This is a genomic window from Psychromicrobium ferritrahens, assembly GCF_043789415.1.
GTDB lineage: Bacteria > Actinomycetota > Actinomycetes > Actinomycetales > Micrococcaceae > Renibacterium.
Map to the genome: position 1 here is coordinate 1 of NZ_JBDLLW010000004.1, position 55833 is coordinate 55833.

The 55833-nt window shown below is 60.4% G+C and carries 55 protein-coding genes and 2 tRNA genes (1 of these 57 only partly in view); 39 read left to right on the forward strand and 18 right to left on the reverse strand.

Translation table 11 applies throughout. The features are described 5' to 3' along the window. Positions 1–224 precede the first annotated feature (224 nt). The 4 genes from ABDK06_RS13645 to ABDK06_RS13660 all read left to right on the forward strand — a co-directional run bounded on the left by ABDK06_RS13645 (position 225) and on the right by ABDK06_RS13660 (position 6156). The gene (locus ABDK06_RS13645; RefSeq protein ID WP_394941966.1) at positions 225–2066 is read left to right on the forward strand and encodes a CocE/NonD family hydrolase; all 1842 of its coding nucleotides are present in this window, start codon (positions 225–227) and stop codon (positions 2064–2066) included. Positions 2067–2147: 81 nt separating this feature from the next. Further along, positions 2148–4331 carry an NAD-dependent DNA ligase LigA gene (gene ligA / locus ABDK06_RS13650; RefSeq protein WP_394941968.1) on the forward strand — a complete coding sequence of 728 codons (2184 nt, stop codon included), beginning with the start codon at positions 2148–2150 and terminating at the stop codon, positions 4329–4331. Beyond that, positions 4324–5160, forward strand: a complete 837-nt coding sequence (locus ABDK06_RS13655) for an inositol monophosphatase family protein (RefSeq protein WP_394941970.1) — start codon at positions 4324–4326, stop codon at positions 5158–5160. The genes ligA and ABDK06_RS13655 overlap by 8 nt, the downstream gene beginning before the upstream one ends. 336 nt (positions 5161–5496) lie before the next feature. Beyond that, positions 5497–6156 carry an alpha/beta hydrolase gene (locus ABDK06_RS13660; RefSeq protein WP_394941972.1) on the forward strand — a complete coding sequence of 220 codons (660 nt, stop codon included), beginning with the start codon at positions 5497–5499 and terminating at the stop codon, positions 6154–6156. Between the two features lie 32 nt (positions 6157–6188). On the opposite strand, the gene ABDK06_RS13665 is transcribed toward ABDK06_RS13660, so the two are convergent. After that, positions 6189–6410, reverse strand: a complete 222-nt coding sequence (locus ABDK06_RS13665; protein ID WP_394941974.1) for an RNA-binding S4 domain-containing protein — start codon at positions 6408–6410, stop codon at positions 6189–6191. A gap of 77 nt (positions 6411–6487) precedes the next feature. Here ABDK06_RS13665 and ABDK06_RS13670 point away from each other — a divergent pair, with 77 nt between their 5' ends. The 5 genes from ABDK06_RS13670 to ABDK06_RS13690 all read left to right on the forward strand — a co-directional run bounded on the left by ABDK06_RS13670 (position 6488) and on the right by ABDK06_RS13690 (position 13267). Then, entirely contained in the window at positions 6488–7471 is a 984-nt protein-coding gene (locus ABDK06_RS13670) for a DMT family transporter (protein WP_394941976.1), read from the forward strand. Positions 7472–7494: 23 nt separating this feature from the next. Further along, positions 7495–9360, forward strand: coding sequence for an asparagine synthase (glutamine-hydrolyzing) (asnB, locus tag ABDK06_RS13675; RefSeq protein ID WP_394941978.1), 1866 nt, complete (start codon positions 7495–7497; stop codon positions 9358–9360). A 178-nt stretch (positions 9361–9538) separates the two neighbouring features. Continuing rightward, the gene (locus ABDK06_RS13680) at positions 9539–10729 is read left to right on the forward strand and encodes a lactonase family protein (RefSeq protein WP_394941980.1); all 1191 of its coding nucleotides are present in this window, start codon (positions 9539–9541) and stop codon (positions 10727–10729) included. 142 nt (positions 10730–10871) lie between these two features. Beyond that, a complete protein-coding gene (locus tag ABDK06_RS13685) occupies positions 10872–12260 on the forward strand; it encodes a glycine--tRNA ligase (protein WP_394941982.1) in 1389 nt (462 codons plus the stop codon). Then, positions 12260–13267, forward strand: coding sequence for a GNAT family N-acetyltransferase (locus ABDK06_RS13690; protein ID WP_394941984.1), 1008 nt, complete (start codon positions 12260–12262; stop codon positions 13265–13267). Before ABDK06_RS13685 ends, ABDK06_RS13690 begins: the two co-directional genes overlap by 1 nt. 90 nt (positions 13268–13357) lie before the next feature. Here ABDK06_RS13690 and ABDK06_RS13695 read toward each other — a convergent pair whose 3' ends face one another. From ABDK06_RS13695 to ABDK06_RS13705, 3 genes are read right to left on the reverse strand one after another with little or no spacing between them, the layout of a single operon-like run. Continuing rightward, a complete protein-coding gene (locus ABDK06_RS13695; protein ID WP_394941986.1) occupies positions 13358–14011 on the reverse strand; it encodes a hypothetical protein in 654 nt (217 codons plus the stop codon). 41 nt (positions 14012–14052) lie between these two features. Continuing rightward, entirely contained in the window at positions 14053–14721 is a 669-nt protein-coding gene (locus tag ABDK06_RS13700) for a hypothetical protein (RefSeq protein ID WP_394941988.1), read from the reverse strand. A gap of 49 nt (positions 14722–14770) precedes the next feature. Then, on the reverse strand, positions 14771–15421 hold the full coding sequence (locus ABDK06_RS13705) for an NADPH-dependent F420 reductase (RefSeq protein ID WP_394941990.1): 651 nt from the start codon (positions 15419–15421) through the stop codon (positions 14771–14773). A 169-nt stretch (positions 15422–15590) separates the two neighbouring features. Between ABDK06_RS13705 and ABDK06_RS13710 the strand changes: the two genes are divergently transcribed. Continuing rightward, on the forward strand, positions 15591–16169 hold the full coding sequence (locus ABDK06_RS13710; RefSeq protein ID WP_394941992.1) for a M15 family metallopeptidase: 579 nt from the start codon (positions 15591–15593) through the stop codon (positions 16167–16169). Between the two features lie 102 nt (positions 16170–16271). Here ABDK06_RS13710 and ABDK06_RS13715 read toward each other — a convergent pair whose 3' ends face one another. From ABDK06_RS13715 to ABDK06_RS13725, 3 genes are read right to left on the reverse strand one after another with little or no spacing between them, the layout of a single operon-like run. Continuing rightward, positions 16272–17084 carry a lysophospholipid acyltransferase family protein gene (locus ABDK06_RS13715; protein WP_394941994.1) on the reverse strand — a complete coding sequence of 271 codons (813 nt, stop codon included), beginning with the start codon at positions 17082–17084 and terminating at the stop codon, positions 16272–16274. After that, positions 17084–17902 carry a DUF1295 domain-containing protein gene (locus tag ABDK06_RS13720; RefSeq protein WP_394941996.1) on the reverse strand — a complete coding sequence of 273 codons (819 nt, stop codon included), beginning with the start codon at positions 17900–17902 and terminating at the stop codon, positions 17084–17086. Before ABDK06_RS13720 ends, ABDK06_RS13715 begins: the two co-directional genes overlap by 1 nt. Before the next feature lie 2 nt (positions 17903–17904). Continuing rightward, positions 17905–18660, reverse strand: coding sequence for an alpha/beta hydrolase (locus ABDK06_RS13725; RefSeq protein ID WP_394941998.1), 756 nt, complete (start codon positions 18658–18660; stop codon positions 17905–17907). Between the two features lie 146 nt (positions 18661–18806). Between ABDK06_RS13725 and ABDK06_RS13730 the strand changes: the two genes are divergently transcribed. Continuing rightward, the gene (locus tag ABDK06_RS13730) at positions 18807–20132 is read left to right on the forward strand and encodes a YibE/F family protein (protein ID WP_394942000.1); all 1326 of its coding nucleotides are present in this window, start codon (positions 18807–18809) and stop codon (positions 20130–20132) included. On the opposite strand, the gene ABDK06_RS13735 is transcribed toward ABDK06_RS13730, so the two are convergent. Further along, the gene (locus ABDK06_RS13735; RefSeq protein ID WP_394942002.1) at positions 20103–20699 is read right to left on the reverse strand and encodes a GNAT family N-acetyltransferase; all 597 of its coding nucleotides are present in this window, start codon (positions 20697–20699) and stop codon (positions 20103–20105) included. The genes ABDK06_RS13730 and ABDK06_RS13735 overlap by 30 nt on opposite strands. A 189-nt stretch (positions 20700–20888) precedes the next feature. Here ABDK06_RS13735 and ABDK06_RS13740 point away from each other — a divergent pair, with 189 nt between their 5' ends. From ABDK06_RS13740 to ABDK06_RS13785, 10 genes are all read left to right on the forward strand, one after another. Further along, the gene (locus tag ABDK06_RS13740; protein WP_394942004.1) at positions 20889–21389 is read left to right on the forward strand and encodes a hypothetical protein; all 501 of its coding nucleotides are present in this window, start codon (positions 20889–20891) and stop codon (positions 21387–21389) included. Positions 21390–21400: 11 nt separating this feature from the next. After that, a complete protein-coding gene (locus tag ABDK06_RS13745; RefSeq protein ID WP_394942006.1) occupies positions 21401–22354 on the forward strand; it encodes an ABC transporter ATP-binding protein in 954 nt (317 codons plus the stop codon). Positions 22355–22380: 26 nt separating this feature from the next. Continuing rightward, on the forward strand, positions 22381–23190 hold the full coding sequence (locus ABDK06_RS13750) for an ABC transporter permease (RefSeq protein WP_394942008.1): 810 nt from the start codon (positions 22381–22383) through the stop codon (positions 23188–23190). A 14-nt stretch (positions 23191–23204) separates the two neighbouring features. Next, positions 23205–24419, forward strand: coding sequence for a sensor histidine kinase (locus ABDK06_RS13755; RefSeq protein WP_394942010.1), 1215 nt, complete (start codon positions 23205–23207; stop codon positions 24417–24419). A 46-nt stretch (positions 24420–24465) separates the two neighbouring features. Beyond that, entirely contained in the window at positions 24466–25074 is a 609-nt protein-coding gene (locus ABDK06_RS13760; RefSeq protein ID WP_394942012.1) for a response regulator transcription factor, read from the forward strand. Positions 25075–25310: 236 nt separating this feature from the next. Next, positions 25311–26492 carry a tRNA dihydrouridine synthase DusB gene (gene dusB, locus ABDK06_RS13765; RefSeq protein ID WP_394942014.1) on the forward strand — a complete coding sequence of 394 codons (1182 nt, stop codon included), beginning with the start codon at positions 25311–25313 and terminating at the stop codon, positions 26490–26492. After that, entirely contained in the window at positions 26485–27765 is a 1281-nt protein-coding gene (locus ABDK06_RS13770) for a deoxyguanosinetriphosphate triphosphohydrolase (protein ID WP_394942016.1), read from the forward strand. The genes dusB and ABDK06_RS13770 overlap by 8 nt, the downstream gene beginning before the upstream one ends. Positions 27766–27827: 62 nt before the next feature. Then, the gene (locus ABDK06_RS13775; RefSeq protein WP_394942018.1) at positions 27828–28370 is read left to right on the forward strand and encodes a hypothetical protein; all 543 of its coding nucleotides are present in this window, start codon (positions 27828–27830) and stop codon (positions 28368–28370) included. An 88-nt stretch (positions 28371–28458) separates the two neighbouring features. Beyond that, on the forward strand, positions 28459–30360 hold the full coding sequence (dnaG, locus tag ABDK06_RS13780) for a DNA primase (RefSeq protein ID WP_394942021.1): 1902 nt from the start codon (positions 28459–28461) through the stop codon (positions 30358–30360). A gap of 52 nt (positions 30361–30412) precedes the next feature. Next, positions 30413–30485 (forward strand) — tRNA-Asn (locus ABDK06_RS13785). A 173-nt stretch (positions 30486–30658) separates the two neighbouring features. Here the strand turns inward: ABDK06_RS13785 and ABDK06_RS13790 are convergent. Then, complete coding sequence (locus ABDK06_RS13790; RefSeq protein WP_394942023.1) at positions 30659–30925, reverse strand: DUF7218 family protein; 267 nt, start codon at positions 30923–30925, stop codon at positions 30659–30661. A gap of 847 nt (positions 30926–31772) precedes the next feature. Between ABDK06_RS13790 and ABDK06_RS13795 the strand changes: the two genes are divergently transcribed. Further along, positions 31773–32132 carry a beta/gamma crystallin domain-containing protein gene (locus ABDK06_RS13795; protein ID WP_394942025.1) on the forward strand — a complete coding sequence of 120 codons (360 nt, stop codon included), beginning with the start codon at positions 31773–31775 and terminating at the stop codon, positions 32130–32132. A 168-nt stretch (positions 32133–32300) separates the two neighbouring features. On the opposite strand, the gene ABDK06_RS13800 is transcribed toward ABDK06_RS13795, so the two are convergent. Together ABDK06_RS13800 and ABDK06_RS13805 are read right to left on the reverse strand one after the other, a co-directional pair. Then, entirely contained in the window at positions 32301–32840 is a 540-nt protein-coding gene (locus tag ABDK06_RS13800; protein WP_394942027.1) for a hypothetical protein, read from the reverse strand. Positions 32841–32953: 113 nt separating this feature from the next. Next, the gene (locus ABDK06_RS13805; protein WP_394942029.1) at positions 32954–35428 is read right to left on the reverse strand and encodes a bifunctional lysylphosphatidylglycerol flippase/synthetase MprF; all 2475 of its coding nucleotides are present in this window, start codon (positions 35426–35428) and stop codon (positions 32954–32956) included. Between the two features lie 131 nt (positions 35429–35559). On the opposite strand from ABDK06_RS13805, the gene ABDK06_RS13810 reads away from it, so the two are divergent. The 4 genes from ABDK06_RS13810 to ABDK06_RS13825 all read left to right on the forward strand — a co-directional run bounded on the left by ABDK06_RS13810 (position 35560) and on the right by ABDK06_RS13825 (position 39231). Beyond that, a complete protein-coding gene (locus ABDK06_RS13810) occupies positions 35560–36333 on the forward strand; it encodes a phage holin family protein (protein ID WP_394942031.1) in 774 nt (257 codons plus the stop codon). A 68-nt stretch (positions 36334–36401) separates the two neighbouring features. Beyond that, complete coding sequence (locus ABDK06_RS13815) at positions 36402–37037, forward strand: CDP-alcohol phosphatidyltransferase family protein (RefSeq protein WP_394942036.1); 636 nt, start codon at positions 36402–36404, stop codon at positions 37035–37037. Next, entirely contained in the window at positions 37037–37948 is a 912-nt protein-coding gene (locus tag ABDK06_RS13820; protein WP_394942038.1) for a DMT family transporter, read from the forward strand. The genes ABDK06_RS13815 and ABDK06_RS13820 overlap by 1 nt, the downstream gene beginning before the upstream one ends. A gap of 98 nt (positions 37949–38046) precedes the next feature. After that, the gene (locus ABDK06_RS13825) at positions 38047–39231 is read left to right on the forward strand and encodes a glycosyltransferase (RefSeq protein ID WP_394942306.1); all 1185 of its coding nucleotides are present in this window, start codon (positions 38047–38049) and stop codon (positions 39229–39231) included. Between the two features lie 49 nt (positions 39232–39280). Here ABDK06_RS13825 and ABDK06_RS13830 read toward each other — a convergent pair whose 3' ends face one another. Continuing rightward, positions 39281–39769, reverse strand: coding sequence for a hypothetical protein (locus tag ABDK06_RS13830; RefSeq protein WP_394942040.1), 489 nt, complete (start codon positions 39767–39769; stop codon positions 39281–39283). A gap of 115 nt (positions 39770–39884) precedes the next feature. Here ABDK06_RS13830 and ABDK06_RS13835 point away from each other — a divergent pair. Next, positions 39885–39958: transfer RNA gene (locus tag ABDK06_RS13835), tRNA-Ile, on the forward strand. A gap of 256 nt (positions 39959–40214) precedes the next feature. Here ABDK06_RS13835 and ABDK06_RS13840 read toward each other — a convergent pair. Continuing rightward, positions 40215–41084: an esterase/lipase family protein gene (locus ABDK06_RS13840; RefSeq protein WP_394942042.1), complete on the reverse strand. Its 870-nt coding sequence runs from the start codon at positions 41082–41084 to the stop codon at positions 40215–40217. 435 nt (positions 41085–41519) lie between these two features. Between ABDK06_RS13840 and ABDK06_RS13845 the strand changes: the two genes are divergently transcribed. Further along, positions 41520–42710, forward strand: a complete 1191-nt coding sequence (locus ABDK06_RS13845; protein WP_394942044.1) for an acyl-CoA dehydrogenase family protein — start codon at positions 41520–41522, stop codon at positions 42708–42710. Positions 42711–42712: 2 nt separating this feature from the next. On the opposite strand, the gene ABDK06_RS13850 is transcribed toward ABDK06_RS13845, so the two are convergent. Beyond that, positions 42713–43483, reverse strand: a complete 771-nt coding sequence (locus ABDK06_RS13850) for a M23 family metallopeptidase (protein ID WP_394942046.1) — start codon at positions 43481–43483, stop codon at positions 42713–42715. A 350-nt stretch (positions 43484–43833) separates the two neighbouring features. Between ABDK06_RS13850 and rpsB the strand changes: the two genes are divergently transcribed. Beyond that, complete coding sequence (gene rpsB / locus ABDK06_RS13855) at positions 43834–44754, forward strand: 30S ribosomal protein S2 (RefSeq protein WP_394942048.1); 921 nt, start codon at positions 43834–43836, stop codon at positions 44752–44754. A gap of 133 nt (positions 44755–44887) precedes the next feature. Continuing rightward, positions 44888–45724 (forward strand): translation elongation factor Ts, encoded by an 837-nt coding sequence (gene tsf, locus ABDK06_RS13860; RefSeq protein WP_394942050.1) that lies wholly within the window; start codon positions 44888–44890, stop codon positions 45722–45724. A gap of 155 nt (positions 45725–45879) precedes the next feature. Here tsf and ABDK06_RS13865 read toward each other — a convergent pair whose 3' ends face one another. Continuing rightward, positions 45880–46119 (reverse strand): hypothetical protein, encoded by a 240-nt coding sequence (locus tag ABDK06_RS13865; protein ID WP_394942052.1) that lies wholly within the window; start codon positions 46117–46119, stop codon positions 45880–45882. Positions 46120–46211: 92 nt separating this feature from the next. On the opposite strand from ABDK06_RS13865, the gene ABDK06_RS13870 reads away from it, so the two are divergent. From ABDK06_RS13870 to ABDK06_RS13900, 7 genes are all read left to right on the forward strand, one after another. Then, positions 46212–47150, forward strand: a complete 939-nt coding sequence (locus tag ABDK06_RS13870; protein WP_394942054.1) for a LysR family transcriptional regulator — start codon at positions 46212–46214, stop codon at positions 47148–47150. A 156-nt stretch (positions 47151–47306) separates the two neighbouring features. Beyond that, positions 47307–48047, forward strand: a complete 741-nt coding sequence (gene pyrH / locus ABDK06_RS13875; RefSeq protein ID WP_394942056.1) for a UMP kinase — start codon at positions 47307–47309, stop codon at positions 48045–48047. Positions 48048–48091: 44 nt separating this feature from the next. After that, entirely contained in the window at positions 48092–48649 is a 558-nt protein-coding gene (gene frr, locus ABDK06_RS13880) for a ribosome recycling factor (RefSeq protein ID WP_394942058.1), read from the forward strand. A 317-nt stretch (positions 48650–48966) separates the two neighbouring features. Continuing rightward, positions 48967–49863, forward strand: a complete 897-nt coding sequence (locus tag ABDK06_RS13885) for a phosphatidate cytidylyltransferase (protein WP_394942308.1) — start codon at positions 48967–48969, stop codon at positions 49861–49863. A gap of 25 nt (positions 49864–49888) precedes the next feature. Then, positions 49889–50473: a DivIVA domain-containing protein gene (locus tag ABDK06_RS13890; protein WP_394942060.1), complete on the forward strand. Its 585-nt coding sequence runs from the start codon at positions 49889–49891 to the stop codon at positions 50471–50473. Positions 50474–50607: 134 nt separating this feature from the next. After that, the gene (locus ABDK06_RS13895) at positions 50608–50985 is read left to right on the forward strand and encodes a DUF485 domain-containing protein (RefSeq protein WP_394942310.1); all 378 of its coding nucleotides are present in this window, start codon (positions 50608–50610) and stop codon (positions 50983–50985) included. Continuing rightward, complete coding sequence (locus ABDK06_RS13900; protein ID WP_394942062.1) at positions 50985–52583, forward strand: solute symporter family protein; 1599 nt, start codon at positions 50985–50987, stop codon at positions 52581–52583. The genes ABDK06_RS13895 and ABDK06_RS13900 overlap by 1 nt, the downstream gene beginning before the upstream one ends. A 52-nt stretch (positions 52584–52635) precedes the next feature. On the opposite strand, the gene ABDK06_RS13905 is transcribed toward ABDK06_RS13900, so the two are convergent. The 3 genes from ABDK06_RS13905 to ABDK06_RS13915 all read right to left on the reverse strand — a co-directional run bounded on the left by ABDK06_RS13905 (position 52636) and on the right by ABDK06_RS13915 (position 54220). Then, complete coding sequence (locus ABDK06_RS13905) at positions 52636–53199, reverse strand: hypothetical protein (protein ID WP_394942064.1); 564 nt, start codon at positions 53197–53199, stop codon at positions 52636–52638. Further along, positions 53199–53600 (reverse strand): DUF4383 domain-containing protein, encoded by a 402-nt coding sequence (locus tag ABDK06_RS13910; RefSeq protein WP_394942066.1) that lies wholly within the window; start codon positions 53598–53600, stop codon positions 53199–53201. The genes ABDK06_RS13905 and ABDK06_RS13910 overlap by 1 nt, the downstream gene beginning before the upstream one ends. A 125-nt stretch (positions 53601–53725) precedes the next feature. Beyond that, entirely contained in the window at positions 53726–54220 is a 495-nt protein-coding gene (locus tag ABDK06_RS13915) for an Lrp/AsnC family transcriptional regulator (RefSeq protein WP_394942312.1), read from the reverse strand. 235 nt (positions 54221–54455) lie between these two features. Here ABDK06_RS13915 and pdhA point away from each other — a divergent pair, with 235 nt between their 5' ends. After that, positions 54456–55658 (forward strand): pyruvate dehydrogenase (acetyl-transferring) E1 component subunit alpha, encoded by a 1203-nt coding sequence (pdhA, locus tag ABDK06_RS13920; protein WP_394942068.1) that lies wholly within the window; start codon positions 54456–54458, stop codon positions 55656–55658. Next, positions 55655–55833, forward strand: the beginning of a protein-coding gene (locus ABDK06_RS13925) for an alpha-ketoacid dehydrogenase subunit beta (RefSeq protein WP_394942070.1). 844 nt of this gene lie beyond the right edge of the window; 179 of the gene's 1023 nt are visible here — the first part of the coding sequence; it begins with the start codon at positions 55655–55657; the stop codon falls past the right edge of the window. The genes pdhA and ABDK06_RS13925 overlap by 4 nt, the downstream gene beginning before the upstream one ends.

Genomic DNA, 55833 nt, shown 5'->3' on the forward strand with positions numbered 1-55833 from the left:
GAACCAACACTGCTTTAACGGTTGCTTGCACTCGTTCACCCCTGGCCACCACCCCTGGCCCTCACCCCGCAACAGAACCCCGCAACACCTGGCCCTTAACATAGAAACCTGGAGATACTCCGAATAAATCATCCGAATTCCGAGGTTTCCGCATTTCATTGACAAGCGGATTTGCCGAGCAGAATAATCACAACTAATTCTTGGTTCATTCTGCGGAGGAATTCATGCTGTCGCCTCGTACCCCCTTGCTAGGACTGCTTCCGGTAGCGCTTGCCAGTATGCTGCTCGTCCCGATCGGCTCAGCGGCAGCGACCGTCCCAGAGCAGCCAACTCAGCTTGCTCAGCAGAACCAGACGACTCAACCGGTGGGCTCGGAGAGCAACCCCTATGTGCCGGAAGGTGCGCTGTGGACCCAGCAGTACTTCCCCTCCACTCAGGGCGTGGAACTCCACGCGGACATTCTGCGGCCCAAGAATTTACCCAAGAACGCCAAGACACCGGTAATCCTCTCCATCGGCCCCTACTTCAGCCACTTCGGTTCCACTGGAGATGAGGGCAAGACACAGGCCGGACCCTCCACTAGATTCAACGATCTGGTGGTCGGCGGGAAGCTGATGGAACGCGGCTACACCTTTGTGATGGTTGATCTGCGAGGCTTCGGTGGAAGCACCGGCTGTCTCGATTGGATGGGCCCGGGCGAGCAGGCCGATGTGAAGGCGGCGCTGCGCTGGGCCGGAACACAGCCATGGTCCACCGGTGCGGTGGGGATGTACGGCAAGTCCTATGACGCGGCGACCGGTTTGATCGGCTTGGGTTCCAAGGCTCCGAATCTGAAAGCTGTGGTCTCTCAGGAACCCGTCTACGACGCCTACCGCTACCTCTACACCAACGGATTGGAACGCCCCAATCACCTGCGCACCCCGCAGGCTTACGACTACATTGCTCAGCTGCCGCCGGTGGGCGGGGCAAAGGGCGATGATGCGCACTATGCGAAGAATGCCGCCTACGAGGATTCGCATCCGGAGTGCGTGGCCAATAACGACACTTTGACTCAGAACCCAGACCATCAGGCGAGTTTCTGGAAATCCCGCAATTTCTTGACGGCGGCTAAAGGTTCCAAGGTGCCGCTCTTCCTGACCCAAGGATTCATCGAATCGAACACCGAGCCGGACGGCGTCCAGCAATTGTTACAAGGCATGAAAGGACCGGTGCACGCCTGGCTGGGCCAGTGGGACCACGTCCGCGGCAATGAGACCAATAGCGCCGGTGCCCTGCAAATGGGCCGGGCTGGCTGGTTTGACGAGGTCATGAGGTTTTACGACAAAGCGCTCAAGGGAATCAGGCCTGCCATCCAGGACCCGGCCTTTGCGATTGAAGGCAGCGACGGCGTCTGGCGGAGGCAGGACAGCTGGCCTCAAGCCAGCCAGCAACAGGTAGTGAGCCTGACGACCGGCAGCTACTCCTCGGCGCTCAGCACCGAGTTGGGCGGAGCCGCCGAATCAGCGCCCTCGCCGCTCAGCGAGAAGTCCAGAAACAACGACCAGAACAATGGTCAGGATATGGAGAGTCTGAGTGCTAGGAAACCCGCTCTCCGGCAGCCCGAGCCGAAGAGCTTCGCGGCCGCGGCGTCGAACGATCTCTGGACGGCGTCCCAGGCGGTGAGCCAAGCGACCAGGATCACCGGCACCCCGTCATTGACAGTGCAGAGCAAAGCCTCGGCCGGTGCCACGGTCGCCGTCGGACTCTTCGATGTGGCCCCCGATGGAACGGCCGTGCTGATTAACCAGATGGTCTCGGCGCTTTCCAATCGCGGGCTGACCTGCTTCAACCTGCTCTCGCTGGACTGGACCCTGGCCAAGGGGCATCGGCTTGCCGTGCAACTCACCTCGGCCGAAGGTTCTCAGCAGGTGACGGTGAAATCTGCCAAGTTATCCCTGAGCCTGCAAACGACCAGGTGGGACAGGCCGACTCAAGGGGATCGCTCGCCCTACCTCGATCAGTACCTTCAGTGGTACGCCGCTTCCGTGCCGACGATCACTCCGAGCTTCCGGCTCAGCGTGCGCTGAACGGCTGGCTTTCTGGCGCCTCGTCCGGTTTTACTGCTCATAGCACCGGAAAATGTCGGCTAGATGCGGCAAGATGGAGGGGTGAGCAAAGTAGACACTCCCTCGGACGAACTGCGCGCTGAATACGATTCATTGGTCGAGCAGGTGCGGCGTTACCGCTTCGCTTATTACAACGAAGACGCACCGCTAGTCTCCGATGCCGAGTTCGATCTGCTGTTCCGCCGCCTGGAGGAGATCGAGGCGCTGCACCCCGAGCTGGTGAGCAATGACTCGCCCACCCAGGAAGTGGGGGGCGAGGTCTCAGCTGTCTTCTCCCCGGTACGGCACCTGAGCCAGATGTATAGCCTGGAAGATGTCTTCTCCGTTGAGGAATTGCAGGCCTGGGTAGCCAAGGCCCAGGCGAGTGCGGAGAAGCTCGCGGCTTCCAGACTCGCCGAGGCCCCGCTGCGCTGGCTCACTGAGTTGAAGATCGACGGACTCGCGGTCAATCTGCTTTATCGCAAGGGGACCCTGGTCAAGGCAGCCACCCGGGGTGATGGCATCACGGGGGAGGACATCACCCATAACGTGCTCACCATCAAAGAGATCCCTCGGCAACTCACAGGCGAGAACTTGCCCGAAGAAGTGGAGATCCGCGGCGAAGTGTTCATTGCCACCAAGGACTTCATCGCGCTGAACGAGCAGATGGTCGAAGCCGGTAAGGCTCCTTTCGCCAATCCGCGTAACTCGGCCGCTGGATCATTGCGCCAGAAAGACCCGGCGGAGACCGCCAAACGACCGCTCAGCATGCTGGTGCACGGTATCGGCACCCGACAAGGCCTTGAGGTGCTCAGCCAATCGGAAAGCTATCGGCTGCTCAAGGAATGGGGACTGCCGACCAGCCCGTATTTCAAAGTGCTGGACGGCTATCAGGAGATCCTGGACTTCATCGCCCATTACGGCGAGCACCGACACGATCTGCTGCATGAAATCGATGGCATCGTGGTCAAGATCGATGATTTCGATACGCAGCGCGCCCTCGGCTACACCTCCCGGGTGCCGCGCTGGGCGGTGGCCTATAAGTACCCGCCCGAGGAAGTGAACACCAAGCTGCTCGACATCCAGGTCAATGTGGGACGCACCGGGCGGGTCACCCCCTACGGCGTCATGGTGCCGGTCAAAGTGGCGGGTTCCACCGTCGAAATGGCCACCCTGCACAACCAGGACGTCGTCAAAGCCAAGGGCGTGCTGATCGGGGACACCGTAGTGCTGCGCAAAGCGGGAGACGTGATCCCCGAGATCGTCGGCCCCGTCGTCGCCCTCCGAGATGGCACCGAACGCGAGTTTGTGATGCCTACCCACTGCCCTTCCTGCGGCACCGAGCTGGCTCCGGCCAAGGAGGGCGACGTCGATATCCGCTGCCCCAATTCCCGGTCCTGCCCCTCGCAGTTGCGCGAACGCGTCTTTCACCTGGCAGGCCGCGGAGCTTTCGATATCGAGGCACTCGGCTGGGAAGCGGCGATTGCGCTGACTCAGCCAGCAGAACCTGAGATTCCTCCGCTGCGCAATGAGGCACAGATCTTCAACCTGCACCCGGAGGACCTGGCCGAAGTTCGCATCGAGCGGCAGAAGCGGGTCAAGGGAGAGACCACCGCCGAGCTGGAGTTGGTGCCCTACTTCTACAGCAAGGGCACGGCCAAGAAGCCTTCGGAACCCACTGCCAACACCCTCAAACTCTTCATCGAACTGGAGAAAGCCAAGAGTCAGCCGCTCTGGCGAGTGCTCGTTGCGCTCTCGATTCGCCATGTCGGGCCCACCGCCTCGCGCGCGCTGGCCACGGCTTTTGGTTCGATGGAGGCGATCAGAGCGGCCAGCGAACAGCAGCTCGCCGAGGTCGACGGCGTCGGCCCCACGATCGCCCAGGCTCTCGTTGAATGGTTCGCCGAGGATTGGCATCGCGAGATTGTCGAGGCCTGGGCGCTGGCTGGAGTGCGGATGGCAGATGAACGCGACGAATCCATTCCCCGCACCCTTGAAGGCCTCACCATTGTGGTCACCGGCTCATTGCAGAACTACAACCGGGACCAGGCCAAGGAAGCCGTGATCAGCCGAGGCGGCAAAGCAGCGGGCTCAGTGTCCAAGAACACTGATTATTTGGTGGCCGGAGAGAACGCTGGCTCCAAACGGGACAAAGCAGAACAACTCGGAGTGCGGATCCTGGATGAAGAAGGGTTCGAAGAATTGCTCAAGAACGGTCCGGACGAGGAACTGGATAGCAATGACTGAGGCTTCCGCAGCAGAATTATTAGTGATCGCGAAGGCCGCTGCGGCGGCCGGGGCAGCAGTGCTCGCGGAACGCGATCCGGAACGATTCACCGCGAGCGTGAAGAGCGGTGCGACCGATTTGGTGACCGAGGTCGATCTGGCTGCGGAGCGTGCCGTGCGTCAGGTGATCCATCAGGCCAGGCCCCAGGACACCATCACCGGAGAAGAATTGGCACCCTCCATTTCGGAGAACAGTTCCGGTTACCGCTGGTCGGTGGATCCATTGGACGGCACGATGAACTTCATCCGCAATATCGCCTATTACTGCACCTCGGTTGCGGTAGCGGGCCCGGATGGTCAGTGGCTTGCCGGTGTGGTGGCCGCCCCCGCACTGGGCCGCACGTATTACGCCCGGGCCGGTGGCGGAGCCTGGTTGGAGGAGCGTCTGGGCACCGGGCGCTGGCAGACCCGTCAGCTCACTGGCCCCCGGCAAGAGCGGACGGGGCGCTTGCTTTCCACCGGACTGACCTATGAACCGGAGATTCAAGCCAGGCTGATCTCAGAACTCGAGGCCCGCCTGCAGGGCTTCGGCGACTTCCGGCGCCTGGGCTCAGCAGCCTTGGAACTCTGTGCGGTGGCCGAAGGAGGGGTGGATGCCTACCTCGAATACGGTCTGTACGAGCACGATTTCGCCGCCGGTGCGCTGATCGCCGAAGAAGCCGGAGCCTGGGTGCGGCGTCCCGAGTTGAGTTCTGCCCTGCAAGGCCTGCCGCCCCGTGAGGAGGCGCTGGCTTCTTGGACGGCGGCAGCCGTTCCAGAACTGGCGTACGGCTACACCCCTCAGAAATGAGAACCGATCACGAATGATCACGCTATGACAGAAAAATCCTCTAGCTGGCAGTCCGTTGACACGCTCCCATGATCACCAATCGACGGTAATCACCGCGCCGCGCAGGCCTCTATCGCCTTTTCATCTATCCCATTGAAAGTTACCCATGAGGCAGAAGCGCTGTTTTTGCGAACACTTCTGCCTCATTATCCACACTCGATGGGACAGCCGGTCTGGCTGGGGAGCACAGATGGACGTTGAGGGAGGGGAGGACGAGGGCCGAGGATGAGGTTCTAGTTGTCAGGGGTTGTTTGACGCGCCGTGATGGAGCTAACCGGTTCGTGACAGGATGGCCTGATGACAAGCCTTCCTATTCTTTGGTCCAAAAACCCCGCCGAACGGGCGGGCACCCCGCTTTTAGTCCTCTTGCACGGCTATGGTGCCAATGAAGCAGACCTCTTCGGGCTCGCGGAACAGCTTCCGGAGAGCTTCACCATCGCCTCGATCCGGGCCACCCTGCCCGCGGGCCCGGGATTCGCCTGGTTCCCTTTGGGCCCGGGGCCTGATGGAAGCCTGGCCTTCGACGGCTCCGAAGTGCAGCAAGCGGCCCTCGAACTACTGAACCTGATCGACCAGCTCAAGGACGGGCACAGCACCGTCAGTTTGCTCGGATTTTCCCAGGGAATGGCGATGGCCAGCACTCTGGCGCGGCACCGCCCGGCGGACTTTGCCGCCGTCGTAGGTCTTTCCGGATTCGTGCTGGACGCAGCGCCCGACGACTTCTTTCGGGACGCCGAGCTGAAGGCCCGGAAACTGCCCTTCTTCTGGGGCCGGGACCAGGCCGACCCGGTGGTGCCGCAGCCGCTGATCGAGGCGAGCAATCAATGGCTCAACCAGCACACCGCGCTGACCAAGGTGCTCTACAACGGCATCTGGCACGGCATCTCAGCGGCGGAGATCAAGCACGTCGCAGAGTTTCTGACCGCTACCGTGCTCTCGAGCGAAGCCGCTCACTGAACTCGGTTCACTGAAATGGCGCGCGGTCGAGCTTAGCTTCGGCTCACCTTGACGGACTGGCCGTTGACGCTCACCACACTGCCCGGGCGCACTTGGCGGCCGCGCCGGGTATCGATTTCGCCGTCCACCTTCACCAGCCCGTTTTCAATGAATTCCTTGGCCTGCAAGCCGTCCTCGGCAAGATTGGCCAGCTTCAATAACTGACCAAGACGTATGGTTTCGTCGCGGATCGTGATTTCATCGGGATGGGTCATAACTCCATGATGCCCTATGCAGTGTGAGGATGATGGAGACCATGGGGCCGCAGAGGGCGCCGGAAAAGAGGATTTGGATGGCGGGACAGCAGACGACCGGGCATAGATTGCCGATCCTGATCGGCATACCACTAGCGGTGCTGGCTGGGCTGGGGATCGCCGCTCAGGGCCGGATCAACGGAGCCCTGGGGGCGCGGCTCAACGATGGCCTGGCCGCTGCCGTGGTGAGTTTCGGCAGCGGACTGCTGGTGATCCTGGCCGTCTGCTTGCTACTGCCCTCCGGTAGACGAGGCCTGCGCGCCGTGCTGCCTGCGCTGCGAGCCCGTGATTTTCCTCGGTGGTACATCACCGCTGGCGCCATCGGCGCTTTTTTCGTGCTGACCCAGGGGCTCACCGTGGCGGTCATCGGCATCGCACTCTTCACTGTTGCCGTGGTGACCGGGCAGAGCCTGAGCGGGTTACTGGTCGACCGGATCGGCATATCACCGGCGGGCAGACGGGCGATCACGCCGATCCGGGTGATCTCCGCGATCTTGACGATTGCCGCGGTGATCTGGGCAGTTTCACCCAGATTCGCCGTAGCGAGCGAAATCTCGCACTGGCTGCTGCCCGTGCTGCTACCTTTAGCAGCTGGCTTCCTGATGAGTTTCCAGCAGGCCATGAACGCCACCCAAACCGTGCACTACGGCACTCCGCTCGCGGCTACGCTGATCAACTTCGTGGCGGGTTTCCTGGTGCTGCTGGTTGCCTGGGCGATCAAGGTTTCCCTCGCCGGATTTGGCCAGCCTTTACCCAGTGAAGGCTGGTACTATCTCGGTGGTGCGATTGGCTGCGTGTTTATTGGACTAAGTGCTTGGCTGGTTCGGGGACTCGGAGTGCTGCTCACTGGTTTGGGTACTATTGCAGGGCAATTGATGGGTTCTTTGGCATTGGATCTCATTTTCCCGGCACCCGGAACCGTGATCACCCTGGCAACGTGGCTGGGAACGCTGCTCACCCTGATCGCAATGGTATTCGCCACTCTGCCGTGGCCCCGTAGGGGTCGCGGCGCAGCAAATTAAGAGCTAGAAAAAGGAGATAGACGATGAGTGGAGTTGCGGGCTGGGTTTCTTTTGACCGGGATCTTCGGCAAGAGCCAGCGCCTCAGGCCGTCAAGGCAATGGTTGAGACCCTCAGGCACCGGGGTCGGGACGACGAGGGACTGTGGGCTGATCAGCACGCACTGCTGGGCCAGTGCAGGAATGCCGTGCTCGACCCGATCAAAGCCAAGCAGCCGGTGCTCAACGAAGAAGAGGGTGCGGTCCGTCAGGTCTTGGTTTACGACGGCGAGACCTACAACTTCCGTCAGATCCGCCAGCAACTCGCTGATCTGGGCCATCGCTTCCGTACCGGAGGCGACTCCGAGGTCGTGTTACGGGCTCACGCGCAATGGGGTGGCAGCCAACCCAAGGACGCCGTCGAACGCCTGGTGGGTGTCTTCAGCTACGCGCTCTGGGACACCGCGAAGGAAGAGCTCGTGCTGGTCCGGGACCGAATCGGCTATAAGCCGCTCTATTATTTGCCCACCGCGGACGGGGTGCTTTTCGGTTCTGAACCCAAGGCGATCCTGGCTCATTCGCTCGCCAGCCGGGTGGTTGACTTGGACGGCTTGCGCCGGATCTTCGGCTTCGTCGCCAATCCTGGCAATGCCGCTTTCAAGGGACTGCGAGAAGTACCACCGGCACACATCGTGCGGGTCAGCCGTCACGGAGTGACCGAGGAGCGGTACTGGGCTCTTGACGACCACGAGCACACCGACGATGTGCAAGCCACCGTCTCGACGGTGCGGGAGCTGCTGGAAAACGCTATCGAAGACCAGCTGCACGCCGATGTGCCGCTCGGCAATATGCTCACCGGCGGACTGGACTCTTCGGCGGTCACCGTGCTTTCAGCCGAGTTGCTCGCTAAGACCCGTGACACCGCGCGCACGGTGGCGGTGGATATCGACGGTTATCTGGGTGAGGTGGCCCCCGGCCAGCCCAGGCCGGCCCCCGATGCGCCCTATATTCTCGATGTGGTGGATCAGCTCGCCGCTAAATATCCGGGATCCGCGCATGTCGATTATGTGCTCGACGACAAGCTGTTCATCGACCCAGAGGTCCGTAGCGCGGCCTTGAGCGCGCGTGATATTCCCGCATTGGGCCAGGGCGATCTGGACTCCCTGATCTACTTGCTTTTCCAGGCGCTCGGTCAGCATTCCAAGGTCTTGCTCTCCGGCGAAACCGGCGACGAGATCTTCGCCGGTGTGAGCTCTTTCTACGATCCGCAGATTCAGCAGGCCAAGGCCTTTCCTTGGCTGGCGCGCTCGATCGCGCCCGGGGTCGGCGGGTTGAGCCAGGGCTTCCTCAATCTGCTCGACCTCGGCGGCTACTTGGATGACCAGTATGCGCAGGCGATCTCTGAGGTTCCGCAGCGGGCGGGAGACAGTCCGCTGGAGGCCAGGATGCGGGAATTGAACTACCTCTACCTGAGCCGCTACCTGCCGCAGACCTTCGCGCAGACTGATCGGATGAGCAGCACCTTCGGCGTCGAGGTGCGCTTGCCGTTCTGCGATCATCGCCTCGTGCAGTATCTCTTCGGCACCCCTTGGGAAATGAAGACTTTCGATGGCCTGGGTAAATCCTTGCTCCGCCAGGCGACCATCGATTTGCTGCCCACCTCGGTGGCGGAACGAGTCAAGAATTCACATCCAGTTCCGCAGGACCAGAACTACAATAAAGTGCTCTTCCAGATGCTGGGCGACTTGATCAATCAGGGAGAAAGCCCGTTGCTGCAAGTCGCTGATTTAGCCGTGCTCAAAGAGATTGTCCGCACCGGAGGTACTGGCAATCCACTGGAACGCTTCCAGGCTGAGTGGGTTCTCCAGCTGGATTCCTGGTTGCAGCGCTACCAGGTGGATGTACAGATTTAGTTCTCTTGACTGAGGAGCTCCTGGCTTTTGCTGGGGGCTCCTCAGCTTTTTCAAAATCACTAGGCTTTTCTGGTATTTGTCTTTCCCTTGAATGCAGCCGGATGAGCAGACCGTCGATAAAAAGATATATGCCGTAAATTGTTCGCAGGACCGTCGAATATCCCGGTAGATTGAATTCATGATTTTGAATCGCGAACTCAATCGGCGCGTTCTCTTTAAAGTCGGCGGCGCCACCGCTTTGACGGCAACCGCTACTGTAACGAGCGGTATCGCTGCTGCGTCACCGGCAAGCAGCGCGGAAGCCACCGCCAAACGCTATCCGCGGGGCCAGGAGTTATTCATCGGTTCCTATACGTCGGGCAGCAACCACGGCCTCGGGGTGAGCGCCGTCGAGATCGGCGAAGCAGGAAAGCTCGGCACCTCACGAATCGTCGCGTCGCTGGCGGATCCTTCGTTCGTGGTCACCTCCGGCAGCCGTGGCTATGCCGTGTTGGAGAGCGCCCAGGGCCGAGTCGCTGCCTTTGACCTCTGCCCGCAAACACCGAGCGCCAAAATACAGCAGTCTCAGGTTTTCGGGGCTGACCCGGCTCATTTGGCCTATTTGCCGCAGGGCCGGCTCGTGGTGGCGAATTACACCTCGGGTTCGGTGGTCTTGCTTGCCACCGGCGATGCTCTCAGCGGTCCAACCGTCCTGGATACCTTGCAATTGCAGGGCTCCGGGCCGGTGGCAGGGCGCCAGGACGGACCGCACGCGCACCAAGTGGTGCCCACCGGGTATGGCACCGTGCTGGTGAGCGACCTCGGGTCAGATACGGTGACTGAGATTGAGGTGACTGAGAGTTCCCTGAAGGCTCACTCGGTCCTCAGGGTTCCCGCGGGAACCGGCCCTCGGCACCTGGTGCTGAGACGATCCGAGACCGCCGATGAGATCTTAGTCGTCGGTGAACTCGATACCAGGGTGCATCTTTTCCGACGGCCACGACGGGAGGCGCCCGGCGGCTGGGAATACGCGGGCGCCGTCGTGCTCGCCAGCACAACCGGCGAAGGCTATTCGGCCCATCTCGTGGTGAACGGGAATCTGGCCTATGTGAGCATCCGCGGGCAGAATCAAATGAGCGTGCTGCAGCTGGCCGAGCCGCAGGAAAACGCTGGTGGCGCCTTGCCTCAACTCATCCAGGAGGTGCCCTCTGGTGGTGACTGGCCACGGCATTTTGCCCTGAACCAGTTCAACGGAACTGAAGCAGTGCTCTATGTCGCCCATCAACGCAGCGATAATATTGCGGTTTTCCGGGTCGATGAAACCGGGCTGATCGGGGAGCAGATTCAGGATTTTGCCGCTGGCACGCCGGTCTGCCTGGTGGTGCACTGAGCGAGCCGGGCTGGGGCCACGATTGCAGCATGGCACGGGGGTCGTGACCCGGTAGGCTTATCGTGGGCATCCGAGATGCTCACCTTGTTCACGTTTTCGCGTTCTGCATCCAGCCGTTCGCCTATCCCAGGAGTTGACCATCATGGCCGCCAATAAATCCGCACTCGATCCGATCATCTCGTTGGCCAAGCGCCGCGGCTTCGTCTTCCAAGCCGGAGAGATCTACGGCGGTTCGCGATCAGCCTGGGACTACGGCCCACTCGGGGTGGAGCTCAAGGAGAACATCAAGCAGCAATGGTGGCAGACCTTCGTCCGGGGGCGTGAGGACATGGTCGGCCTGGACTCCTCAGTGATCCTTCCGACTCCCACCTGGGTGGCTTCCGGGCACGTGGAAACCTTCACCGATCCGCTCGTTGAATCTCTGCACACCCATAAGCGTTATCGTGCTGATCATCTGATCGAGGCCTATACCGCTAAGCACGGCCATCCGCCGGAGAATGGCCTGGCCGACATCAAGGATCCCGATACCGGTCAGCCAGGCAGCTGGACCGAACCGCAGCTGTTCTCCGGCTTGATGAAGACCTACCTCGGCCCGGTGGACAACGAAGAAGGCCTGCACTACCTGCGCCCGGAAACCGCACAAGGCATCTTCACTAACTTCAATAACGTGGTGACCACCTCGCGGAAGAAGCCGCCGTTCGGTATCGGACAGATGGGCAAGGCCTTCCGCAACGAGATCACCCCCGGCAATTTCATCTTTCGCACCCGCGAGTTCGAGCAGATGGAAATCGAGTTCTTTACCGCGCCCGAGGAAGCGGATGAGTGGTTCAAGCACTGGGTGGAGGCCTGCTGGAACTGGTTTGTGGATCTGGGCATCAACCCCGAGAACATGCGCCGTTTCGATGTGCCCGAAGAGGATCGCGCGCATTACTCGGCGGGCACCATCGACGTCGAATACAAGTTCGGCTTCCAGGGCTCGCAATGGGGCGAGCTGATGGGCATCGCGAACCGCACCGATTTCGATCTGAGCAACCATTCGAAGGCCTCGGGAACCGAGCTGAGCTACTTCAACCAGGCCACCAATGAGCGTTACATTCCTTACGTGATCGAGCCTTCCTTCGGCCTGACGCGTTCCATGATGGCTTTCCTGATTGACGCCTACACCGAGGACGAAGCTCCGAATACCAAGGGCGGAGTGGATACCCGCACAGTGCTCAAACTGGACCCGCGGCTCGCCCCGGTGAAGGCGGCCGTGCTGCCGCTCTCCCGCAATGAGGATCTCTCGCCCAAAGCGAAAGCCTTGGCCGCTGAGCTGCGGAAGAGCTGGAACATCGAGTTTGACGACGCCGGAGCCATCGGTCGCCGCTACCGTCGTCAGGATGAAATTGGCACTCCGTTCTGCATCACGGTCGACTTCGACACCCTGGAGGACCAGGCAGTGACCATTCGGGAGCGCGACTCGATGAGCCAGCAGCGCGTCGCGCTCGATAAGGTGCGCGGCTACCTCGCCGAACGGCTGCTGGGGGCCTGATGGCTCTGGAATACCGGCCCTGGCGAGAGGGCGACGACCAAGAGCTCCTGCAAATCTGGGGCGACCCCGAAGGATCGCAGAACGCTTGGTACCGGCAGACTCTGGAACCGAGCAATGACGGCGGCGTGCAGCTGGACGGCTCACGGCGAAACTGGAAGCGCTGCATCGTGGCCACGGATCAGGGCATCCCGGTCGCAGCGGGTGTGGTGATGGAACAGAGCCTGCACTCGGCTCGCCTCACTGCTTATGTTGAAGTGGCCAAGGATCACCGCCGTCAAGGCGTTGGAGCGACTTTGCTGACCATGCTGCGGCACGAGGCCGAGCAAGCACCTAGCGGCGTCCGTGAGCTGACCACCAAGGTCGATCAGGGAACCTCCGGGGCTGCCTTCGCCGAGGCGCTCGGCTGGTCGGTGATTCAGGCCTCACGGTTGATCCAGGTGGAGCCGGCCAGCCTGTCGCTACCGCGGTTCCCGAAGCGCGAAGATCAAGCCGATGAGGATGCCGGTGCCGATCTGGTGCAGGACCTGGCCACCGGCTCGGTGGAACTGACCGACGTCGTCGGACGCTGGTACGAATCGGTCCACCGGGATTGGAGCCCCACCGGTCCGCTCAGCCCAGGCATGGTTCAGAGCTACTTCTTAGCAGATGCCACCGGCGCCCAAGGAGCCATTGTGCTGCGCGCCGAGCCGGAGAGCGCTTTCGGTGGCTCGGTGGCGCCCAGTAGGAAAGGCCGGATCCGGGCTTTCGCGGTGAGCTACGGGCCGCATCCTGCGGCAGCTCCCTCGAACGATCCGCCAGCGGACGTCTTGCTCGGCTGGGAAGCCGGCCTGTCAGCCGAGGACGCCGCAGCAGCGGTGCGGGATCTGGTCGCCTTGGTGGCTTATCAGCACCCGGTGGTGCTCGAAGTCGACAGCTCGATGGCAGCGCTGACCGGTCTGGTGGATCCGCTGATTGCTGCGGGCAAAGCCCGACAGCTCGGGGCCAGTACGCTCATCGTCGCGGGCTGAGGCCTTTCCCCGGAGCGGATACTTCGCGATATCCTAGCGACGTCGCGATAGCCCACGGGATGTGCAGTGCGCTATCGCGAGGCTGGTGGGCTATCGCGAATTCGATGCTCCAGAATCCGAGATGCTCGAATCGGTGGTGTTCGCGGTAGGCGCTATTGCATTGTGCTGGTAAGTGCCAGTGATCAAGGGGCTTGGTGCCAATTTGGCTGAAATGGAGTCAAAGAGCTTCGTCACTCGGCGTTTGCTTCGACCATTGTTATAGCCGGCGTTCCTCCTGGTCCAAATCCCCAGGGTCAAAGTAGTGGACTGTCCATTGGAAACCAGATAGGCCGCCATCCAGTGGCCGACTCGGTCATAGTTTTTGCCGAGTGAAACCCAGAACCAGCCCGGCTGTTGTTGATGGATTCTCAGTCTCGGATCTTCTGAGAGAGTGTCGAAAACAGCCTGACGGACATCGTCGACTGGCCGGTCAATGTTGACCACCCCGACGCTTTCCGCGCCGCGCTCCCACAGCCGGTAGCGCGACTTTTCATTGACATAGGGTTTACCGCTGATCCAGTAAATACCGAACCAACTCGCCGAGAAAATAATGGTGAACAACCCGATAAAAAGCCCTGGCTGGTAAGGCTCGCCAGGATGCGGACCAGAAGTGAGAGCCACGATCCCATTAACCACTAAACCGATCCAGGCTGCCAGCATGAGCCCTAATAGCCAAGGCCGGATCGCCCGGAGAAATCTTTCCACGGCCACAATTCTAGTCGGGTGCGGGACCACCCACCGAGGAGTTACTGCTGCCCAGCTGAGGCGGTGAATGTTTGACCCGCGGTGGGTGAATCGGCATTCGAGGTGACCTCGCTCGGCATCATGGTGCCCGGGTTATAGCTGACCGGAACCAGCGGGGTCGGTGCCAGCTTGGCCGTAATGGCATCGAAAATACGCCTTACCTGGCGCCTATTCCTGCCCAGGTCGTAGCCTCGATCTTTCGTGGTCCAGATTCCCAGGGTCAGAGTAGTGATTCCCTCGGCTGTCACGAGATAGGCGGCCATCCAACACCCAGCCTTTTCTTGCCTCTTACCGAGCGATACCCAGATCACTTCGGGGTGCTGTTCGTCAACCCTGAGCTTGGGGTCTGTGCTGATAGCTTCCAGCACGGCCTGATGGACTTGATCAGCGGGTAGCGCGATGGCGACCCGTCCGGCGCTCTCTGCGCTGCGTTCCCAGAGCCGGTAAGGTGACTTCTCATCGATATACGGCTTCCGGCTGCCGTGATTGATCCACAGGAATATCAGCGAATTAGCGAATATCAGAATTCCGTAAGGGTAGAAACCATGCGGCCTCTCCAGATTGAAGATCAGCACAGTGAGATAGAAAACACCCAGAACTACAAATCCGAGGGTCCAGGCCCAATACAGGCCTATTAGCCACGGCCGGATAACCCGGAAAAACCTGTCCATGGCCGCAATTCTAGACGAATACGGCCATGGACAGGGTGAAAGAACGGAATTAGGCCATTTCGGAATAGCGTTTGGCCGCGGCTAATGCTTCTTTCAGTTCGGCCACATTGAACGACTTCGCATAGGAAGGGGTATCGCGCTGAGAGCGCCAGCCTTCGCTGAGCGGGCCGAGATCCACCGGCTCAAAGCCGAAGAGGTCGATCAATTCGGCCACCTGAGCCTTGGCCGCCTGATCATCGCCGGCATAGGGCAGCGCCCGCCGGTTCTCGCTGCCGGAAGGGGTGCCATCGGTCGCTAGATCCGGCGCGGAGATATTGTTGAAGGCCTTCACTACGGACGAGGTCGGCAGGTGCTGCTGCAGCAACTCGCTCACCGTGGTCTCCTCCGAATCGAGTTCAGCGATCTGACCGTCGCGCTCTGGGTAATAGTTATTGGTATCGATCACTACTTTGCCCGCCAAGGGCTCAACGGGAACTTGCTGGTAATTCTTCAGCGGCACGGTTACCACGACGAGGTCGCCCGCAGCCGCCGCTTCTGCCGGAGTGGCCGCCTTGGCTCGGGGGCCGAGCTCGGTGATCAGATCCTGCAAAGTCTCTGGTCCGCGAGAGTTGCTGAGCACCACCTGATAGCCGTTGGCCACTGCCAGCCGGGCCAGTGCGCTGCCGATATTTCCACTGCCAATTAATCCAAGAGTTGTCATGTTTGCTTCAACCAGAGTCGGAAAAATATATTCCCCATCAAAGAAATCTTCAAGAGTTTCAGGGCAAATTCAAGAACTCAGAAAAATGCTTGACACCGAGCTTCCGGCTCCGGAACATTGACCCGGGGAATGAGGTGAAGATCATGCCTACTATCGAAGGAAACATCAGATGAATCCAGATACGACCTTGCCAGAAACCGCTCAAAAGGGCCTGAGCAGACGAAATGTTCTCCGCGGAGCCTCCGCCATCTTGGTGACGGGTGGTGCAGCCCTGGCCAGTGCTGCACCGGCTCTGGCCGCCACCTCTCAAAACGGTTGGCCGGCGAGCGAATCCTTGCCTTTGGCCACTCTGAAAGTCGGTAGTGTCACTTTCCCATCCGGAGTGCTCAAAGGAGATGTAGCCACTGTCCTGGGCTATGTCGCCCGACGCTTCAACAAAGAGGTTGAGGCTTTGCACGAGGGCTGGTGCTGGGGATACAACTTCCGCAAGATCAGTGGCAGCACCGAGTACTCCAACCACTCCAGCGGCACCGCGATCGATTGCAACGCACCTGACCATCCGCTGGGTAAAGAAGGCACTTACAGCAAGGCCCAGGTCACGGCCATCCACAAGATCATCAGTGACTGTAATGGTGTGGTGCGCTGGGGTGGCGACTACAACGGACGCAAGGACGAAATGCACTTCGAGATCAACGTCGGGCCGGGCAATGCAAAGCTCAAGGCTCTGGCGAAGAAAATCAAAGGCTGAGTTTCACCCATCAGATCCGGAAGTTAAACCTGAAGCGGGGTGCCGGTCCAGTGACCGGCACCCCGCTTCGGCGTCTGAATCAGCGACGAGCCAGCACTGGGTTTAACCCTGGCGACGCCGATGAATCCGATCAAGCTCATCCGCGGCCACTTGTTCTTCCACGGTCATCGCCCCGCCGCCGAGGGCAGCGGGCATCCACCAGGCGCCCGGCTCAGCTTTCAGCGGGAAGACCTTCCTGGCCTCATCGATTCCAGCCTGCAGTGCCTTGCGTAGCTCGGCCGTGGCGACCACCGCATCGACGTCAGCGGGGTAGCGGAGTTGTTCGCCGATCTGCACCCTGATCGGCGCTTTCCAGCTGCGTCGCGGGCTGAAGGAGTGCCCACGGGTCATCAGGCGATGAGCGCCCCACACCGAAACCGGGATCACCGGAACCCCAGCCTCCGCGGCCATCCGGACGGCTCCGGTCTTGCACTCGCGCACGGTGAAGGAACGGCTCACTCCGGCTTCCGGCAGGATCGCGATGTATTCTCCCTCTCGGAGTTTCTCAACGGCTTGCTGGTACGCCTCGCCACCGGCGGACCGATCAACCACGATATGCCCGGCCGCCGAGATGGCCGGTCCAGCGAGCCAATGATTCGCCGCGCCTCGATGAATCAGGTACCGCATCTGCACCTTAGCGTGCTTCCACATCACCATCGAGGTGACGGCGAAGTCCAGGTAACCGAAGTGCGTGATCGCGATCACCGCTCCTTTGCCCGGCACCGGCTGGCGAGCTTTCTTCACAATCGGGTCAGGTGCAGGCAAGTGCTCAGCACCACGGGTCCGCACATCGAGCTGCAGCAGCCAACGCAGCACCAACCCGGTGCCAACGATCATCCGGTAGAAGGTGTTATTCGGTGCTGGGCGCCAGGCCATCAGGAGTCCTTACGTGGTGGGAGCGGGAAGAAACCGCTGGTCTGAGCTATGTACTCACGGTAGCCGGGCCGCCCGTCCATCCGGGCTTCGGTGAGCGGCTTGCCGGTGCGAGCGGCGAGTGCCCAGATCATCAAGGTGGGGGAGAGCACGGTCAACAGGCCGGGCCAGGAATCCGCGCTGATCAGAAATAAGCCCAGCCATACCGCGGCGTCGCCGAAGTAGTTGGGGTGCCTGGTGTAGCGCCAGAGACCGGATTTCAGCACTGTTCCACGGCGACTGGGATCCGCTTTGAAACGGGCCAATTGCCAATCCCCGATGGTCTCAAAGCTGAGTCCGATCAGCCAGATCAGGCCACCTAGCCAGGCGAAAAAGCCCAAGGGCCCGGTGGCGAACATCCCCACCTGAACGGTGAGCGAGACGAAGAACAGCACTATGCCCTGGGGCAAATACACCCTGCGCAGGGCGTAGACGTTCTGATTGCCAGGCGCCTTGCTCAGCATCGCCGCGTAGCGCGGATCTTCCTTGCCATCGCGAGCCCGCCAGCCGATGAACCCCGCGAGCCGGAGCCCCCAGAGGACCACCGCGGCTAAGAGCAGCAACCGGCGTCCGCCGTCCGCGGTGGTTGCTGTCGAACTCAGGAAGCTGATCACCGCCACTACGACAAACCCCAGTCCCCAGGCGGTATCGATCACGCTGTGCCGTTTCTGCAGCACCGCCACCAGATATGTCAGGGCGAGTAAGCCGAGCACCCCGAGTGCTGAATACAGCAGATTCCAGGCGAAGACGCTGAACGGGAAGTCCAAGGAAAAATCGAGCATGACTACAACTCCTGAGGCAATCGTGGTGGCAGCCGATAAAGCCGGTCTGCGGCCTGGGTGACCTCGGCTCTGAGGACCAGCTGGAAGCGTTCGGCAAAGTCCTTGAGGATGAATGAGGCACTCAATCTGTGCCAGAGGGGAATCCTGCTGAACATGAAATGCCCGGCCCCACGCAGCTTCACATAGAAGATCTCACGGGTCAGCGTCGAGGCTCTTTCGGCGTACCGTTGGGACGACGGCGCGCTGGTCCAGCGGTCCTTGTCGCCGTGCATGATCAGCAGCTTGCGGCCGCGTACCGATTCGATAGTGGATTCAGCATCGGTCCAAGGAGCTAGTGAGACGACGGTATCGACGCATTCGTCGTCGGCTACTGCGAGCGCCACCGAGCCTCCCATGGAATGGCCGATCAAATAGACCGGGAGTCCGGGATGCTCCTGGTGAATTTTCTGCAAGGCCCAGCGGGCATCTTGCAGAGGCGAGCGTTCTTCGCCGTTCCAGCCGCGTACCCGATTGCGCAGCGACCAGACGGCGAGCCCATGAGCTGCGCCCCAACGATGCAGCAGACGGGCAAAAGGGATCATCCTGGAGGGGCTGAGGTGCCGGGCACGCACCGGCTCATAGGAATTCGCCCGCCCGCCGTGCAAAACCAGCACGACGGCTCGGACTGTTCCCTGGGCGGGTCTGATGGTCAGCACCGGGGCATGCGCCAGGGAGTTCTGCGGTTCTTCATCCGCTTCATTGATCTTGCGATTGAACACACTACCTCTTCCGAATAACAACGCCATCCGCGAGGGCGATTCATCTCCCATAACCATATCTGGCATAACACCCCGGCGATGCCGTCAATCTGAGAGCCGTTCTCAGGTAGGCTTCGGCTGAGACGGGGTCACAGGAGGTTATGGTCATGACACATGGACACTCGCATCTGAACATCACTGGTTCGGAGCCCGCGTTGAGCCGGATGGGTCGCAAGGCGAAACGTCGTGCTGGCCTGGTGCTGGGTGCGATCTTGGTGCCTATCGGCGTGGCTGCGATCGTGCTGATGATCGTGCTCTGGCCCAGCGGTAAAGCGGCCGATGTGCAATTGAGTAGTCCCTATGCGGCGGCGCCCGGGGCGAGCATCGACACCGGGAAGGTGCAGCGCACCGCGCAGGAGAGTTGCCCTGGGAATGCCACCAGCCCGAGCAGCTGTCTGATCGCCTACACCCAACCCGATGCTGGCGGGAACCCGGTGCCGGTCTTGATCAGTCCGGAGATCGCCAAATCTCCGGGCGTCAATGCCGGGGACACCCTCCGTTACGTCAATCTCTCCAAGCTGGGGCCGAACCAGAATGGTCCGGCCTACGTCTTCATGGACTTCGTGCGCGGTGTGCCGATGGTGCTGCTCGCCTTGATCTACGCCGTGGTGGTGATTGCGGTGGCTCGCTGGAGGGGTCTGCGCGCGCTGCTTGGTCTGATAGCGGCCTACCTGGTGCTGGCCTTCTTCATCCTGCCCGGCTTGGTGGAGGGCAAACCCGCCCTGCTCTTAGCGGTAGTCGGTTCGACGGTGATCATGTTCGGTGTGCTCTATTTCTCCCACGGGCTCTCGGCACGCACTTCAACAGCGTTGATCGGTACGCTTTTCGGTCTCGCTATGACGGCGGGAATTGCGGCTTGGGCCACCGGCTTCACGCATCTCACCGGTTCGAGCGACCACAATGCCTATCAACTGCAAACCGTGGCCGGGCAGCTCTCGCTTTCCGGAATGATCACCTGTGGTCTGATCATCGCCGGTCTGGGGGTGCTCAACGACGTGACGATCACCCAGTCCTCGGCGGTCTGGGAACTGTACGAACTGGCGCCGGAATCCTCCGCCCGGAAACTCTTCTCTTCAGCGATGCGCATTGGCCGGGACCATATCGCCTCCACCGTGTACACCATCGCCTTTGCCTATGCGGGCAGCGCGCTTCCCGTGCTGATCATGGTCTCCTTGTACCATTTGCCGATCTTCGAGGCTCTGACGAGTGCGGAACTGGCTGAGGAAATCGTTCGGACGCTGGTGGGTTCCATCGGCCTGGTGCTGGCCATCCCGGTCACGACGGCGGTGGCAGTGCTGGTGGTTAAGGCGAGTGGTTCAAGAGGTCAAGTGGCCCCGGCCGCCATTGAGCCGATCATCACGAGTCTGGCGTCCACCGATCAGGCCCTGGTAACTCGGAGGAGTCTAACCAAGGGCGATCAGCCCGGTGAGTAATTCCTCGCTCAACTCTCGATCAGCATAGATTCGGCGGGGCAGTTCGGTGGTCTCGGTAGGCAATGTCGCACCAGCTGTTCGCCCCGGCTGATCCGCTGCGGCACTTTTCATCCAGCACAATCTCAGACCGATTTTCTCCAGCACCGCGATCGAAGCGGGATTGTTCTCCAGAACCCTCGCGGTGACGGCGTGTTGCGGCGCGGCGTCTGCTGCTAGTTCCAGGGCCGCACGTGAAAGCTCAGTGGCCAGGCCTGCACCCCAGCTTGCCGGAGTGAGCCGGTAGCCCAGGTTCCAGGCGTCACCGACTGTCCTGACGATTCCGCCGTTGCCGATGAAGCTGCCCGCAGCCAGGTCATTGATCGGCTTGCGCAGCCTGACCGCCCATAAACCGGCGTGGTACTTCTCCCAGTTCTCCGCAGAGCGCGCCAGCAGCTGCTCAGTTTGGGCGAGTTCAGTGTGCCGCCCCGACGGCAAATGCTGCCAAGTTCCCGGGTCTGTGTACACCTGATGGGCTTCTTCCAGGTCTGCCGGTCCTAGCGGTGACAAGCTCAGTCGTTCAGTCAGCATCTTCCCAGTATGTCCCAGGGCTCTGACGTGTCCCAGCGTTCTGACAGTGCAGGGTTCTGACAGTCCAGCGGCATCGCGATATGACAGATGTCATCCGGAGTCGATGACAGCCGTTTGCGATCATTCGGCGGCCAACGGCAGATGATGTTAGGGAAGGCACCAGAGGGGTGCCGCAGAAAGAGGCTATCAATGTCCCCGCAGATCGTTCTGAACTTCTTGCTAGCGGCAGCAGTGCTCTGCTGGATCCTCTACCGGCAGCTTCAGCCCAAGCCGATCCGTGAACGCCGTCCTTACAGCCTGATGCTCATCCTTGGCGTGCTGGGCTTGGTCCAGATCGTCCAGCTGGCGGGCAAGGCGGATATCTCCGCTGCTGGGTATACCGCCTTGCTGATCGGTCTGCTGACCGGTGCCGCTTTTGGCTGGTTACGCGGGCGCCTGGTGCATCTCTGGCGAGCCGAGGACGGCACGCTGATGCGCCAGGGGAACTGGGTGACCGTGCTGCTGTGGATTGTCGGCATCGCGATTCATCTGGGTATCGACTGGCTGGGTGTCCGGATGTCGCCACCGAGTCAAGCCGCTGCAGCCGAGACTCTGGGGACCACCGGCATCCTGCTCTATCTCGCGGTCGCTCTCGCGGCCCAGCGCTTCTCCACCCTCTCCCGAATCCCCGCGGCCAGCAGGCCTCGCTGAAAGGACCGACCATGAGCCAACTAGCAGGAACAGCACGAAACAACACAGAAAGCGACCAGCGGATCCACTATGCTGTGGATGCCGAGGGGCTGCAGAAGTCCTATGGCAAGGTCAAAGCCGTCGACGGCATCGACCTGCGCATCCGACCGGGGGAGATCGTCGCCTTCCTGGGCCCCAACGGCGCAGGTAAGACCACGACCATCGACATGCTCCTCGGGCTGTCGAAACCCGATCACGGCAGCATCATCGTCTACGGCAAGAACCCACGTCAAGCGATCGCGCACGGCCAGGTCTCTGCGGTGATGCAGACCGGCGGGCTGCTCAAGGACCTGACGGTGCGGGAGACCGTGGCGCTCACCGCCTCGCTGTTCGCCGAAGCCCGTCCGGTTGACGAGTGCCTGGAGCGGGCGGGTATTAAGGAAATCGCTGATCGGATGGTCTTCAAGTGCTCGGGCGGTCAGCAGCAGCGACTGCGCTTCGCGATGGCCCTGGTCTCCGATCCGGGACTGCTCATCCTCGACGAACCGACCACCGGGATGGACGTCGAAGGCCGTCGAGAGTTCTGGAACGCGATCCACACCGACGCCCGGCGCGGTCGCACCGTGATCTTCGCAACGCACTATCTCGATGAGGCGGACGCCTATGCCGATCGGATCATCCTGGTGCGCAGGGGCAAGATCGTTGCCGATGGCACCAGCGCTGAGATCAAAGCCCTCGCCTCGGGCCGCACGGTGCGGGCCACGGCGTCGAACCTGCATCAGACGGCGCTCGCGGCGATGCCCGGCGTCGACCACGTCGAACTGCGCGCCGGCGCGGTCACCGTGCAGACCAAGGATTCCGACGCCGTCGCCCGGTATCTGCTCAACCACACCGACGCGAAAGACCTGGAGATCACTTCCCACAATTTGGAAGACGCCTTCCTGGCCTTGACCTCCGACGAGCCGGTTTCGGCCGTCAGCAAATAACTTCAGCCCAGATTTAAGGAGCAGTCATGAGCGCAGTCAGCAGTATTCCCGAAAGCATTTCTACGGAGCGTCGCGTCCCCCCGCTGGGCGGCTTCAACCTCACCCTGCTCGGCATTGAGATGAAAAGGCGTTTGCGCAATCGCCGCAACGTCGTGTTCGCGATGATCTTGCCAGTGGCGATGTTCCTGATCATCGGCCTGCAGGTCAAGGACACCCCCTTGGACCCCAGCCATCCGATCAGCGCGGGTGGTCAGTCCGTGGCTTCCTACATCATGCTCTCGATGGCGGTCTACGGTTGCATGATCACCGCCACTTCCGCCGGTGGCGCGGTGGCTATCGAACGGTCGATGGGCTGGAGCAGGCAGTTACGGCTCACCCCGCTCAGCCCGGTGGCGAATATTGCGGTGAAGATCGTCGGAGCCCTGGTACTGGGGGCGATCGCCATCGTCGCTGTCTACATTGCGGGCTACGCCATCGGCGTCCGGATGGCACCGCATATCTGGGTGATCGGGGCGCTCGCGGCCCTGCTGGGCTCCCTGGTGTTCACCGCCTTGGGACTACTGGTGGGCTACCTTGTGCCGAGCGAGAACGTCATGCAGTTCATGGGCCCGGCGATCGCTTTCCTGGCGCTTTTCGGCGGACTGTTCTTCCCGCTCGACGGCTGGATGAAGCAGGTCGGAGTCTGGACGCCGACCTACGGCATCGGGGAGATCGCCCGCGCTCCGCTGACCGGAGCCGACTTCAACTGGCTCTCACTGGCGAACGTCGCGCTTTGGCTGGCGATCTTCACGGTGGGAGCGGCACTGGCCTTTCGGCGCGATACCAAACGGGTCTGACGTAAGGTAGCCCTGTGTCCGATCAGCCAGCAGCCGCCCAGCACAAGGTCAACGACCTCGACAGCGAGTTCAGCCATCTGAAGAACCGGGTCAGCTGGATGGCGCAGGACGTCCGGCAGGCGCTCAGTCCACGCGAATTGCTGACCTCTGCCGGTCCGCGGCGCTGGTACACCGGGGCCGGGATCGCAGTGTTGGTCTGGGGGTTGAACAGCGCGCCTTCGCTGTTCAACCAGCACAGGGCGGGCGGCGAGACCTTCGGCTATCTGCTGATCAGCGCGCTGATGCTCATCGGCTTCATGGTCATTCCGCCGCTCAGCTGGGGGCGGAGCGAAACCTTCAAGGTAGCAGCCCTGGCAGTTCTGCTGGTGCTCGGCGGAGTCTCCTTGATCTTCTCCGGGCCCTCGGGCGGCTGGTTCGCCACTTTCATCACCGTCTGCGCCGCGATGCAGCAGTATCGAGGGCGCAATACGATCTGGATCCTGATTTCCATCGTCGTGCTGATCGTGATCTCGCAACTCGTGATGGGGACCTCCTTCGAAGACGCGCTGTCGATGGCCGCGGTGGCCGGATCTATTGGGGCGATGATGATGGCTTTCTCCCGGCAGATTCAAGCCCTGCGAATACTGCGGACCACTCAGCAGGAGTTAGCCGATGTCGCGGTCAAAGAGGAGCGGAACCGGGTGGCCCGGGATATGCACGATATTCTTGGCCACTCGCTGACGGTGATCGCGGTGAAAGCCGAACTCGCTGGGAAGTTGCTCGAAGCTGCCCCGGAGCGCGCCGCCGCCGAGATCCATGATGTCGAAGAGCTGGCTAGAGGCGCACTCGTCGACGTGCGGGCCACTGTCGGGGGCTACCGTAGCGTCAATATTCTCTCCGAACTGGCAAACGCCCGAGCTGCTCTGACGGCGGTGGGGATCGAGGCTGAATTGCCGGGCGCTGCCGACGAAGTGCCAGCGAAATACCGTGAACTCTTCGGCTGGGCATTGCGTGAAGGGGTGACGAATATCGTCCGGCACTCCTCCGCGAATCGTGCGATCGTCACGATGAGCGACAGTTTCATTCAGATTGACGACGACGGCGTGGGCCTTTCGCAGCCCAGCGCCACGCAGACCGCGAACGGCCTCAGCGGATTACGGGAACGGGTCGAGGCACAGCAAGCCTCTTTGTCAATGGGGCGCTCGGGACTAGGGGAGCACGGCGGGTTTCGGCTCAGGATTGACCTGTGAGCGCTGAGTTAAGCCTCGCTCAGCGCCGATTCGATAGATTGATCCCATGATCCGGTTGCTGATTGCTGATGACCAGGCCCTGGTGCGCGGCGCGCTCGCAGCATTACTCGGTCTGGAGAGCGATATCGAAGTGGTCGCCGAGGTGGGTCGCGGCGATGAGGTGCTCCAAGCAGCCTTAGAAAGCGAGGCCGAGGTGGCGCTGCTCGACGTCGAAATGCCCGGACTGGACGGTATCGCCGCTGCTGCGGAGCTGAAAAGGGAACTCCCGGCCTGCAAGGTGCTGATGGTCACCACCTTTGGCAGGCCAGGATATCTGCGTCGCGCGATGCAGGCTGGAGCCAGCGGCTTCGTGGTGAAGGACACTCCTGCCCAACAACTCGCCGACGCTGTGCGCCGGGTGCATTCCGGTCTTCGGGTGGTTGATCCCACGCTCGCCGCGGAAACTCTGACCAGCGGTGAGAGCCCGCTCACCGAACGCGAAACCGAGGTGCTGCGGGCGGCCAGTGAGGGTGGAACCGTAGCGGATATCGCCCGGGTGACTTTCCTTTCCGAAGGGACGGTGCGCAATTACCTTTCCAGCGCCATGGGGAAGACCAATGCCCGCACCCGAGCCGAAGCGGTACATCACGCCCAGGAAAACGGCTGGCTCCTCTAAGAGATTGGTGCACTCCCACAGTGTCTGACTTCGTCGCCACGGTGGGGCCCTCGTGCACCACTCTTGGTGCACTCCCACAGTGTCTGACTTCGTCGCCACGGTGGGGCCCTCGTGCACCACTCTTGGTGCACTCCCTTCATGCACTGAGTGTGCAGATCTACATCTTATGAGGCCTTCATAACGTGCAGACCTGCACACTCGATAGTGGATTTTGCGGGATTTGAGAGAATATCTTTGTGACTGTTCTTGATATCCCCGCTGCAACGGACCGTTTGGAATTGCCCCCTTTGCACTTGGGCAACATCACCGTTGACACCCCGGTGGTGCTTGCGCCGATGGCCGGTATCACCAACACAGCTTTTCGCCGGCTGTGCCGCGAGTACGGCGGCGGCCTTTACGTAGCCGAAATGGTGACTTCACGGGCCCTGGTGGAGCGCACCCCGGAGAGCCTGCGGATCATCTCGCACGACGAGGACGAGAAGGTCCGATCGGTGCAGCTCTACGGCGTGGATCCGGTGACCGTCGGCCAAGCCGTGAAGATGCTGGTCGATGAGAACCGGGCCGACCATATCGACCTGAACTTCGGCTGCCCGGTGGCCAAGGTGACCCGGCGCGGCGGCGGTGCGGCGCTGCCTTGGAAGACCGAACTCTTCAGCGCGATCGTTCGCACCGCGGTCCGCGAAGCTTCTCGTGGCGGTCTGCCGCTCACCGTGAAGATGCGCAAGGGAATCGACGACGATCACCTGACCTACCTGGAAGCCGGTCGGATTGCACGCGACGCCGGAGCTGCGGCGGTGGCGCTGCACGGCCGGACCGCGAGCCAGTTCTATTCGGGCACCGCCGATTGGTCCGCTATTGCCAGACTGCGCGAAGCCCTGCCCGATATTCCGGTGCTCGGCAACGGCGATATCTGGAGCGCCGAAGACGCCATCCGGATGGTCCGTGAAACCGGCGTGGACGGCGTCGTGATCGGTCGGGGTTGCCAGGGCAGGCCATGGCTCTTCGGCGATCTGATGGCGGCCTTCGAAGGCAGCTCGCAACGCTTCCGGCCCGGACTCAAGGCGGTGGCAGATACCGTATACCGGCATGCGGAGCTGCTCGTGGAGACCTTCGGCGAGGAGAACAAGGCGCTGCGCGATATCCGCAAGCACATGGCCTGGTACTTCAAAGGCTATGTGGTGGGCGGTGAGCTGCGCGCCAAACTGGCCTCGGTGCCCACCCTCGAAGTGCTCCGCGGACTGCTCGATCAACTCGATATGGAATCGCCCTACCCCGGAGCCGATGCGGAGGGGCCGCGAGGCCGGGCCGGTACTCCCAAGCGCACCGCGCTGCCCGAGGGCTGGCTGAACAGCAAGGATCTGAACCAGGAGCAGCGAGCCGGTATCGCCGCCGCCGAAATGGACGTTTCGGGTGGCTGAGCAGGCTAGACGGGCTGAGCAGGCCGGAGCAGGATATCTCCCCGCGGATGCAGAACGCTGGGTGGCTGAACCGGCCAAGAAGTCCTACCGGAGCCCCTTCGAACGCGACCGCGCTCGTGTTCTGCACTCTTCCGCACTGCGTCGGCTGGGAGCCAAAACTCAAGTCGTCGCCCCGGATAGCGACGATTTCGTGCGCACCAGGCTGACGCACTCCCTGGAGGTCGCCCAGGTGGGCCGAGAACTCGGCAGGGTGCTGGGTTGCGATCCCGACGTCGTGGATACCGCCTGCCTGGCGCATGATTTAGGGCATCCGCCGTTCGGTCACAACGGTGAAGCCGCGCTCAATGAGCTGGCGCATTCGATCGGCGGTTTCGAAGGCAACGCCCAGACCCTGCGGCTGCTCACCCGGCTGGAACCGAAGGTGCTCGCCGCGGACGGCACTCCTGCGGGACTGAATCTGAGCAGGGCGAGTCTGGACGCGGCCTGCAAATACCCCTGGCTGGCCGCCGATGCGCCCATGGTGCACGGCCATCGAACCAGCAAATTCGGCGTCTATGCCGATGACGAACCGATCTTCAATTGGTTGCGGCAAGGGGCGCCGGAAGGCCATAGCTGCATCGAGGCTCAGGTGATGGATCTGGCGGACGACATCTCCTACTCGGTGCACGACGTCGAGGACGCCATTGTGGCCGGCAGCTTCCAGCTCGCTGATCTGGCGCTGGCCGACAATCGGGACCGGGTGCTCGGTTACACCCAGCAGTGGTACCTGCCGCATACCGAGCCAGCGGAGATCGATGCCGCTTTGGCTCGCTTGGAAGCCACCCCGGTGTGGGTGCGCCACGCCGATGGTTCCCGCGCGGCGATGGGTGCCCTGAAGAACATGACCAGCCAGCTGATCGGCAGGTTCTGTCAGAGCGCCCTGGACACCACCCGGGCGATCTACGGTTCACAGCCGCTCACCAGATTCGCTGCCGATGTCGTGGTGCCGCAGGAGACCGTGGTGGAGATCGCGGTGATGAAGGGGCTGGCCACCACCTTCGTGATGACCACGGACCGCCGTCAGCCCATCTATCAGCGCCAGCAGGAAATCCTGCATGAGCTGGTAACCACTCTGGCCGCCACTGAGGACCAGCATCTGGAAACGATGTTTGCCGCCGATTGGAGAGAAGCTCAGGACGACGCCGCGCGGCTCCGCGTGGTGATCGATCAGGTGGCTTCGCTCACCGATGTGTCGGCCTTGGCCTGGCATCAGAGGCTCACGGCCCAGGGCTAACCGCACGGCTCCTCTAAATCCGCTGTTCCGGTGGATCGCAACGGTCTGTTTAGACTGGTGTGATGATGACAGCAGAGCAGATTTATCAACAGCTGCTAGCCCGCGCCCAGGGCACTCCGTATACCGTGACGCCGATCGAGGGCGGACTGCGGGTCCATCTCAACGTCGCCGATCTGCACTGGCTCACCCTGTTCTACGAGAACAAACTGGACAAGGAATACAGCATCAACTTGCTGCTCGATGAGGCGACTCAGAGCTACACCAAGGAACAGGTGCTCAAAGAGGTGAGCTGGCGTGCCGGAGTCAGCCCCGTTGGTTTTGTGCCACATTTCGAATTAGCCAAGAGCACCAGTAAAGGCACCATGGTGGAGATCAGCTCGGTGCGCGAGGCAGGGCTGCAACAGAACGGCGATTTGATCGGTGGGTACACCCTGGACACCCGGGAGATGTCGAAATTCGTCGATGAGGTAATGGTTCCCTCGGGCTGGGCCAAGAAGATGGATCAGAACACCCGTCTCGGTTTGATCTTCGCCTGCATCGGTGGCGGTGTGGCGGTACTCGCCGTCATCGTGGCGATGATCATCGTTTTCACGGTGGCGCGCTAACCGATTGAACGAGTCTGCCTCCGCTGTCATCGGTAGGCTGCGAGCGAAAGCACCATGCGCCGTCGGCGGGCTGTCATAGACTGATCGGGTGGCCGGACTGATCAAACGCGAAGATATCGAGGAGCTCCGTGCGCGCACCGATATCAAAGAAGTGGTTGAAGGCTATGTGACCTTGAAGAGCGCGGGGATCGGCTCCTGGAAGGGCCTGTGTCCTTTCCACGATGAACGCAGCCCTTCTTTCAACGTCCGCCCCCAGGTAGGGCAGTACCATTGCTTCGGCTGCGGTGAGGGTGGCGATGTCATCTCCTTTATCCAGAAAGTCGATCATCTGAGCTTCTCTGAAGCCGTGGAGAAGCTGGCCGGCCGGATCGGCTTCGAGCTGCACTATGAGGACGGCGGCTCTGGCCCGCGCCGCGAAGAGATCGGGCGCCGTCAGAGATTGCTGGATGCGCATAAGATCGCCGCTGAATTCTTCCGTGAACAGCTGCTCAGCCCCGGTGCTGCCGCCGGCCGACAATTCCTCAGCGGCCGGGGCTTTGACCGGGCGGCAGCTGAACACTTCGGCGTCGGCTTCGCCCCGCAGGGCTGGGATTCGCTGCTGAAGCATTTACGAGGTCGGGGGTTCACCGAAGAGGAACTGCGACTCACCGGCATGTTCTCCACCGGGAGTTCCGGAACCCGAATGTTCGACCGCTTCCGGGGGCGGCTGATCTGGCCTATCCGGGATATTGCGGGGGAGACCATCGGTTTCGGTGCGCGGAAGCTCTTCGACGAGGACCAGGGGCCGAAATACCTGAACACCCCCGAGACCACGCTGTACAAGAAGTCCCAGGTGCTCTATGGCATCGATCTGGCCAAGAAGACGATTGCCAAGGACAAGCAGCTCGTCGTGGTGGAGGGCTACACCGATGTGATGGCCTGCCATCTCTCGGGTGTGGAGACCGCGGTGGCGACCTGTGGCACGGCTTTCGGGGCGGATCACGTCAAGGTGGTGCGGCGACTGCTTTCAGACGACGGCAGCGGCAGCGTGATCTTCACCTTCGACGGCGACGCAGCCGGGCAGAATGCCGCGCTGAAAGCCTTCAGCCTGGATCAGAGCTTCTTATCGCAGACCTATGTTGCGGTGGAGCCCAGCGGGATGGACCCTTGCGATCTGAGGCAATCGGGAGGCTCTGAGGCGGTGCGGAATCTGATCTCCTTCAAGAAGCCGCTTTTTGAATTCGCGGTCCGCACCGAACTGGATAAATTCGATCTGAGCAGCGTGGAGGGCAGGGTGCGCGGACTCCGTGCGGCGGCTCCCATTCTGGCTGATATTCGCGACAACTCAACCAAGGTGGGCTACAGCCAGTTGGTGGCCGGTTGGCTGGGGATCGCCGACCCCAACGAGGTACTGCGGGCGGTCAATGCCGCGGCCAAGAACCGCGATCGGCAGGCGCAGCAACAGACCACTTCGAATTCCGGCGGCGCCATCCAGCAGACCACAGAGGCTCCGCCGACGGCGGGACCGAGCTACAGCAGGCCGGACCCCCGTGATCCCGCGGCTCGGATGGAGCGCCAGGCGCTTGAAGTGGTGCTTCAGGAGCCGGCGTCGCTGAGCGCTGCGGACTGGCAGGATTTCGCGGCGGTGAGTTTCGTGGTGCCCGCCTATCGGGCGGTGCACGACGCGATTCGCGCCGCCGGCGTGCCGGAGCAACCGACTTCTGCTGCTTTGTGGCTGCAAAGAGTCACCGAAGAGACTCCTGAACCGCTGTTGCCGTTGATTTCCGAGCTCACCGTGATCGCGCTTCCGGCGAGTTCGCCGGAGAGCCTGAAGAGCTACTGCCAGTCCATGATGCGGAGCCTCTTTGAGATGGAACTGACCAGGCAGAAGGCAGAGAAGCTGGGAGCTCTGCAGCGAATGGACCCGGCGTCGGACCCTGAGAACTACCAGCTGTTGCAGCGCGAGCTGATGGATTTGGAGGTCCGCAGGCGCGCACTACGGGCGGATTGAGGGCTCGATTTCACAGCATCGAAATCCTTTGTTAGAGTTATATCTGCTTCATTCCTCCTTAGCTCAATTGGCAGAGCATTCGACTGTTAATCGAAGGGTTGCTGGTTCAAGTCCAGCAGGAGGAGCAAAGAGAAGGCCCGGGATCGGAAACGATCCCGGGCCTTCGTCATATGGTGTGGGATAGCCGAGCCCAATGAAAGCCGATTTCATGGGGGAGGGATGGGCTTGGCCCATCGAAACCCCGTTTTCACCGGGGAGGGACGCGCCCTCCCGCCTCGAGCCACTGAATTGAACCAGCTCAGGAGTTTCGCAAGGCGTGGATCAACTCTGATTTGCGTTGTGAGGAATAGCCCTTCAAACCGATCTCCTTGGCTCGCTGCCGCAATCTGGGAACCGTCCAGTCCTCATAGTCGCCAGACTTACCGCCTTTGCGGCCAATAGCGCTCCGGCCTTCTTGAGCGGCCGCATTGGAAATGCGGGCCGCCTTCCGTTTCGACGCTCCGTCTTCCCGGAGTTCTTCGTAGAGCTCGGGATCTTTCAGGGTGGGATTTTTCTTCTGAGGCATCTGAAATCCTTCCGGTTGTGCTGTGTTCTTCGAGCCTCTTTTTCAGGCTACGACCGGCAGCAGCAACTCACAACCCCTCGAATCGTCGAAAGATCTGGCGGGAAGATCTCGTTGCCCAGCGGCAGGTCATGGCTATGAGATCCAATGCTCATAACCTCTACAAACATGAGATCGGCTTTATGCGGACACGAAAATATGAGAGTTCAACCTCGTTGAGTGAGAGAAATCAGAAAAAGTGGCGACATGAGATGTCTTTCTAGGCTCCGCTGGACCCTTATTACTAGTGATTACTTTCCCTGCCAGACACTATTTTTTAGGTTGCTTCACCAAAGCAACCTAAATTTCTTTTATTGAAGGAGAATTTTGTGGATTTTTTCAGGGTTTTTTCAGGTTGCTAAGTGTGGTGAATAAATTTTTACGTCTTCGACCAGCTCCTGCGGAGTCCATAGAAGACGTGGGACTTCTCCTGACCTTAAAAAGCCTGTAAATAAAGGGCGCGAAGCAGGGAAGGGAAGGTGGGGGAGGGTGTGGATTTCACCTGACCCGTCCGATCTAAGTCGGTTTAGAAGCCTTGCGTCATCGAAAAATAGTGAAAATAACCTTGAAGCAACCATAAAATATCCTGAAAGAATCATCAAAAATGGAAGTCTCAAATTATTTAAATAAATAAAACGTAAACTTTTTGAATTTTGGTTGACTCTTCAATCAATCCGTTCATATGCTCTACGTGGTGGATCGATCAGGCACATGTGGCAGGAAAAATTCCCAAGGTTATTTAGATGAGTCATTAAACTCACCGTTATTCGCTGAGTTCTAAATTTTTAAAATTCTTCGGAGGAAATTTATCATGGCGTTTGATTTCAAGAAAGTTGCACGTAAGACGCTGGTCGCGTCTGTTGTTGCTGGTTCCGTGCTGGTAGCTGTTCCGGCCGTAGCAGCTCCCACCGCCTCAGCTAACGAAGTTGGCTGCACTGATCCTTACTTCGTCGAGCTGTACTGGCACACCTCTTCTGGCATCCATGGCAACTCCTGCTACGCCAACAAGAGCTATAACCCGACCAACGATGTGTGGGCTGATCGTATTGACACCGGCAACAACGATGTCAACTACTACGACGTCAACGGCGCCGTAGTCTACATTCCGCGCCTCACCACTCGCACCTGGCCCAGCGGGCAGCCGCATATCCGTGGCATCGAGATCCTCTAATTCAGCCTTCCTGAAGGGCAATTCGATCTGAGTCCACGGGCATCCGCTAAATACTGTTGTTGATTGCGGTATTCAGTATGAGGGCCCGCTGACCGCAGATCATTCGAGGTGGTCCTGAGGAGCTTCTGCTCCTCAGGACCACCTTTTTAATGGTCACGAGGGGAAATCTCAATGCCCTGCGGTGAGCAATGAGCCTGCTTTAGCCCTCGAATGCCGGGCCGGTGCAGACGCTGGCCGCTCGGTCGCGGCCCGATCGTTCCACGCGCGCTGATTCACTTGCGAGACGACGCGGACGGTCTGAGGATAAGCCGTCTGGGGATGAACTGCCTGAGGACGAATCGGCTGATTCGGGCCTGGCTGGACGGCGGTTATCTGCGCAACAGTTGTCCGGGCTATGGTTGCTCGCGCCGATTCAAGCTGCTCATCCGTCATCTGTTCAACGGCCCGGCGATTCAGCCGACGGGTTCCCAGAGCCCAGGCCGCCGTCCCTAGCAAGGGGAGCATAATGACAAGTACAGACCAGAGCAGCGCGGGCAGTCCGGCGATCTTCTTGCTCTGATACTGCGAGAGCACGCCTGCCATACCGATCAGAGTGACGATGAGGGCCGCCAGAGCGAGGCCGATCAGGGCGACTAAGCCGACCCCTGCGATGCCCCCGAGGTTAGCGAGCTTTGCGAGTGAATCGGCGGTATTAGCTGCCTGTAACATGATCGGCCTTTCGAAGAGTGAATGTCTTAGTTCCACTCTCTCGTTTCTGCCGCTCAGCCGCCTCAGCGTGGAGAATGAATCTTGGGTTGAGGCACTCAGACTCAGGTATGAGATCAGTTGGCGAGCAATTGCCGCAGCATTTGAGTCCGCTGCCTGGCTGACTGTCCTGGCAAATAAGCTTCAGTGACCGCCAAGGCTATCGATGGCAAGGCCAGTGGGTCTTGATAATACATATACATGGTGCGGTGAACCGGCTGGAACCTCGCCTTGAACGCCGCCAGAGATCGGAAACCGTAGAAGGGTTCAAGCGCGGCGGCGAGAAAGGCCAATAGCCTCGACATGGCGTCCTCCGTACGTTCCTTGTCTTCAGCGAAAGCACCGGCGAGCGGAGTGCCGGAGAGCGAGATTTCATCCACCTGCTTCTGGAAGTGCTTCACCGCGGAAGCGATCATGTACTCCATGACGCCATTGAAGGAGTCTGGATGGCGGCGCATGAAATCGAGGGTCCAGGAGACGATCTGCTGGTCTCGGTAGACCGGAAGCCAGCTGGTCACCGCCAAAACCGCGCCGACGTCGTCCACCGCCACACAGCAAAGCACCGAATCGTCTTTGATCTCGTCCAATCCGCCCAGCGTGAACCCGAGTTGCGGCAGCGCTTTTTCAGCCACCCATTCCTCGCTCAGCTGGGCTATCTGACGGCGGATCGCGGGAGTGAATGAACCATAACTGCCCCAGATATCCCGTACCTCGAGTTTTCGTGCCTTATTCAGAGCGGTACGGACGTTTTGCCACTCCTTGCCGCGAAAGTTCTGCGAGGCGATCTCCAGGAGTGTTTCCTCGGCGACTTCGAGCGGCCGGAATCCCAGTTCTGCAATACCCGGGCCTAATTCGGCCGGAGCCGAATAGAAACAGGGGATCAGGCCTAATTCGACGCTCTGCGCGGCGAATCCCTTGGCCGCTGCGGCGTACCAGCCCGGCTCACCAAAAGGCCCTGCCACCGTCAGGGCGACTCCGTGGTGCACCTGGTAGGCAATGCCGGCTTGCTGATCGGGGGTGAACCAATAGTGATTGCCCTGCCATAGCGCCATATGAGACAGCGAACCGCCACCCCTCCGGATCAACTGAGACGCTTTTTTGAGATCTTCGTTTCGGTCGGCGCTCTGACCGCTGAAACGCCAATAATCGCGTACCAGTAAATAGAGCAAAACGAGCCAGATGGCGGAAGCCCCGAAAGTGTAGAGCAGAGTGCAGATCAGCCCCTGCGGGAGGTTGTTATCGAAAGGCCCCGGAAAGGGGATCAGCAGATGCGGCAACTGGGCCAGCAGACTGCTGGGCACATCGGTGTCCAGATTGTCCTCCGCGAACCACGCAACGACGTAGACCACCACGAGAGTAGTGGAAAGCGCTAGTGCGATTTTCGCCAATTGGCGTACGCTTTGCGCGCTGGAGGGAGCTTGGAAGGCATGCCGGTTCAGCAGCAGGGCCAAGATGAGCAGCAGTGGTGTCAACACCATCGGGGCCAGATACACCGCGAGGAAACTGTAGAGATCCGTGTTGTAGTCGCTGACTGGATCAACCAGATAGAGCATCGTTGTCAGCAAGGACAGTGCGGCCAGATATCCCTGGATCCCGATGGTGATCCAGAAGGGTAGCCGGCGCCCCCGCCGCAGGCCCTCAGCGCAGATCAGGGAGAGCAGGACCGGGATGACGGTCAGCAGCGCAGCGCCTGGGCTGCTCGCTCCGACGATGGATTGCAAGGTCTCGCAGGTCGCCTGTCCGTTGCAGGCTGAACTGACTTCGTCGCCGTCAAACCTGGGCTGTAAGGTCAGCTCATTCATCAGGGAAAGCGGGCCGGCTGAGAAGTTAGCGGTGAACTGAGCGATCAATGGGCCGACGGCGAAGACGGCGACCGCCGTCGCCAGCAGCACTCGGGTTTCACTCGGGCTCGAATGACGTGGGTGCAGATCCGCACGTTTTCGGAACAGCACCGGACCGAGGGCTATTCCGATCAGGGTGCCGAAGAAGGCCAGAATGCTTTGCCCGACGCCAAGATAGAGCATGAACATAATGCTGACGGCGAGCAGGAAGAGCCGGATCCTTCGCCGTGAGAGCGCGTCCAGCGTGGCCGTCGTCATACCCACCGCAGCGCAGAGTCCCGCATAGCAGCCGACCTGATAGCTGCCCCCGAAATAACCGAGCCATTCGGTCTCGTTTGAGACGCCCCAAGCCAAGGCCAGGTTGAGCAGTAGGGAACTGAGTGCAGCGCCGAGCAGGAAAGCGACAATGCTGCGCCAGATGCCGGCGAAGCGGCAAGCGAAGGCGAAACCGGCAAACAGCAGAACACTGCTTAATATGTAGTCAGCTAAACCGGTGGCGAAAAAGCTTGAGGTGATCAAGGTCCAGGGTTGACCGCCCTCCGTGCTGAAATCCAGAGCATAACGTTGAAGAACCGGGATCGAGGGTCCGTCAAGGAGCGAATTGGTCAGAATTCCGGCCATCCAGAAGATGGCCAGATAGACCGCGGGGAAGCCCAAGCTTCGAAGGCTCAACCAGCGAGGCCGCAGTGCTGCACTGGCCGAAATAGTCACCTCTCCATGGTATTGCTTTTGCTGCGGATTGCCCGGTGGCAGAGCCCGCGGATCAAGCTCCCGTTGCCAAATGGTAATTTTGAGGGGTAGACCCGTTCTACAGGAATATCACAGCCATGGAGGCAAGACCGATGAGCAGTCCGCAATCCCAAACTTCCAGCCAACCCAGCGAGGATTCTCTGCTGGGCAATGCTCGGGCGTTTTTGAGCTTAGTGCCGCGGCAGATCAACGACGAGATCTCTCTCGCCAAGCAGGAATTGAAGACCAAAGGTGTCAAAGTCGGCGTTGCCGCCGCGATGTTCGTCACAGCGCTGTTGATCCTCAGCCTGTTGGTGACCGCCTTGGTAGTCGCCGCGATCATGGGACTGGCGACAGTGATGCCGGCCTGGCTGGCGGCCTTGATCGTCGCCGCTTTCTTCTTGGTGCTGATCGGTATTGCCGTGTTCCTTGGATTGCGAATCTTCAAGAAGGCGCTTCCGCTGGTTCCCGAGGATGCCATCCGAGGATTGAAACACGATCTGGGAATCCTGCGTGAGGGCAATGGCTTCGACCCGCAGACTCTGGTCAAGCCGGAGTTGAGCAAGGAAGAGAAGGAAGCTCTCAAAGCGGAGAAACTCGCCAAGGCCGAGGAAGCCAAGGCTGAGCGTGAAGCCAAGCAAGCCGAAGCCGATCCGGTGCCGAGCGAAGCCGAGTTGCGAGAGCGCCTCACCCTGCGCCGCCAGCATCTGCTGGGTTTGCGGGAGAGCTTATTGGAGCGGATGGACGTTAAGAAGCAGACCCAGCGCCTGCTGGATGATCCAAATTCTGCGATCGGTCAGGCACGAAGAAATTGGCTTCCCTGGAGTGTCGCCGCCGTGTCCGCCACAACTTTCTTCGTTCTGCTGAGAAGGTTGTTCAGGAAGTAATCGCTGTTCGCGGGGCTCAGGCACAGCTAATACATGAAAACACTAGGACAGGAATTGGAGGGGCGTGCATGAGGCTGATCGGCGCTGGATCTCGCCCCGGAGAGCCGATCGTTGATCATGATCGTATCTTCACCGTTCCCAATCTGCTCACTGTGGTCAGGTTTTTGGGCGTTCCGCTCTTCATGTGGCTGGTGCTCGGCAAACAGGAATACGGTTGGGGTGTGCTGGTGCTCGCCATCATGGGAAGCACCGACTGGGTGGACGGATACATCGCCCGGCGATTCAACCAGACTTCCCGGCTGGGGCGCATCCTCGACCCGGTAGCGGACCGAATCGCACTCATCACGGTGGCTATCACCCTGGTGCTAGCGGGGGTCGCCCCGTGGTGGCTGCTCGCGACCATTATCATCCCTGATGCGGTGCTCTTCACGGTCTCGCTGATCTTCTTCCGCTGGCATCCGGACCTACCGGTCAGTGTGATCGGTAAATTGCGCACAGCGGCGCTTTTGATCGGAACCCCGATGCTGCTGATGGCCCGAGCCCTCGGCGGCGAACCGAACGCGCTGACCGTCATCGCCTGGATCGCATTGAGTCTGGGAATCATCGGGCACCTGATCGCTGCCTACAACTACTTCTGGGCCATCGTTCGTAAGCACCACGAGTTGCACGATCCGATCCAGTCGGACTCCTCGGACGGCTACTGATGGTCTGGTTGGCCGTGGCCTGCGCTATAGCTGGCGCCTTCTTCTTGGCTTTTGGAGCTCAGCGGCAAGGCAGCGCCGTGCAGGCTAATACAGGTGGTCTGGCTTTGGGCGGCAATGGCTTCCTCCGGCTGTTGGGGAACCCTCGCTGGGTCTTCGGCCTCTTGCTGCTAGGCGGGGGAATGCTGCTCAACGTGGTGGCGCTCAGCTTGGGCTCGCTGACCGTGATTCAGCCGATCGGCGCGATCGCTCTGGTGATCACCACGATCGTCAACTCCAAAGACCAAGGTCTCAGGATCAATCGTGCCACCATAGTGGCGATCACCATCTGTGTCACTGGAAGCGCTGTCTTTGTCCTCTTGGCGGTGAACGTGGTGCGGGAGAACACCCACGTCACCCTGGAGGAAGAGCTCACGATCGTGATGCTCCTGGTGATCGTGGTGGGCGTGCTAGGCGGTTCCGCGCTGCTCGGACGACGTCGGCTCAAGGCCTTTTTTTATATCATCGGGGCCGGGGTGCTCTTCGGATTCGTGGCGGTGCTGACCCGGATCATCTCCAAGCAGCTCTTCGATCCGAATGGATTGTTCCTGCTCAATGTGCAGTGGTACTCCATCATCGCCATCGCGGTGGCTGGTGGCCTCGGCTCGTGGTTTGTGCAGAGCGCGTATTCCTCCGGGCCACCCGACTTGGTGATCGCCGGGCTGACCGTGATCGATCCGATTATCGGCATCGCCATCGGCATCACGATCTTGAAGGAATTGCAGCCGAATGTACCCGCCGTGATCGCGATTGCCATGGTGGTGGCTGCTTTGCTTGCTATCGTTGGAGTCATTGTGCTTTCGCGGCATCACCCCGATGTGGTGAAACGAAAGCGAGATGCCAGGGATGCGGCCAAGCGGGCGCAGCGCAAATAAGCTGCCTCATCAGGAACGCCGCAAGGCAGTGATTTCAGGAGCGATACGTGAGTTCGACAGCCAAGCAGACTTCAGAGCACAATAAACAGCCCGGTGACCTGCCGGAGAACAAATTGGTGGTGCTGATCGCCGCCGATACCTATCCGCCGGATGTCAACGGAGCCGCACAATTCTGCTACCGGCTGGCTAAAGGGATGGGCGCGCGCGGTCATGAAATGCATGTGCTGGCCGCTCGCAATAACAGCGGTCCGAGCTTCACCGAGATCCGCCCCGAGGCACAGGTGCACCGGCTGCGCTCGCACTCGATCTTCACTCACCCCACCTACCGGCTCTGCTACCCCTGGGAGATCAAACGCGAAATCGCGCTGCTCTTCGATCGGGTGAAGCCCGACGTCGTGCACATCCAGTGCCATTACATGATCGGCAAGGCGACCATTGAGGAGGCGGTGCGTCGGGGGATCCGGGTGATTGCCACCAATCACTTCATGCCGGAGAACCTCAACCCCTTCCTGCCTTTCCCCGAGTGGTTCCTGAAGATCGTGGCGAAGAACTCCTGGCGAGACATGGGCAAGATCATGGGCAAAGCCGCCGTGGTGACCACTCCGACGCCTCTCGCTGCGAAGGCCATGCACGATCATGCTTTTCTGCGCAAAGTCCTGCCGGTCTCCAACGGTATTGACGCTGCAGCTTACGAGCCGAAGGCGGGGGAGGAGATCGTTTCCCTGGGCGGACCCTCGGTGCTCTTTGCCGGACGACTCGCTGAGGAGAAGCACGTCGATGTGCTGATCGACGCGATGGCAAAACTGCCGGCCGAACTGAACGCTCATCTGGAGATCGTGGGTGGCGGAGAGGTGCGCCCCGCTCTGGAAGCCCAGGTCGCCCGATTGGGAATTGGTGACCAGGTGCACTTCCTGGGGCTCGCTCCGGACGAGGAACTCCGACAGGCTTATCTACGAGCCTCTGTTTTCGTCCAGCCGGGCACAGCTGAGCTGCAATCATTGGTCTCCCTGGAAGCGGCCAGCGCCTCCACCCCCTTGGTCTTGGCCAATGCGATGGCTCTGCCTCACCTGATCGACGGCGAGAAAAACGGCTTCCTCTTTGAGCCGGGGAACAGCGCTGATCTTGCCGAGAAAATCAACCGGGTCCTCTCCCTTCCGGCGGAAGAGTTGAAAGTCATGGGAGCGGCCAGCAGGGCACTTGCCGAGCGGCACAGCATGGCTTCAACTCTGCAGACCTTTGAAGACCTCTACTACGGGGCGAGCTATGAGGACAAGATCGTCTGAGCTGAGCTGAGCTGAGCTGAGCTGAGCGCCTCAGCATCAGGCTTCAGAGTCAGCCGATTGTTCGCCAGCTCTTGTCGACAATGGCGGTGACCAGGTAGGCGATGGCGGAGCCGATCATAGCCAACAGGGCAAAGAGGGAGATCACAGCCGATACGCCGTTCAAGTGCTCGCCCGCCAGTGCGGTGAGCGCCGAGCGGCTGCTGTTGGGTGTGTCTCCGAAGTCCACCAGGGTGAAGCCGTAGATCAGGCTGCTCAAGGTCAGGCTGATCAGACTGTTTCTGTTGCCTTTCGGCAGTTCTCGCCGACCGGCTCGAAAAGTGCGTATCGTCACGGTCATCACGGCGGCCCCTTGGACGAGCAGCAGTGCCGGAGCAATCAGTATCAGGGTGATCAGCATGTACCAACCGTAGGAACCGAACAGGCCTCGGCCAATGGCAACCCAGAGCGGCAAAAACAGGGCCAGCGGAAATGAAGCTACGAACCAGAATGCTTCGAAAAGCGTTGGCCTGCTGCTGTGAAGCGCAAGAGGAGTTCCCATAAATCTATTTTATGGAATAACTATCTTCCTGGCTAGCACATGAAAAAATTCCACTAAGCTGGATAAGTTGAACTTCTCGGGTGCGCATTGCTGGCGTGCCCGCTAGGTTCTGCTGGGGGCTGTAGCTCAGCTGGTTAGAGCAGAGGACTCATAATCCTTTGGTCCAGGGTTCAAGTCCCTGCAGCCCTACCGATAGCGCTTTCGATGCAGGAGTTATCTGCGGCTTCCGCGGTTTCCGCTGCCGGTTTCGGGTGATCCGGGACGGGCTGGCACGAGGCCAGATGATCCTTCGCGGTCACACCGAATGGCATGGTGCCACCTACTCGGGTTAGCAGCCACCGATGCGGATGTTCGGCGACTGCTAACCCTGGGTGTGATCAGGTAACCCTGGGTGCGATCAGGCGTTTGGCTGATCCAGCGTTGTTCACGACCTCTTGGGCTGTGTTCAGGCTCCGAGGGCCCAGAACGGAACGCACTTGGGTTTCGCTGCATGGTCGGGATCTAAGTGGTATTTGATCAGACTCGCGACATTGGGGTCCACCGCCTGGCTTATATGGCCGCTGAAATCCGCGGCGCACAGATCTTGCAGGGTGATGTTCTCGACATTCGGGGCTTGCAGGAAGCCGCTTGTGTAAGGAGAAACCACGAGATCGTATTTGCTCGCGATATTGACGTAGTGGGGGCCTGGGACGGCGGCTCCTCCATCGTTGAGCTTCTTCAGGAACTCAGATCCGGGGAGGTACTGCGAGCATGCTGGGCAGCCTACTTGATTGAGCAAGGGTTGAAGGCCTAGCCCTTTGGCCAGCGTTGCGAGGCCCTGCAGGGTGGTGCCGGCGTAGTTTGCTCCAAAACCGACGAACCGATCAACTTTTTTATCGCCGCCTAAGAACTTCATGTAGTAAGCGGGCACCGTGGTGCCTTCTGAATGACCCACGACATTAACCTTGGTGGCGCCGGTGCTCTTCAGCACTTGATCCACAAAGCTCGAAAAAGTGGCCGCGCTCTGATCCATCGGACCGAGACCCGCGACTGCGGTGCCCAGTGCCGTTGCCCCATAGGTAGTGGAGTAAACACAGTAACCCGCCGCAACCAAGGTCGGTGCAAGAGTGAGGAAATTATCCACTCCGTTAGCACCCATTCCGTGAGCCAGCACGACCGGTTCCGGATGCTTAGCTGAGGGCTTGCACGCCCAGTCGTTCCAGCCGGAACTGGGAGCGGCTGGCAGTGAGGCTGCCGCAGCCATCGACATGTTCGAGATGGTTAGCCCTAGTAGAACTGATAGCAGGACGCCGGTAGCGCGATAAAAACGATTCATTTGAGCTCTCCCCGTTGAGAACGAAAAATCTAGTTCGCTTAGAACACACCATTTTGCTCATTAAGACAAGTAGAATTTTCCGTTGCTCATGCAGCGACGTGAGATCTCGCCGATTGACTCGTGTTGGGCTCTTGCCGTGAGGTATGCCATGGGAGGAAGGGCCGGGGTCGATTGGTTTGGCTCAAGTGCTGTTGAATGCTGTTGGGCCGGATCGTCGGATAGTCGTAGGATGCAGCCGGGGGAGTGCAACGACGACTTTGGGTTCACTGCGCAGAGAGAACTTCCGAGCAGCGAGAATCTCTGGGCGGGGAGAATCTCTGGGCAGCGAGAATTCGAGGAAGTCCAGAGAGCGACGATGCTGATCGGTGCTTTACGCTTCATTGAATCTGAGATATGTTACCTATGAGTAACCTACTTTCGTGACGAAGGATTGCTATGTCCAAGAATGCCGTTGATATCAACAACCTGCCGTATGCTGACGGTGATTTCTACTCCTTCGAGCAGTTGCTGAATGATGCTGAACGGGAACGGTTGCAGCAGGTCCGGGATTTTCTGGGCAAAGAGGTCAAACCGATCGCCGTTGATTATTGGAACCGCGCTGAGTTCCCGATGGATCTGATTCCTAAGATCGCTGAGCTTGACGTGATGAGCCCGGTGCGCAGGCAGGGGTACAGCAATCTCTTCGCCGGTCTGATGCACGCCGAATTCACTCGCGCGGATACCTCGGTAGCCACTTTTATGGGCGTTCACGATGGTCTTTTCACTGGTTCGATCGAGGCGCTCGCCTCTGAGGAGCAGAAGGCGGAGTGGCTTCCGGATATCTATGCCATGAAGAAGATCGGTGCCTTTGGCCTCACTGAACCGCTCGGTGGCTCCGATGTGGCCGGCGGAACCCGGACTACGGCTCGCCGGGAGGGCGATCGCTGGATCCTCAATGGTGCGAAGCGCTGGATCGGCAATGCCACTTTCTCTGACTGGGTGGTCATTTACGCTCGCGATGAAGCCGATAACCAGGTCAAAGCCTTCCTGGTGGATACCACTACACCGGGTTACTCCGCGACCAAGATCGAGAACAAGATCTCCCTGCGGAGCGTGCAGAACGCTGATATCACTCTGCAGAACGTCGTGGTTCCGGATGATTTCAAGCTCGCCAATGGCAACTCCTTCCGGGACACCAATAAGGTACTCAAGGTGACCCGTCTCGCGGTGGCCTGGCAGGCTGTCGGCCAGCAGCTCGCTACTTTCGATGTGGCCCGACGCTACGCCGTTGAACGGATCCAGTTCGGCCGCCCACTGGCTTCCTTCCAATTGGTTCAGGACCAGTTGGTGCAGATCCTGGGCAATACCGTTGCCTCGATGTCGATGATGGTCAGATTGTCCCAGCTCGAAGATCAAGGCTTGGCCAAGGACGAGCAGTCAGCGCTGGCTAAGGCTTACACCACGGCGCGGATGCGTGAGTCTGTTGCGCTGGGGCGCAGCATCCTGGGTGGCAACGGAATCGTCACTGACTATGAGATGGCGAAGATCTTCTCCGATGCTGAGGCGATCTATTCCTATGAGGGCACCTACGAGATCAACTCGCTGGTCACCGCACGTGCCATCACCGGTATCTCCGCAATCGTTTAGTACTACGGCGGGGCCCCGCGCGGCGATCGAGCCAGACCCTGCTGCTTGAGCCCAATGGGCTCGTGGATGAGCTGCATCCACGAGCCCAGAGCTTCCGCGTCGGGGCGGTGCGAGTTCGGCAGGAGCCCTTCCGCTGATCGATGGACACCGTGCTCCTGGGGCTGGACTTGTGCTTGGTTCGGATAGTCGTTCAAAGCTCTGCCGGAGATCGGCAGCAAGACCGAGGGCCGCCGGTCACTCAGGAAGAGCAGGGGATTGAGGTACACCGCGTTCCTTCGAACACCCCAATGCAGGCAGCTTGCTGGACCGCAGTGGTTCGAGGCGGCGAGCCTGGCCACGGCTTGGCCTTGTTTCACCGCGGTGCCGGTGGACAATGCACTTTCAATCGCTTCGAAGCTGCTCTTGAGCCCCAAGCCGTGATCTATCGTCAGCACCTTTCGGTCCACCACCCAGCCAACGAAGCTGATCACGCCCTGACTCGGCGCGTATAGCTGTGCCCGAGGAGGAGCAGCCAGATCGACTCCGCGATGCCCGGCCAGCCAGGGCGCGGCAGGTTGATCGAAGCCACGGAGCACCGCTGGAGGAGGTCGCAAGGGCCAGCTCCAGGAGTGATTAGTGACCGTGGTTTGAGCTGATGTGGCAGCAGCCTGCGGCTCGATGAGCGCCGGATGAAGAACAGCTGAAAAAGCCAGCGGGACCGCAATGAGGATTCCGCTCAGCAAGCGGAGCAGTGCCGAGCGGAAAAGTTCCTGGAGAGCGGATGCGATGGGCATGAATCCAACTTTGCCCGGCTGGGATGCCATCCGCTGGTGAAGAAGATCGGATGTGAGGAGATGCTCGAAAACTCCTCACTGTGGAGGACTATTGCTTGAGGGCTCCGGCGTCTCCCTGAGTCCTCTGTCTCCACGGATCGCTGGACTCATGAGGTACACTTGTAAACGCAGTGCGCGTATGTGCGCTGACTACGCGTGTCCTTTTCCAAAAATCATCGTTAACGCGATGACTGGGTTGCGCCTCTTACGGTCCTTCGAAGCCGCTTTCCTCGAGAAAGCCGGTCAAGAAGGGGAAGAGGCTTCAGGGCACTAGGAATAACCGTAAAACTCAATCACAAAGGAGCGTCGGCATGCCCGTCGTAACCATGCGTCAACTGCTCGACAGTGGCGTACATTTCGGTCATCAGACCCGTCGTTGGAACCCGAAGATGAAGCGATTCATCCTCACCGAACGCAACGGCATCTACATCATTGACCTGCAGCAGTCGCTGTCCTACATCGACCGTGCTTTCGAGTTCGTCAAGGCCACTGTGGCTCACGGCGGCAGCGTGCTCTTCGTGGGCACCAAGAAGCAGGCCCAGGAAGCTATCGCTGAGCAGGCGACCCGCGTTGGCCAGCCCTACGTCAACCACCGCTGGTTGGGTGGCATGCTGACCAACTTCCAGACCGTTGCCAAGCGCATCCAGCGGATGAAGGAACTCGAAGAGATCAACTTCGAGGACGTCGCAGCCTCCGGCCACACCAAGAAGGAACTCTTGCTGCTCAAGCGCGAGCTCACCAAGCTGGAAGCCAACCTGGGCGGCATCCGCAATCTGACCAAGGTTCCTTCCGTGGTCTGGATCGTTGACACCAAGAAGGAGCACCTCGCGATCGACGAGGCCAAGAAGCTCAACCTCCCGGTTGTCGCTATCTTGGACACCAACTGCGATCCCGATGAAGTCGACTTCCCGATCCCCGGTAACGATGACGCGATCCGCTCCGTCAACCTGCTGACCCGGGTGATCGCCGACGCCGTTGCTGAGGGCTTGATCGCCCGCAACTCCAAGGCTGCCGGTTCCGAAGAGGGCGCCACTGCCGCTGAGCCGATGGCTGAGTGGGAACGTGAGCTCCTGGAAGGCCATGCCGCCGCGCAGAGTGAGTCGGAAGCCATCTCCGCTGAAGAGGCCGCTGAGGTTATCACCGGCACCGAAGCTGAGAAAGCCGCTGAAGCTTTCACCGAAGAGACCCCAGCAGTAGAAACTCCGGCAGAAACCCCCTCCGAAGACAAGTAGTAACTGCCGAACACTGCCGGGATACTGACCACGTCACGATGGGGTTGGTGTTCCGGCAGAGTTCTGAGACCTAGGGGTTCGGCCCCGCAGATACTTCACACGAAACTCATCCACACATAACTGAGGAGTTCATATGGCGAACTACACCGCCGCTGATATCAAAGCTCTCCGCGAGCGCACTGGCGCTGGCATGATGGACGTCAAGAAGGCCCTGGACGAGGCGAACGGCGACGCTGAGAAGGCGCTCGAACTGATTCGCATCAAGGGACTCAAGGGAGCTACCAAGCGCGAAGGCCGCTCCACCGCTGAAGGCCTGGTTGCCGCCACCGTTCAGGACGGCGTCGGCGTCATGGTCGAGGTCAACTGCGAGACTGACTTCGTTGCCAAGTCCGCTCCTTTTATCGACTTCTCCAATAAGGTGCTGGCGGCTGCCGTTGCTTCCGGTGCCGAGGACGTCGACAGCCTGCTGACCGCCCAGGTCGAGGGCAAGCCGCTTTCCGAGCTGGTCATCGAAGCCGGCGCTCTGCTGGGCGAGAAGGTCGCCATTCGCCGTTTGGCCCGGGTTGCCGGTGCCGTGGTGGATGCTTACCTGCACAAGACCTCCAAGGATCTTCCCGCGCAGGTTGGCGTGCTGTTCGCCGTTGAAGGCGAGGGCAGCGAAGTCACCGCCGCAGCCCACGATGTTGCGGTGCACATTGCCGCTTACACTCCGAACTACCTCAGCCGGGAAGAAGTTCCTGCTGAGCTGGTAGAGAGCGAACGCCGGATCGCTGACGAGACCGCTCGCGCCGAGGGTAAGCCCGAGGGCGCCCTGGCCAAGATCGTCGAAGGTCGTCTGACCGGTTTCTTCAAGGAGAACGTGCTGCTCGATCAGCCTTTCGCCAAGGACGCCAAGAAGAGCATCTCTCAGGTACTCGAGGAGGCCAAGGCCAAGCCGCTGGCTTTCGCCCGGTTCCGGGTCGGTTCCTAAGCTTTAGCCAAAATACCCTCGTTGCGATTCCAACATGCCGGAATTGCAACGAGGGTATTTTTGTGTGGAGTCCGCAAAGGACGTTCTGTAAGGCCGGGACCCCTGAGCCCATAGTGCATGTTGAACAAGCTCAGGGGTCTCGGTTTTAGAGCACCCTAGAGCGCGGCGGAAGGGATTGCCTTGCTCTGGGGGATCGGGGAAGCGGAATCGGTGAGACCTCGCCGATCCGCTGCTGTGTGCTTGCTCGCGCGCTGGGCGATGATGTGCACTTCTGCTACGACCCGGGCTGCGTCCCGGTCGAATGGCATTGCACCGTGAGCGCTAAGTCGGCGAGCGTTATGCCGGGCGGCGCTGCGTTCCGAGTAGCTCCGGAGCCAGCGCTTGAAAGTTTTCATGAATTAATCGTGGATCGCCCAATTCATTAGCACAAGCGAATATTTCTTTATAACCATGAAGGAATGCTAAAGATTGGTGCTATTCTCGGATCATGCTCGATCCACATCGCCTGAGAATTTTCCGCTCTGTGATAGCCCACGGATCGATTCAGGCGGCGGCACATCAACTCGGTTACACGCCCTCAGCCGTCAGTCAGCAAGTTGCGCTTTTACAGCGGGAGACCGGGCTGACCTTGTTTGAGCGTTCTGGCCGCGGCATTGTGCCCACCTCGCACGGCAAGGCGTTGGCTGCAGAGAGCGATGAGGTGATTGCCAGCCTGAGCCGACTGGCCGGAGTGGTGGCCGACCTGCGTAATGGCGTCAGCAGCAAGCTTACGGTGGGACATTTCTCCTCGGTGGGCACCTCTTGGATGCCGGGAATCGCGCGGCGGCTGATGGATGAATTCCCGGAGCTTCGCCTCGAGCTGATGCTCAATGAGGGGCCGGAAGGGCCGGAGAGTAAGCGGCACGCGGAAAAACCCGATATCGACTTGGTGGTCTATTCCGAACACTTCGAGAGCGTTCCAGCGAATGGTTACATCCTGCAGCACCTGGCGAACGATCCTTATGTCGCGGTGCTGCACCGCGAGCATCCGCTCGCGCACCGAGCCTGGATCGAACTGAGCGAACTGCGGGATGAGGATTGGGTTGACAATGATTTTTCCAATGGGCTGTGCACTCGTATTGTGATGCGGGCCTGCAGTGCCGCCGGTTTCCGCCCCCGTTATGTGGCTCAAGCCCAGGATCATTACACCGCGATCGCCTTCGTGGCTAGCGGTGTCGGGGTGACGGTTGTGCCGCGGCTGGCCGCCGTTGCGCTGTCCGACTCGGTTCGGGTGGTGCGGCTGAGCAATCCCGAGCCGGTGCGGGGAATCTCTGTGCTGATTAAGGAATCCCTCGAGCAGACGCCGGTCGTCCGGCGAACCCTCGAATTGCTGGCGGAGTGCGCCGGGCAGCTCCAGCCGGTGGTTCAGGCGCCCGCTGCGGATTAGCATCTGGCTAACTGATCGGCTTCACTCAGCCCGCTCATCAGCCTTCTCGGCTGTGCTCGGCCGGCTGATCCGTGGTTCGCCCGGTGGCGCCCGGACACGGTAACCTAAATAGGCCGCATAAGCGTGAGAGCAAACTTAGCCCCCAGGGAAGGCACCATGGAGAGCAGCAAAGAACCGTTGAACATCCCAGCCAAAACCAAACGACGGGTGCTTCTGAAGCTCTCAGGTGAGGTATTCGGCGGAGGCAAATTAGGGGTTGACCCGGCGACGGTGCGCGGCATCGCCCAGCAGATCGCTGAAACCGTCGGCGAGGTCGAAGTGGCCGTGGTGGTGGGCGGAGGTAACTTCTTCCGGGGTGCTGAGCTCTCCCAGTCCGGGATGGACCGCTCACGGGCAGACTACATGGGCATGTTGGGCACCGTGATGAACTGCCTGGCGCTACAGGATTTCCTGGAACAAGCCGGAGTGGAAACCAGGGTGCAGAGCGCGATCACTATGGGGCAGGTAGCAGAGGCCTATATTCCGCGCCGTGCCATCCGGCACCTGGAAAAGGGCAGAGTGGTGATTTTCGGTGCAGGTGCCGGTCTGCCCTACTTCTCCACCGATACCGTGGCGGCTCAGCGGGCTCTCGAAGTACACGCGGACATCGTGCTGATGGCGAAGAATGGCGTGGACGGCGTCTACACCGCGGATCCGCGGAAAGATCCCGACGCCGTCAAACTCGACCGGCTCACCTATAACGAAGCCTTGCAGCGTGACATCCGAGTTCTTGACCAAACCGCTTTCAGCCTGTGCAAAGACAATAACCTTTCGATGCTGGTTTTCGGTATGGAGGGCGAAGGCAATGTCACCAAGGCCATCAAGGGCGAAGACCTGGGAACCCTCGTCACGCCGTAGTATGAATGTGAGCAGCTTTACTACCAAAGGAAACAGGGAAACAAGTGATTGAAGAAACCCTACTCGAAGCCGAAGAGAAGATGGATAAGGCCGTCGAGGTGGCCAAAGAGGACTTCAGCTCAGTGCGCACCGGTCGTGCGAACCCGAGCCTTTTCTCCAAAGTGATGGTTGACTACTACGGCACTCCCACCCCTTTGCAGCAGCTTGCCTCCTTCTCCGTACCGGAGGCGCGAACCTTGCTGATCAGCCCCTACGATCGCAGTGCCCTGGCGGATATTGAGAAAGCGCTGAGCAACTCTGAGGTGGGTGCGAACCCCTCGAACGACGGCAATGTGATCCGCGTGGTGATTCCCGAACTGACCGAGGAACGCCGTCGTGACTATGTGAAGATCGTGCGCAGCAAGGGCGAGGACGCCAAGGTCTCGATCCGGAACATCCGGCGCAAGGCCAAGGAAACCTTAGACAAGATCGTCAAGGACGGCGACGCCGGTGAGGATGAAGGCTCGCGCGCGGAAAAAGAGCTAGATTCGCTGACCAAGTCGCACACCGACAATATTGACGAATTGCTCAAGCGCAAAGAAGCCGAACTGCTCGAGGTCTAATGAGCCAGACGCCCGAGCCTCCGCCGCTACCCAGCCGAAGGGTTTTGCGTGCTGCTGAACGTGAGGCTGAGAAAAAGGCGGCAAAGGGCGCAGCGCACCGAGCGGCCAGCCAGGGCAGTGGTAAGCCCACTACCCTGGAGGGTCGACGAGCGCCTCTGACCGGAGTTATCCCTGCGGTACCCGCGGTCCACGGCAGGGAGATCCCCGCTATTCCTCGGGCCACCGCGCCTTTGGCCGAGATTCCGAAGGCGGCCTTTGCGGCCGCTCCGATCGCGGAGCCCACGGTAGCGCTGCCTCCTCAGCATGCAGAGTCAGCGCTGAGTACCGAGACTTCGGACGACGCCGAGCAAACGGCTAAACCTTCCCGGGCGGGACGAAACCTGCCCGCCGCGATAGGCGTCGGCCTGCCCTTGTTGGTGATCGTCTTGGGCGGTCTGCTGTTCTACCCGCCAGCTTTTCTGGCCATGGTGATTCTCGCCTCCGCGCTCGGTGTGTGGGAGATCAGCAGGGCTCTGCTGCAGCGCGGGGTAGAGGTGCCGATTGCGCCGATCATGGTGGGTGTGCTGGCGATGCCGGTGGCGGCCTACTATGCGGGAGCGGAAGGCCTGCTCTTCGCTCTGATCAGCTCGGCACTGGCCGTCCTGCTTTGGCGAACCCTGGACTCCGCCAAGGGAGCCGGGCCAAGCATTTTCGCCGGTGTCTTCGTGCTGGTTTGGGTGCCTTTTCTGATCAGTTTCTCGGTGCTGATCCTTCGAGAGCCGAACAACCTCGCCAGCGTCCTGGAATTCCGCAGCTGGCCAGCGGGGGAGGGGGCACTGCGAGTCTCCACCATGCTGCTGCTCGCGGTGGCCAGCGACACCTTCGGCTACCTTGTCGGGGCGCTTCTCGGAAAGCATCCGATGGCCCCGAAGATCAGTCCTAAAAAGTCCTGGGAGGGCTTCGCCGGATCGGTCGTGGGAGCTTTGATCATCGGTGTGCTGGCCTCAATCTTCCTGCTCGGCGAACCTTTCTGGTTCGGACTGATCCTGGCCGTGGCGATAGTGATCGCCGGGACGGCCGGAGACCTCGCCGAGTCGATGGTGAAGCGTGAACTGGGGGTCAAGGACATGTCCAGCATTCTGCCCGGGCACGGCGGGCTGATGGACAGGCTCGACTCGATTATCTTTGCCGCCCCGATGGCCTTCTTGATTTACGGCCTGCTTGAACTGTTCTGACCAGCCGACTGGATAGGATAGAGATGTGGTAGAGACAACACAAGAGAAGACCTTGGCTTCCCCTTTCGGGCGAGTCGACCGCAAGAGCTATGGCTACAACACCAAGCAGGTCGATCAGTTCCTGGCTAAGGCACGCGCCATCTACACCTCGGCGGAGCAGGGGCAGAAGGCGCTGACGAGCCGCGATGTGCGCGAGATGACCTTCGATGCGGTGCGTGGTGGTTATGAACCCCAGGCGGTGGATGCCGCGCTCGATCGGCTCGAGGATGTTTTCGCCCAACAGGAACGCGATGCGCTGATCGCCAGCAAAGGCGAAGATGCCTGGCTGGCTCAGATCGGCAGGCTCTCCGGAGTGCTGCGGGCTCGATTGCACCGGCCCGACGGCCAGAGATTCCGCAGGCCCCGACGCAATGGCCGCTCCTACAAAACCACCGATGTGGACGCTCTCTGCCACCAACTGCTCGAGTACTTCGAGCAGGACAAACCGCTCAGCGTCGATGTGGTGCGCCGTGCGGTCTTCGGTCCCGCACGGGGCAAGGACGGTTACGAGGAACAGCAGGTCGATGCTTTCCTCGACCGAGTCATCGAGCTGATGGCAGCCATCGACTGAGCCCCTTGCTCGCTCACTTTTCTCCCTATCTCAGCGCGGCTTACGGTTCAGCGGGTTCCGGGCTGCACTAAGCTGCCAAGTGACAGGCGTCACACTCAGGTAGTTGCCCCGTGCGGGATGTCAAAGGAGACATGATGAGTCAAGCTGCTCAGCCAACCGATCGATCGCCGGATTCCTCCGCTGATTTCGTCGCGATCCAGCGGGACCCACGTTTTCAGAAGCTGCGACGTCGGCATCGCAGTTTTGTTTTCCCACTCGCGATCATTTTCCTGCTCTGGTACTTCCTCTACGTGCTGCTGGCCGATTACGCGCACGACTTCATGTCGATCAAGGTGGCGGGCTCGATCAACCTGGGCCTGATCTTCGGCCTCTTGCAGTTCGTCACGACCTTCGGCATCACCACTTGGTATGTGATGTATTCGAATCGGAAGCTGGACCCTCTCGCCGTCGAGATCCGTGAGGAGATCGAAGGTCAGAGCGCTGAGGGCTCCGATCTCGAAGGAGCCCGCTGATGATCGCCTCCATGCAGAGCAACTCGTGGATCAATATCCTGATCTTCGCGCTTTTCGTCGCGATCACCTTGATCATCGTGTTCCGAGCTAGCCGAAACAATAAAACAGCTGCCGACTACTATGCTGCTGGCCGCTCCTTCACCGGTTCACAGAACGGCACCGCGATCGCCGGTGATTACCTTTCCGCGGCCTCCTTCCTGGGCATCACCGGGGCCATTGCGGTCAATGGTTATGACGGTTTTCTCTACTCCATCGGTTTCCTAGTGGCCTGGCTCGTCGCGTTGCTACTGGTAGCCGAGCTATTGCGCAACACCGGTAAATTCACGATGGCCGATGTGCTGTCTTTTCGGCTAAGGCAACGTCCGGTGCGGATCGCGGCCGCGATTTCCACCCTGGTGGTCTGTTTCTTCTACTTATTAGCCCAGATGAACGGCGCCGGGGCGCTGGTTTCCCTGCTGCTGGGCATCGGCGATAAAACCGGGCAGGCCTTGGTGATCACCGTGGTTGGCGCTCTGATGATCGTCTATGTGCTGATCGGTGGCATGAAGGGCACCACCTGGGTGCAGATCATTAAGGCAGCTCTGCTGATCGCGGGTGCGGCCGTGATGACCGTCTGGGTGCTCTCGCTACACGGTTTCAACCTCTCCGGCCTCATGGATGCCGCGGTGGCCAAAGCCGGCGCCGGAGGCGAAGCGCTACTCAACCCGGGTAAGCAATACGGGGCGACCGGAACCAGCAAGCTCGACTTCGTCTCACTCGGGCTAGCACTGGTCCTCGGGACGGCAGCCCTGCCTCACGTGCTGATGCGCTTCTACACTGTGCCGACCGCCAAAGAAGCTCGTAAATCGGTGGTCTGGTCGATCTGGTTGATCGGTATCTTCTACCTTTTCACCCTGGTACTCGGCTATGGGGCTGCCGCACTGATCGGTCCGAAGGACATTGCCGCGGCTCCCGGTGGGGTGAACTCCGCGGCGCCTTTGCTGGCTTTCGCGCTCGGCGGTCCGGTCTTGCTCGGTTTCATCGCGGCAGTGGCCTTTGCCACCATTCTCGCCGTGGTCGCCGGTTTGACGATCACAGCGGCGGCTTCTTTCTCACATGACATCTATTCCTCGGTGCTCAAAAAGGGCAAGCCAGAGCCCGGTAGTGAAGTCAAGGTAGCTCGCCTCACTGTAGTGGTGATCGGCGTCGTGGCGATTATCGGCGGTATCGGAACGAATGGTCAGAACGTCGCCTTCCTGGTGGCGCTCGCCTTCGCGGTGGCGGCCAGTGCGAATCTGCCCACCATTCTCTACTCCCTGTTCTGGAAGCGATTCACCACGAGAGGCGCGCTCTGGAGCATCTACGGCGGGTTATTCGCCGCTATTGTGCTCATCGTCTTTTCACCCGTGGTTTCGGGAAATGCCAAAGCGATGTTCCCGGAGGCGAATTTCTCTTGGTTCCCGCTGTCCAATCCCGGGATCATCTCCATTCCGTTCGCCTTCTTCCTCGGCTGGCTCGGCACCATGACAGATCGCCGCAAGGAGGATTCGATGAAGCAGGCTGAAATGGAGGTCCGTTCGCTCACCGGTCTCGGGGCTGAGAAGGCAAGCCATCACTGATTCGGGTCCTCTTCACCGCCCCCCAGGCCGGTGAAGAGGACGGGGACGAGGACTAGTGATGGCCCATCTGCATACCCGGGAAATCCATCTGCATCTCGCTGTGCGGAATCGAATACTGACCCGCGGTGCCAGCCGCCAGGCCGGCTGTGGCGAGCGCCGAGACCAGCAGCGAGGCGCCGAACATGGTGACCAGCAATCTGCCAGCTTTCGGTGCGCCGCCGTCCTTCAACTGCTGCCTTGCCAGCCAGCCGAGAGAGCCGAGCATTAACAGTTCTAGGGCTATGGTGGCCAGCAAGCTGCCATCCAGACGATGCTGCGCGAACTGCCAGAAAAAGACTGCCACTTCGATGGTTCCGCCGATTCCTACCGCCAGGAGCGTCAGTCGCGGCAGCACAGATTTCCCTGCTCGGAAGCTCATAATCGCCCAGAGCAGCAAGCCCGCAGCCCAGAGCATCATGGCCAGGGCTGCGGGCCATGCGATCCAGCCGTCCAGGCTATCTGAAACGGTGGTTTGGCTGAGCAGATTCGATGCCAGACCGAAGCTCGTGACGGCGGCACCCAGCCCCGCGAAGGTGCCGAGTGAGTGCACCGCCGCCGGAGCAAGCGGCGCGCTCATCAGGCGACGCTGCGGACGGACTTGTCCTGGCTCAGTGCGACGCCGAGCAATACTACGGCGCTGGCCAGGTGAAGCACGTTATCAGCGCCGTTCAAGGCGATGATATTCAGCGAGCTGTTCAAGAGGAACAATCCGACGATGCCGACGAGAAGATAAACCGCGCCAACGGTCAGATTCAGGTTCTTTGCAAGTTTCACCGAGCTGAGGCCGCCCAGCAGCAGAGCCGCACCGATCAGCAGGTGGATGACATTGTGCAAGGGATTGACCGCGAAAATGATCAGGTTATTTCCCTCGGTCGCTGCGAAGCCGACTCCTGAGGTGACAAAGAAACCCAGCACGCCGACCAGGAGGTAAACGGCGCCGAAGATCGTAGCGAGCAGTCGATTGGGTGAGGTGCGCATATCCTTGCCTTCCATCAAGCGGGCCCGCAGAGCCCGTCCTTAACTGAAGCGTCGAACGACGCTTCCGGAAGGCATTCGTCGCCCAGCGACGGTTGGATGGGCAGATCTCGGTTTTCGCTCCGGAATTATTCCGGAGTCGATCCGCTGCGAATTGTCTCAGCGGCCTGTTCCAGAAGAGGTTCGATGCGAAAGGGCACGAATTCGTTCATCGCCAGGGAGGTGTCTGTCCGCTCCACGCCCTCGCAGGCCAGAATCAGGCTGTTGATCCGGAACAGGTCCTCGGCGTCCTTGGAGACCACTCGGACCAATAAATCAGCCTCCCCGGTCAGGCCATGAGCTTCCAGGATCTCCGGGATCTCGGCCAGGGAACCGGCTAATTGCTGGAGTTTCTGCTGCTGTACATGGACCGAGATGAAGGTTGTCAGCGGATAACCGAGGGTGCTTGGATTGATCCTGCGACCAAAGGGCAGGAAAGCGTGCTTCCGTTCCAGCGAAGCCATTCGGGCTTGCACGGTATTCCGGGAAAGCCCCAACTTCTGAGCTAAAGCCACCACAGTGTGTCGTGAATCACGAACCAGGGCCGAGAGCAGTCGAAGGTCGGTGTTGTCAAGAGCTTGCATAGTGCTCAAGATTAGCAGGTTTGCACTCCGAGATATTGAGCATAATGCTCAGAGATTTTTATAACGGTTGTGCCGGATGGCGGCTGTGAGTATCGTCACGATATATCCAAGCTTGAGTGGACCGGGCGGCGCAGGGCTGGCTTTCAGGCACTTGACCATGAGGTTCCGGAGTTTATCGCTGCCGGTATCGAGAACAACCAGGACCGCCAGGCGTCCAGGCAGAAAAGAGGGCACCATGCCAGCCGAGAACACCGGAGTCGAGGGGGACTCCTCGCTCCCCGGCCTGAGCGGCAGGAACGTTCCAGTCGACAATAATTTCATCCAGCTGCTCAGCCCTTCCGGAGAGCGTCTTGCGAACCCGGAATACGACCAGTGGATTGCCGATGTCACCGCCGAGCAACTGGTGTCCTTCTACGAGGACATGGTGGTGGTACGCCGCATCGATACCGAGGCGACCGCCCTGCAGCGGCAGGGTCAGCTCGCGCTCTGGGCTCCTTTACTCGGCCAGGAGGCCGCGCAAATTGGCTCGGCCAGGGCTCTGCGCGAGGACGATTTCGTCTTCCCCAGCTACCGCGAAAACGGCGTCGCCTATGTACGCGGTATCAACCTGGTGAATTCTCTCAAGATCTGGCGGGGAAACACCCACGGCGGCTGGGATCCCTTCGAGTTCAATATGGCTACCCCGCAGATCATCATCGGCGCCCAGGCCCTGCACGCCACCGGTTATGCGATGGGGGTGCTCAACGACGGCGCGGATTCCGCCGTCGTCACCTATTTCGGAGACGGCGCGACCAGCCAAGGAGACGTCAACGAGGCGATGGTTTTCGCGGCCTCCTTTCAAGCTCCCGTGGTGTTCTTCTGCCAGAACAATCACTGGGCGATTTCCGAGCCGGTCGGATTGCAGGCTCATCAGGTGATTGCCGACCGCGCTCCTGGTTTCGGCATCCCCGCCTACCGGGTGGACGGCAACGATATTCTCGCGGTGCTCGCCGCCAGCCGGGCCGCACTGGCTAGGGCGCGCAGCGGCGGAGGCCCGAGCTTCATCGAGGCGGTGACCTACCGGATGGGCCCCCACACCACGGCGGATGACCCGACGCGTTACCGGGACGCCAACGAGCTCGAAGACTGGGCAGCTAAGGACCCGATCGCCCGCTTGGCAGCCTACCTCGAGGCCCAGGGCGTACTCACCGAAGAGGTACAGGCCGCCGTTCAAGCCAAGTCGGACGCCGTCGCAAAAGATCTGCGGGCCAACACCATCGCCCTGCCCGAACCGACAGCACTCCAGGTCTTCGACAACGTTTACAGTGAACCGCATTCCGCTCTGCAGAGACAGCGTGAGCAGTATGAGCACTATCTGGCCGGGTTCGGTCCGGTTGAATTAAGCACTGCGGAATCAGGCGTAGCGGATACCATCTCTGCCGAAGGGGCGAACCGATGACCCAGCTGACTTTTGGCCGCGCGATCAACGCCGGTCTGCGCAAAGCCATGGAAAGAGATTCCAAGGTCGTGCTGATGGGCGAGGACATCGGCAAACTGGGCGGTGTCTTCCGGATCACCGACGGCTTGCAGAAGGACTTCGGCGCACATCGGGTGATCGATACACCGCTCGCTGA

What these genes read in the sequence shown, in the direction of transcription:
- ABDK06_RS13645 (WP_394941966.1), top strand. Translation starts at nt 225, where the DNA reads ATGCTGTCGCCTCGTACCCCCTTGCTAGGACTGCTTCCGGTAGCGCTT.
- ABDK06_RS13655 (WP_394941970.1), top strand. Translation starts at nt 4,324, where the DNA reads ATGACTGAGGCTTCCGCAGCAGAATTATTAGTGATCGCGAAGGCCGCT.
- ABDK06_RS13660 (WP_394941972.1), top strand. Translation starts at nt 5,497, where the DNA reads ATGACAAGCCTTCCTATTCTTTGGTCCAAAAACCCCGCCGAACGGGCG.
- ABDK06_RS13665 (WP_394941974.1), bottom strand. Translation starts at nt 6,410, where the DNA reads ATGACCCATCCCGATGAAATCACGATCCGCGACGAAACCATACGTCTT.
- ABDK06_RS13670 (WP_394941976.1), top strand. Translation starts at nt 6,488, where the DNA reads ATGGCGGGACAGCAGACGACCGGGCATAGATTGCCGATCCTGATCGGC.
- asnB (WP_394941978.1), top strand. Translation starts at nt 7,495, where the DNA reads ATGAGTGGAGTTGCGGGCTGGGTTTCTTTTGACCGGGATCTTCGGCAA.
- ABDK06_RS13680 (WP_394941980.1), top strand. Translation starts at nt 9,539, where the DNA reads ATGATTTTGAATCGCGAACTCAATCGGCGCGTTCTCTTTAAAGTCGGC.
- ABDK06_RS13685 (WP_394941982.1), top strand. Translation starts at nt 10,872, where the DNA reads ATGGCCGCCAATAAATCCGCACTCGATCCGATCATCTCGTTGGCCAAG.
- ABDK06_RS13690 (WP_394941984.1), top strand. Translation starts at nt 12,260, where the DNA reads ATGGCTCTGGAATACCGGCCCTGGCGAGAGGGCGACGACCAAGAGCTC.
- ABDK06_RS13700 (WP_394941988.1), bottom strand. Translation starts at nt 14,721, where the DNA reads ATGGACAGGTTTTTCCGGGTTATCCGGCCGTGGCTAATAGGCCTGTAT.
- ABDK06_RS13705 (WP_394941990.1), bottom strand. Translation starts at nt 15,421, where the DNA reads ATGACAACTCTTGGATTAATTGGCAGTGGAAATATCGGCAGCGCACTG.
- ABDK06_RS13710 (WP_394941992.1), top strand. Translation starts at nt 15,591, where the DNA reads ATGAATCCAGATACGACCTTGCCAGAAACCGCTCAAAAGGGCCTGAGC.
- ABDK06_RS13715 (WP_394941994.1), bottom strand. Translation starts at nt 17,084, where the DNA reads ATGGCCTGGCGCCCAGCACCGAATAACACCTTCTACCGGATGATCGTT.
- ABDK06_RS13720 (WP_394941996.1), bottom strand. Translation starts at nt 17,902, where the DNA reads ATGCTCGATTTTTCCTTGGACTTCCCGTTCAGCGTCTTCGCCTGGAAT.
- ABDK06_RS13730 (WP_394942000.1), top strand. Translation starts at nt 18,807, where the DNA reads ATGACACATGGACACTCGCATCTGAACATCACTGGTTCGGAGCCCGCG.
- ABDK06_RS13735 (WP_394942002.1), bottom strand. Translation starts at nt 20,699, where the DNA reads ATGCTGACTGAACGACTGAGCTTGTCACCGCTAGGACCGGCAGACCTG.
- ABDK06_RS13740 (WP_394942004.1), top strand. Translation starts at nt 20,889, where the DNA reads ATGTCCCCGCAGATCGTTCTGAACTTCTTGCTAGCGGCAGCAGTGCTC.
- ABDK06_RS13745 (WP_394942006.1), top strand. Translation starts at nt 21,401, where the DNA reads ATGAGCCAACTAGCAGGAACAGCACGAAACAACACAGAAAGCGACCAG.
- ABDK06_RS13750 (WP_394942008.1), top strand. Translation starts at nt 22,381, where the DNA reads ATGAGCGCAGTCAGCAGTATTCCCGAAAGCATTTCTACGGAGCGTCGC.
- ABDK06_RS13760 (WP_394942012.1), top strand. Translation starts at nt 24,466, where the DNA reads ATGATCCGGTTGCTGATTGCTGATGACCAGGCCCTGGTGCGCGGCGCG.
- ABDK06_RS13775 (WP_394942018.1), top strand. Translation starts at nt 27,828, where the DNA reads ATGATGACAGCAGAGCAGATTTATCAACAGCTGCTAGCCCGCGCCCAG.
- ABDK06_RS13790 (WP_394942023.1), bottom strand. Translation starts at nt 30,925, where the DNA reads ATGCCTCAGAAGAAAAATCCCACCCTGAAAGATCCCGAGCTCTACGAA.
- ABDK06_RS13795 (WP_394942025.1), top strand. Translation starts at nt 31,773, where the DNA reads ATGGCGTTTGATTTCAAGAAAGTTGCACGTAAGACGCTGGTCGCGTCT.
- ABDK06_RS13800 (WP_394942027.1), bottom strand. Translation starts at nt 32,840, where the DNA reads ATGTTACAGGCAGCTAATACCGCCGATTCACTCGCAAAGCTCGCTAAC.
- ABDK06_RS13810 (WP_394942031.1), top strand. Translation starts at nt 35,560, where the DNA reads ATGAGCAGTCCGCAATCCCAAACTTCCAGCCAACCCAGCGAGGATTCT.
- ABDK06_RS13815 (WP_394942036.1), top strand. Translation starts at nt 36,402, where the DNA reads ATGAGGCTGATCGGCGCTGGATCTCGCCCCGGAGAGCCGATCGTTGAT.
- ABDK06_RS13820 (WP_394942038.1), top strand. Translation starts at nt 37,037, where the DNA reads ATGGTCTGGTTGGCCGTGGCCTGCGCTATAGCTGGCGCCTTCTTCTTG.
- ABDK06_RS13830 (WP_394942040.1), bottom strand. Translation starts at nt 39,769, where the DNA reads ATGGGAACTCCTCTTGCGCTTCACAGCAGCAGGCCAACGCTTTTCGAA.
- ABDK06_RS13840 (WP_394942042.1), bottom strand. Translation starts at nt 41,084, where the DNA reads ATGAATCGTTTTTATCGCGCTACCGGCGTCCTGCTATCAGTTCTACTA.
- ABDK06_RS13845 (WP_394942044.1), top strand. Translation starts at nt 41,520, where the DNA reads ATGTCCAAGAATGCCGTTGATATCAACAACCTGCCGTATGCTGACGGT.
- ABDK06_RS13850 (WP_394942046.1), bottom strand. Translation starts at nt 43,483, where the DNA reads ATGCCCATCGCATCCGCTCTCCAGGAACTTTTCCGCTCGGCACTGCTC.
- rpsB (WP_394942048.1), top strand. Translation starts at nt 43,834, where the DNA reads ATGCCCGTCGTAACCATGCGTCAACTGCTCGACAGTGGCGTACATTTC.
- tsf (WP_394942050.1), top strand. Translation starts at nt 44,888, where the DNA reads ATGGCGAACTACACCGCCGCTGATATCAAAGCTCTCCGCGAGCGCACT.
- ABDK06_RS13865 (WP_394942052.1), bottom strand. Translation starts at nt 46,119, where the DNA reads ATGAAAACTTTCAAGCGCTGGCTCCGGAGCTACTCGGAACGCAGCGCC.
- ABDK06_RS13870 (WP_394942054.1), top strand. Translation starts at nt 46,212, where the DNA reads ATGCTCGATCCACATCGCCTGAGAATTTTCCGCTCTGTGATAGCCCAC.
- pyrH (WP_394942056.1), top strand. Translation starts at nt 47,307, where the DNA reads ATGGAGAGCAGCAAAGAACCGTTGAACATCCCAGCCAAAACCAAACGA.
- ABDK06_RS13895 (WP_394942310.1), top strand. Translation starts at nt 50,608, where the DNA reads ATGAGTCAAGCTGCTCAGCCAACCGATCGATCGCCGGATTCCTCCGCT.
- ABDK06_RS13900 (WP_394942062.1), top strand. Translation starts at nt 50,985, where the DNA reads ATGATCGCCTCCATGCAGAGCAACTCGTGGATCAATATCCTGATCTTC.
- ABDK06_RS13905 (WP_394942064.1), bottom strand. Translation starts at nt 53,199, where the DNA reads ATGAGCGCGCCGCTTGCTCCGGCGGCGGTGCACTCACTCGGCACCTTC.
- ABDK06_RS13910 (WP_394942066.1), bottom strand. Translation starts at nt 53,600, where the DNA reads ATGCGCACCTCACCCAATCGACTGCTCGCTACGATCTTCGGCGCCGTT.
- ABDK06_RS13915 (WP_394942312.1), bottom strand. Translation starts at nt 54,220, where the DNA reads ATGCAAGCTCTTGACAACACCGACCTTCGACTGCTCTCGGCCCTGGTT.
- pdhA (WP_394942068.1), top strand. Translation starts at nt 54,456, where the DNA reads ATGCCAGCCGAGAACACCGGAGTCGAGGGGGACTCCTCGCTCCCCGGC.